This is a genomic window from Nocardia sp. NPDC047654 (genome assembly GCF_043205035.1).
Classification (GTDB): domain Bacteria; phylum Actinomycetota; class Actinomycetes; order Mycobacteriales; family Mycobacteriaceae; genus Nocardia.
Window position 1 is genome coordinate 171,563 of the sequence record NZ_JBIDDF010000012.1, and the last position, 48,733, is coordinate 220,295.

Genomic DNA, 48,733 nt, shown 5'->3' on the forward strand with positions numbered 1-48,733 from the left:
AATCCTGTCTGGCATTCGGATACCCGCTGCAATGGCGCCTCGACACCCGTCGGCACGCGATCCCCGACCGCCACTCCGCGATCACCGCCTCGACTCGGCTACTTGCCGAGTGGCGGCCGGTCGACCCCTACAGCGGGATGCAGCATCACATGGTGTTCGACAGGCAGATACTCGCGGACCTGATGCGGCGAGTCGAGGATCAGCACGAGAAACCGTTCTGGGAGGCATTCCTGGCGACGATAGAGCACGAGAAGTGGACCGGCGCTTCGGAGTATGTGCTCTACCGCCACTTCGCAGCGAGATTCTTCGGGGGGCAGATCCGGTCGCGGCACCTCGACGCCATCGATATCATCCAGCCGGCCGAACAAGCCTTGTGGACCCTGAGGGACGCTGTGGCCGGCATCCGCCGGTCGGGAGTCAAGGCGATCGGATGCCACAGTTTCCTCAACTACCGCAATCGAATCGCCACCATGGACTACATCCCCGATCAGTTACGCAGAAAACTGCAAGCAACCTCCGGGGCGCTGATGCTCGACCTCGACCAAGGTGTCCTTCACATCGCCCCCGCAACTCGATCCCTGAGCGGCGCCGAGCGTCCGGGTCGAACCGCAGGTCTCAGGTGAAGTATTTATGGTCGGCTCATTGCGGGGGTATGTTTCCGGCTACCGACGCTCTCCGGTCCGGCTCATGAAGACCTCGCCCGGGGACAAGCGGCGAACAGGCTGGTGGTCACCGGCGGGGAGGAACTGCTGGGCAGCGGAGATCTGCGACCGGCGTAGGTGAGTCCGGCCGGGACACGAAAATCCGTCCCAGTAGTGCGTACAGACAGTCCCGGTCCTGGTCGCTGAGCCTGTTCAGGCCGTCTTGGGTGGCGCGCATTTTCGCCCGGATCGTGTCGGTTACCTGCTCGCCCTCGGGTGTGATGACGAGATTGGTGACGCGCCGGTCGGATTCGCTGGTCTCCCGTCGCACGAGGCCACGTTTCTCCAGCCGGTTGATGATCCCGGTCACGTTGGAGGCGTCGCAGGCCAAGGTCTCGGCCAAAGCGCGCATCGCGACGGGTCCCCGGCGCAGCACGGTCAGCGCCTTGCCCTGGCTCGCCGTCAGGTTCTCACTCGCCGCCGCGACGGTGAAGTCGCCGTAGTAGACGCCGAGCGACACCGAGAGCAGCTCCATCAGCTGGGCCGTGTCGACGCGGGGAGCTTCTGCCATGACAGCCAGCCTATCCCCAGAAACTTGACTATCTCAAATATCTACCCCTAGCGTGTGGCCATTGCTTGAAGTTCTCAACCATCGCAGTCGTACCCCCAAGGAGTGTCCAGTGATCGTCACCGCGTCCGACGCCTCTCGCACAGCCGAGATCCTGTCCCGACCCGTCGCGCTGAACGGCCTGACCGTCCCCAACCGCATCGTGATGGCGCCGATGACGCGCATGTTCTCCCCCGACGGCGTTCCCGGTGACGACGTGCGGTCGTACTACGCTCGCCGCGCCGCCGCCGGCGTGGGCCTGATCATCACCGAGGGCACCTACGTCGGCCACGAGTCCGCCGGGCAGAGTGATCGGGTGCCACGGTTCCACGGCGAAGAGCAGTTGGCGGGGTGGGCGAAGGTCGCCGAGGACGTACACGCGGCAGGCGGCACGATCATGCCGCAGCTGTGGCACATCGGCATGGTCCGCAACCAGGGCGACGCACCCTACCCCGATGCGCCCGCCGTGGGCCCCTCCGGCATTCGCCTCGACGGCAGCGAGGGTCTCGGTAAGGCGATGACCCACGGTGACCTGGACGACGTCATCGGCGCCTTTGCCGAAGCCGCCGCGGACGCCGAGCGCATCGGCTTCGACGGCGTCGAACTGCACGGTGCTCACGGCTATCTCCTCGACCAGTTCCTGTGGGCGCGAACCAACCGCCGCGACGATGTCTACGGCGGCGACACCGCGGCCCGCACACGGTTCGCCGCCGAGGTCGTGGCCGCGGTGCGTGCCGCCGTCTCACCCGGCTTCCCGGTGATCTTCCGTTACTCGCAGTGGAAGCAGGAGGCCTACCACGCGCGGCTCGCCGAGACCCCGCAGGAGCTGGAGGCGATCCTTGCTCCGCTCGCCGCAGCCGGCGTAGACGCCTTCCACGCCTCCACCCGTCGCTACTGGCTCCCGGAGTTCGACGGCTCGGACCTGAACCTGGCGGGCTGGACCAAAAAGCTCACCGGCAAGCCCACCATCACCGTCGGCTCGGTCGGCCTCGACGGCGACTTCCTCCGCGCGTTCACCGGCGAGGGCGCCGAACTCGGCAGCATCGACAACCTCCTCGATCGCCTGGAGCGCGAAGAATTCGACTTGGTCGCCGTCGGTCGCGCCCTGCTCCAGGACCCGGAGTGGGCCTCCAAGGTCCTGGCGGGGCGGATCGACGAGCTGAAGCCGTACGACGCGGCGGCATTGAAGACGCTGAGGTAAACGAGTGGGTACCGCGGGGATGCGGCCGTCCAGGGCGCCTCCTTCGCGACCGCCGGTCCCCTCGTACCGGGCGACTCGGGCACGGACCCGGCCGAGCGGACCGGATGAAAGCCCTGACACTCAGGCTTTAGGCTGGGAGCCGGCAGGTCTCGCCAGGTCTCCCGGTCGGCAACCGATACAGCATCCCCTCGACCACGCGGCGGCCGTCGGCGAAGTTGCGGCCGACCCGGATCTCAGTCGCAGTTGTTCCAATCATTCCCACTGCTGCTCGGTCAGAACCCGGCACCGACCAGCAGCCGCGTCGACCACCGCGACCGCCGTCCGTGTTTCCTCGCTGCCCTGAGGATGTCCGCCGGCTGTGGATGGTGTGGGTTCATGGAACCGCGGTGAACAACTCGTAGCTGTGACCGTCGGGGTCGCGAACATAGACCCCGCGGCCACCTGCCAGGTGATTGACCTGCCGGTCCCACCCGTGTTCAGGGCCGGAGCCGTACTCGACCGCGGGCCAGGTCGCCAGCCGCCCCAGCACGGCGTCCAAGGTGTCGTCATCGACGAGGAAGGCGTAATGGCCGGGCTCGGCTCGCCCACGGTCGTCGAAGTCGAATGTCAGATCGTCGTTGACTCGCACCGGCACGAACGGGCCGCTCGGGGCCGATACCGACAGCCCCAGAAGCTCGGCGAAAAACGTTGCTGCGGAATGCTTGTCTGTCGCCGGGACGATCGTGTGGTTGAGAACGATGGACATCGCCACCTCCTGCGTAGTGGACCAGAAGAATCCGTTGTATGCGATACGCACACAAATATATGTGCGTATCGCATACAATGTCGAGGGTGGGCCCACGTCACACTCGAAACACCCCAGCCGGTCGCGCAGTAGACGGCTCCAGCCCTGCCGTCGATGGCGGTCCGGCGCTGTTTCGACTGGTCCGCTTCTGGTCACGCCGCTGGAGCAACCAGGCATTCACCCGCCCCAGCCCGGCACCGGACGATGACCGGTGGCGGGTGCAGCACATCCAGGTCGTGGAAGCTGTCGCCGCCGCGCGACGGACCGGCGCGGAAACTACCGTCACGGATGTCGCCGAACACCTCGGCCTCGACCACTCCGGCGCCAGCCGCATGGTGCGCGACGCCGTCGCGGCCGGATACCTCGCCCGCGAGGGCTCAGCATACGACCGCCGTCGAGTCGTCTTGCGGCTCACCAACAGCGGGCACGAGTTGCTGGCCGCATCCCACGACTGGCAACGCCGATGCTTCGACCAGCTCACCGCGACATGGAACGAACACGACCGCCGCCAATTCGCCGGCTACCTGCAACGCCTCGCCGACGAAACGATCCGGTGAGCGCCGCCACACCTCTGCTACGAAATCCATTGGGAGACAGTGCCTGGTGAGACACCGTGCATTCGCACCCCCGGAGGCCCAACCCACTGCAATGCGGCGGTGCACACCGCATCGACTTGGTCCTTACCATCCGGTGGCCGGCCATGAAGCCGGCCGCGTTCACCGATCGAAGCCGCGGAAAACACCGTCGTCGTCGACGCCGCCCGCGTAGTTCTCGAAGTCCATATTGGCGAGCAAGAAGTTGACCTCGACCTCGGCCATCGCGATCGGCGCGATCCGGAACACCGGGTTGCCGTCACCTCGGACCTCCGCGTCGCCGGTATCGACCGCCAGCAGTGGATGCTCGGGGGCGGTCATCGTGGTGGCGTCGGCGAGGAACACATAGGTCCGGCCATCGACCAGATCAGCCAGGTCGGCGGGTGTCAGCCCGTCGAAGGACACGTCGTCGACGGGTGTCAGCTCCGTCATCGTGTCTTCGTCGTAGGACGCGATGACCGCCGCGAGGGTTTGGGCCCACGCCACGTCGTCGGTGAAGTCCGTACGGACCAGAAGCGATTCGCCCTCGGGCAGAGATCGTGCCATACGCCCGATTGTGCACTACGGGAGCCGAACACCAACGCTGTCAGCCGCCGCGGGTGAATATCCGCCAGGTCTGCACCGTTCCAGAGCTGTCGGTGACGATGAGGTTCCGCGCATCCCCGGAGAAGGTGAGCGAACGGATTTCGCCGGGTGCTGCCAGCCTGGCCGTCGGAGCGTCACCCAGACCTCTCGGGGGCGACCAGAGCGCGGCCGATCCCTTGCCGGCGACTGCCAAGGTTTTGCCGTCAGGGCTGAACGCTGCGGCTGTTACCGGGCTCGTCAGATCCGTCGAAGCGAGGAGCCGAAGCTGCTCACGGCTGCTGGCGTCCAGGAGCAGTGCCTGTCCATTCGCGGTGCCGACCAAGAGCTGCGATCCGGTCGGTGAGAACGACAAGGTGGTAACACCACTTGCTTGTGGGAATCGGGCTGCGGGGAGGTCCTGCGTGACGAAATGCCACACGGTCACGACTCCCAGCGAGTTCCCGATGGCGAGACTCGCGCCGTCGGGGCTGAAGATCAGGGCACCCACAGTGCCACTGGTCGCGGGAAGTCGCTGCAGTTCGATTCCACCAGTGGTGATCAGGACGTTGCCGTTGGACAGTGCGATCGCCAGCGCGCGGCCGTCTGGCGAGATCGCGGCCGTTACCGGTGTTGCGTCGGCGGGAGCGCGATATTGGCTTATGGGCGGTTTCGGTTGCGTGGAATCCACGACCGAGACCGTCCCGGACTTATCGGTCACCGCGAGCAACCCCGAGGGGCTGGACACGATTTCGGTGACCGGCGCCGTCGCGGCGTATACCGGTACACCGGCCAGGCGCACGGTCGATCCGTCCGTGACCGAGAGTGGCAGTACACGGCCGCCGGGTCCGATACTGGTAGACACGACACCAGAAACGTTCTGTGTTGCCACCAATTCGGCTGTGGGTTCAGGACCACCGCGGATCAGCTTCAGGATGATCTGGCCGAGAATCACCGACGTGATAATCAGGACCACCGCTACCGCGACCGGGTGGCGGTGCATCCACGACGAACGCGCACCGTGCATGCTCATGGTGACGCCGCCGCCTGTCACGCTGCGGGGGGACGGCCTTGCGGCACGGACCCTGCGGTGGCGAATTCCGGTGTCTTGTCCTGATGGTTCGTGCACAGGTGGTGTTCGTACGCGCGGTGACGCGGACGGTGGCCGGTTCGACACTGAGCGGGCGTTCAACTTGGGGTGGCCGACCCGGGGTGGCGCCCCAAGATCAACGACGTGTTCACCGGTGACCCTCTCAGCCTTCGCCGGTCGAGACAGCAGCAGGGCCGCGGGCGATTGGGTAGGCGGTTCAGCCTGTTCAGGGAGCCGGAAGCGGGTCAGCGACGCCCAGTAGCGTTGCCACGCTGTGTAGCCCGCTCGGCTGCGCGGGATAGTCGCGGCGGGCCGGCCTGCCCTGTGGAGGGCATCCCAGTAGCGGCGACGCCCAGTGGTGGCGCTCATGCGGGTTGCTCTTCCGCGGTCTCGACCGGAGCACGCGGCGATGTCAGATCATCGACCTCCCGCAGCGTTCGGGCGGTCCCGAGCTGTCCGAGCAGAGCCGGGGCCGACGATCCGACCGCGACGGCGGCGAACACGGTGGTGAGCTGGCTTTGGAAGACCACGGCAGCGCCTGCTCCCAGCAACAGCCGCGTCACTCCCGCAGCAGCATCGAATACCGGATCGAAGTACCCGCCCCAGTGCGGTGGCTTCTTGTTCTTTCCCCGCGCCGTCTTTCGTGCTTGCCGGTAGGCGTTGAGGTCGGCCAGGAACGCGACTACCTCGACGATCAGACCGCCCCCAGCACCGGCAAGCAGAGTCACGCGCCAGTCCACTCGCTAACCACCTCAGACCTCATGTCACAAATCCGGGAGCCCGCCCCCCTTGCCGATCAGCACATTATGGAACCCGAGGCCCACCTTCGCGGTAGTTCCTCGAGACTGATTTCACCGCCGATCACGATCGGGGCGCAATCAACCGGCGCGACGGTCGGCGACGCAACCGGCGTGTGCCTTCTGTCCGAGGCAACGACCCCGCGTCATCGCGCCGGACGTCGATATCACCATCTACGAAAGACTCTGTCAGCGACGGCTCGTCCGCGACCCCGGATACTTCGCGCATGAATGCGCCCGGCCACAATGACCTCACCTACAGTCGTCAGGTCGCGGTCACACGACAGACCTTACGGTCCATCCACCCGGAGGACACGCACCCATGCCTGCAACGACCTTGCCCGAGGAGCTGCGCGCCGACGTGGAAACGTTGTGGCGCTACAACCAGATGGACCACCCGGTACGCCCCGTCGACGTCGGAATCGGTCTCGGCGGGCACGACCCGGGCGTAGCCACCTACGCCGCGCACCTCTACCACCGAGGCATGTTTCCTCTCATCGTGTTCACCGGCGCGAACGCACCGACCACTGTCGAACGTTTTCCCCGCGGTGAAGCTGTGCACTTCCGCGAGCATGCCCTTCGCCTCGGTGTCCCCGACTCGGCGATTCTGATCGAACCCGCGGCGAGGCACACACCCGACAACATCGGATTCACCCGCGCGCTCCTGGCCGACCGCGGGATAGCGATAGCCTCCGCGATGCTGATTTCCCGCCCCTACCAACAGCGGCGAAGCTACGCCATCTGCCGCAAGCAGTGGCCCGAGCTCGACGTGATCTGTGGATCACAGCCCATGCCCCTGCGGGAGTACATCGACAGCATCGGCGACGTCGACCGGGTGATCACCATGCTGGTGGGAGACACCCAGCGCATCTGGGTCTACCCGCAGCAGGGACGTGCCATCGAGCAGGTCGTACCTACCGGTGTGATGGCGGCTTACACCAGGCTCGTCGACGCCGGCTTCACCGGCCGGCTGCTGCCGGCTTGGTAGCCGGACACCCCGCCTCGCCGGATCCTTGTGGCCGATACCCACTGCGTTCAGGAGACCCGTGCGATCCGCTGCGCACAATCCGCAAGCCGAGCGTGGGCTTGACCGGCGTCGATGAGTTGTGTGGTTCCGATCAGATGACTCAGCTGCGCGAGGGTTTCGTCGCGCACCTTCTGCGGTGAGCTGCTGCGCGAGCCACTCGAGTGTCTTGATGCATTCGACCTGCCTTCCGAATTACGTACCGGAGCTCGACGCGGCACCAGCAATCGGATTGTCGTGGGCAGTCGCGCGAAATCCATTGTCGCCATTCGTTATCTGTTATCGGCGAGGGAAGTTGTGCGCAGGGGACGTAAGGGGGCTCTGACCGCGTATCGTGACTCGACGCTATTCAAGACGGTGTACGGAATGGGGCCTGTTCCCCGGGGCTCCGCCCGCGTGCGTTCCCGCATTTCTCCGAGTTTGTGCAGTTCAGACGCTGATGCCGGAGATGCTAGCCGTCGCGACAGATGTGGTGCTGGTCGCCATGGCGGGCATCCTCAGCGGCTCGCGCGCAGTATGCGGATCGCGCGTAGTGCGCGGGGCGGTTCGCCTCCGAGTCCTTCGGATCCGTCGAGGTAGCGGGTGACGAAGTCGGGGGCGGAGTGGTCTTCGAGGTCGGTGAAGCCGAGGGCGCGCAGCTGTGCGGCGATGTCGTCGGGCGCGAAGTAGCTCAACACGGGTTCGCCGACGCCGGCCAGCCGATCGGCACGGGCCTGCTGGTGCGCACGGTCCTCGTCGCTGTCCGCGGGCTGCAGGTAGTCGAAGACCACCTCGACCGGCCGGGCCTGACCAGCGATGTATTCGAGTGTGGCGTGGGCGGCGTTCGGAGTCAGATAGAAGACCACGCCGAGCCACACGAATGCGGCCGGGTCCGTCCGTTCGAACCCGGTGGATTCCAATCCTTCTGCCAGCGTTTGCGTTTCGAAATCGACCGGCACGAAGGTCAATGTCTCAGGGCGGTCGATTCCGGCGGTAGTAAGGCGTTCGCGTTTCCACGCTTGGGTGGCGGGGTGGTCGACCTCGAAGACGCGCACGTCCCGGCGCGGATTGCGATAGGCGAAGGTGTCCAGGCCTGCGCCGAGGATCACGACCTGCCGCACACCAGCGGCGATGGCCGTGGCCACGGCGTCCTCGGCGAAGCGCGCGCGTGCGGCGAAAAACAGTCGGCGGTGCCGATCGCTGACCCCGTCGCCGAGGTGATTGGTTGTGGGCGTGCCCGATTCGGCCAGTTCCTCTGCGGTGACGCCGAGCAGACGGGCCGCCAGGGGATCGGTGAAGATCTGTGGTCGGTCAGCGATCTGGTGATAGGCGCGGGCGTACGCGGTGATGAGCGCTGTCCGGCTGGGTCCGTCGTTATCCATATTCCAGAACCTACTTGCGAATGTGGCGCGTGCTCTATGAACTCACTCACGCTCACTCCACAAAGGAGCACGCAAGCACGGTCCGTATAGTCCCTGCGTATGCCGCGGCAGAAGTTTCCATGCGGTACGGCGAATCAATGGAGTTGCTCTGCCCAGGTTTCCGCCCACGCGGTGACGGGTTCGAGATGGCGCACGAGCCCGCGGCCGAGCGGTGTCAGCGCGTAACCGGTGACGTGTTCGACGATGCGCGCTTCGACGAGCTCGTGCAGCCGCCGGGTGAGCACACTCGACGAGATGTCGCCGCACGCCGTGCGCAGCTCCCGGAAGGTCGGAGGATGATCGGCTCGGTCGAGTTCCCAAATGATCCGCAACATCCACCGCCGCCCGATCAGGTCGAACAGGGCCATGATCGGGCGCCCGGACGTCGACCCTCGAACCGGACGCCCCGGGCGTGGAGCCGTGCCTTCCACCACTATGCCGATTGCCCGGTCAACGGCGAAACCTTCAGCTGCTGCGCCATTTTCGCGATCGCCGTGCGCAGCACGCGATAGGGCCGCAATAACAGCGTCACGTGTTCGAGCCCACCCGCGGTGGCGAACTCTTCTCGCAATATGCCCTGCAGCTCGTGGCCGTCCACCCGAGCGGTGAACGCGAACAGGCGATCCCGCTCGCCACCCCACCTACCGGTCTGCTCCACTCCTTCCAGAACTGTCGCGATCAACCCCAGCATGTGCGCCACATCCGCGCGTCCGTGGTAGTCGGCGACTGGACTGGAGAACGTCGACTCCGTGCACAACAGACTCGTGACCCGCTTCATGTCGCCACTTCGCCAGCTGGGAAGAACCAAACTTTCATACATGCCTCTATTTTAGAGGCGCACTCGCTCAGGGGCCACCTCATTCGCTCGGGACTCGGCGTTCGCAGGGCTAGCGCTGCAACGGTGTCCAGTGCCACCAGCACCTGGAGGGTGAGGCTCTCGATCCACGCCGCCGTCACCGCCGCCGGATCACGCTGCGAGGTTCGCAGAATTGCCAGAGCGACTCCACCGACGAGATCGAGAGCGGCACCGAGGTACTTTCTTCCGCCCACACGGGTCACTTCACAGCGGCGGGTCGACTACCGGCTGATCCGGCGCGGAACCGCGACGGTGGCGAGTTTGTCGGGGTTGCGGATGGCGTAGACGTTGGCGATCTTGCCGTCGAGGATCTCGATCAGGAAGACCCCTTCCAGATGGCCGCCGCTTTAGGCGACCATCGCGGGCGTGTTGTTGTAGTTGACCATCTCGATCCGCATGTCCGACGTCCGTCGCCTCCTGTGGAAGATGTTGACGAGGGCCGCGGCCACTTTCTCGGCGCCGACTACCGGTCGGCGCGCCGCGGTGACCTTGCCGCCGCTGTCGGCGATCCAGGTGGCGTCGGGAGCGAGCAGCGTGAGCAGGCCTTGTGTGTCGCCGGTGTTCGCCGCTGTCATGAACTGCTGGGTGATCTGCGCGATCTCGGCCGCGTCGACCGGCTCGAAACGTTTGCGCCGCGCGTGCACGTGGGAGCGGGCACGGTGGGCCACCTGACGCACCGTCATCACGTCGCCGCGGTGCTGCCGACAGCGTAGATGACGTGGTCGTAGTCCAGCGTACGACCCGACGCCAGCCGCACCGCACGGGCGGCGATGTCAATGCGCGTGGCGCTGTCGACAACCAACCGGATGCCCTCGCCGAACAGCGTGCCGTAGTCGATCGTCGCGTCGCCGGTCCCGGCGACGAACTGATGCAGCCGGACTCGATCGACGAACTCCGGACGGGGATTGACCAGCGTGACGGTGGTATCGGTGCGCATCCGCAGACGGTTGGCCGCGAGTGTTCCAGCGTAGCCGCCACCGATGACAACGACGTTGTGGAGGGTTCCTTCTTGGGTCATGCCCTAGAGACACCACGGACCGCCGAGACATGACACGAACCTGCGTGACGTGCACCACTTCGTCCGAGACCCACCTTATCCGGTACGAACCCCACCACGGCAGCCTGCACAGCGCCACCGCAAGGCCTAGCTGATCCTCCGGACCGCGCCTCCGCCCCGGCGCGACGAACGCGATATCCGCCAGCGTTCATCCTGCCAGCAGTAGGCGTGGCTCAGGCCGCCGAGGAACGTTCTCGAATGTCCTTTGTTCGGCGGTTGTGGATCGACTTCGACTGGGGCCCGCGGGAACAGCGCCGGGCAGTTACGGCATCACCATTCTGGGCGCGGCAATAGGCGTATTCGACCGGTTTCGATCGAACAGCTATGATCAGGGCCGACTCGACGACGTGGCGGGGGTCCGTCCAGGACCGGAGGGGCTGCGGGAATGACTGATGCTCCGCACGATTCGGGTGATCATGCGCGGGCGGGCAACGCCGATTTCATTCCACGGCCACCGGACTCGGCGACAGATGGCCTGCCGGTTCCGCCGCAACAACCTTTGCCACAGGCGTATCCGGCGCAGCGGGCCGATCGCCGCAAGCCGGGGCTGGTTGTTGCCGGCGTTGCCGGGCTAGGAGCGATGGCGCTGGCGATCGGGGTGGTGATCGGTGTCGCCGTGCGTGATCGAGACAGCGATACCGTTCCCGCCGGTGCCTCGGCCACTGCGCCGCCGGGACCGGCGACCTATTCGATGAAGGCCATCACCAATGCGTGCGACCTTGTCGATCGCACTCCATTGACCAGGTGGGCCTCCGCGCCGATCGGCGATCCCGAACATGAGGAAACTGCGTCGTCCGGCAACTTCGGCATCCTGAATTGCAATATCAACTATGGCAATTCGACCGGCGACACATTTCCGATGAACACCGCGGCGGTCAGGGTCCGGGCCGACATCATGGACGGTTCGGCTTCGCGAACGTACGACCATTGGAAACGCAGCACCGCCGACCTCGTCGATGACGGATCGGTGGTGACATCCGGGGAGTTCACCGGCATCGGCACCCAAGGTTACTGGCAGTTCGAAGCCGACAACTTCGGTGGCATCGTGGACGCCGAATACGTGATGTGCGTATGGGACGGCGGGGTCGCGGTGCGGGTGGAGATCGACCTCTCACGCGAGAAGGAGTCCCCGGTGGTGGATAGAGACGAACTCGATTCGGTCGCCAGATCCCAAGCCCGCAAGGTGCTGGCCGGACTGCGACAGAACTAGCAACCATCGAATCGAACAGGCCGATGAGGACCGTCAAGTGACTACACGGCCACCGGCAAAGTACGATCGGCGCTCAGTTGAGGAGTCTCGACGGGGAGCGCGTCGAGGAATCGAAGGGCTGCGAGAGATGACAGACCCGCGGCACACACCCGACCACCCCATTCCGGACGACTCCGATATCAGTGCGCGGCAACCACATTTGTCGAGCGGCGACTGGACACGGCCCGACACCGAACACGGCCGACCTGGTCGTGGATATCAGCCGGCCGTTCCGCAGGGCGCGTCCTCGCCTGCCGGTCACCGTAAGCCAGGCCTGATCGCCGCCGGTGTCGTGGCGTTGGTGGCTGCGCTGGGCGCCGGTGTGGTGATCGGCATCATCATCGCCGACGGCGACAGTGGCAGTCGGTCCGCCGCTGTCGAGGGGCCCGCTGGAGCGCCGGTGACTTCATCTACCGCCACCACTACTCCGCGTGCGGAACCGGAGCCGGGAATCTATTCGATGAACGGGATCGCCGATGCGTGCGATTTGGTCGACCCTGCCCCTTTGCACAAATGGTCGTCCACACCGGACCAGCCGCCCTACCATCATGAAACCCCGCCGAGCGCCTATGACACCGGCGACCTGTCATGTCAATTCAGCTACAAGAGCCTCGCGAGCGACGGTGTCCACTGGAATCAAGCGGCCATCGACCTCCGCGTCGAGTTCACAACGGCCGGAACCGCACCCGCTTATGACGACTGGAAACGCCAGGACACCACTACCGGGTCCGGGGCGGGTTCCGGCGAGATCGCCGGAATCGGCGCCCAGGGTTACTGGCACACCGCGGTATCGGATTCCAGCTACACCACTGGAATGGACTACGTCGTCGGCGTGCAGGACAGCAACGTCTCGGTGCGAGTACGAATCCCCATCCTGCGCCAGCACGGCGAGCCCTCGGTAGACCTGGACGAGCTCGGCACGATCGCCAGAGACCAAGCCCAGCACGCCCTGGACGGACTGAGGAAGAAGTAGCCACCGCATACTCCGAAGGTCTGATTGGCCGCGGCACAGCTCTGAGGGCGTCGCCGTCGTCGACGGTCAGCGGCTGGACGCTGGTCGGGGCTCGACTTCCGGGTCGAGCCGAACCCCATCCCCGCGCAGGAAGAGGCATCAGCAGTCGAGCGCCGCTCCCCTCGTCGAAAATCGAGCGGGGCCGATGTCACAGCCGGGTGCCATTTACCACCAGTGTCACGTCGATATTGCCGCGCGTGGTGTTGGAATAGGGGCAGACCTGGTGGGCCGTCTCTACCAGTCCGACTGCCTGCTCGCCGGTGACCGACGGCAGCGAGATTCGCAGCTCGACGCCGAGTTCGAATCGGCCGCCGTCGGTCGGGATCAAGTGCCATGGGCGAACGACGCGAGACCGAGGCGTTCCATCCCTGGGCGGTGCTCGGTCTCCGGGCCTGCTTCGACGCCGAAGCCGCAGCAGGGCTGCGCGTGGTGTACGAGTTCCGGATCGATGACGAGGTCTTCCACGCCCGGATCGACGACGGGACGATCGAGGCGCTACACGGGCCTGCCCAGCACCCCGACGCGACCATCACCATCAGCGAGTCAGCGTTCCTCGATGTCACCAGCCAGGGTCTGACCTTCGCCGACGCGATCGAGACCGGTGCCGCCTCGGTGTCCGGAGACACCGAGGCTTTGCACAGGCTTAAGGGCCTGTTCCGGCTGCCGCCCCCACGCGACCGGAAAACGGATCAGCCCTCGTCCTGACCACCGGAAGGTCGAACCGGCTCCCGCCACCGGATCTCGACCGGACTGGTCCGAGGACGTCCACCGCTCGCTGTCCACCGCGTTCCCCCGTCGGGTCGGCGATGGACCTGAGATATATGGAGCTGGAATGACTTTCGGTCCCGCAACGATCGGATCCCGATCAGTATCGACGCCAGACGTTACAGTGATTCTGCTAACGCGACGACTGTTGTAACACCGGCTGCCGGCGACCCGACAAACCGGGCATGTCTCTCAATCACAAGCAGCCGCAACGCTTTTTGGCTCACGCGGGTGTCGTCGCAGCGGTGACCGCCGCCGGGATGATCGGGTTCGCGGCGCCGTCGACCGCCATACCGCATGACCCGGGCTTTCCGTTCACGCCGACCCTGACGCGCCTGGTGCCGACCAGCTGCTCCGCGATCGTCGACGCGGTCACCGTGCGGCAGGAGAAAGCCGGCACATTCGGCGTGCGGGTGAACGTCACCCAGACCGGGGAGGGCTGCTCGGACTGGAAAGTTGCTGTGCGCTTCAAGAACCTCGATAGCGGGTACGCGGACGGGCAGCAGCACCGCGTCGTGAACGGTGTCGTCCAAGACACGGTGGACGGCGTGATCGTCGGCTTCGGCACGGCGCCGGGCGTCGGCCGGGTGGAGGCTCGAATAGTCGCGCTGGACTCGAACAACAGGGAGATGGAGCAGATCTCGGGTACGGCGACGTTCACACTGAGCTGAGCGCGGGTGCCGTGTCCAATGATCGCTGGGCACGGCACGCTCCGCGGTCGGTCGAGGTGCCGGTATGTGCCGACTTGGAGCCGTCCCCGGCCGCCGCGTTGGCGTGTGAGGCCATGGTCGTGGTGATGGGGAGCCGGGGGTGTGGCATGCTTGATGATGAGCACGGGCTGTCGAAGTGACCGCTCGGCTTACTACAGGAAGTAATACAAAGTACATGACGCAAGGCAGTGTGAAGTGGTTTAACGGCGAAAAGGGCTTCGGGTTCATCGCGCAAGACGGTGGCGGTCCCGACGTTTTCGTTCACTACTCCGAGATTTCCGGCTCCGGATTCAAGTCCCTCGATGAGGGACAGCGTGTCGAGTTCGAGATCGGGCAGGGCCAGAAGGGCCCGCAGGCTCAGAGCGTCCGCGCAATCTGAGAGCTGACAAACCGGAAACCCGCGCCACGGCGCGGGTTTCTCGCTTTTCCCAAGAAGCGGGTGAGCAGGCCCGCGATGCAGGCCTCCTGGTCAGCTCGGCGGCCCAACCCGCCAGGCCGGCAACCCCGACCCATAGGTACTATAGATCTCATACCTTCGGCGCCGCTCGCGGGCTGGTGCGGTGGAAAGGAGTGGGTCGTGACCGATGCGGATGGGCATCCCGATATCGAGGAGTTCGATCTCTCCACGGTGCTGGCCGCGCTCGCCGATGACAATCGGCGCAGTGTGATCGCGCAACTATATGCCGAGCCGGAGGGAACCGAGCAGTTCTGCAGTGTGTTCGGGATGCCGTGGGCGCCATCGACGCGCACGCATCACTTCCGGGTGCTGCGCAAGGCGGGGTTGATCCGGCAACGTGATGTCGGCAACGGCCGGATGACGAGCCTGCGACGCGAGGACATGGAAAAGGTTTTTCCCGGCCTGCTGGCGGCGATTCTCGACGCCGACAGGGGTCGTCATCCGGCCGCGCCGGCTACCACGTGACCGGCAGCGACGTCGGCCGGTGGACGAGAATGCCGGTCTCCCAGGGGATTCGGTCCTCGGGTACGGCGAGCCGGAGCGTCGGCAGCTCGGTGACGAGCCTGCGCAGCACCTCGGTGATCTCCATACGCGCCATGGCCGCACCCATGCAGTGGTGCATGCCGTAGCCGAATTGCAGGTGCCGCTTGCCGTTACGGGCCGGGTCGATCACCGCCGGGTCCGGGTACACCTCGGGATCACGGTTGGCCGAATGCGCGTCGGCGTAGACGATGTCGCCGGGATGCAGCGTCCCCTGTGACAGCGTGAGTTCACGGGTGGTGACGCGCGGGAAGGTCGAGATCCGCCCCAGCGGTAGCAACCGCAGGAACTCCTCCACCGCGGCGGGGATGGCGTCCGGATTGTCCACCAGGTACTGCCACAGCTCGGGCCTGGCGAGTGCCACGTAGGCGATCTTGGTGATCACCGACAGGATGTTCTGGTCGCCGCCGACCAGTGAGCCGAGCAGGATGGCCGCGTATTCCCCGTCGGTGACCGGCGGCGACACGGAATCGCGCGCCGCGAGCAGGTCGAGGATCAGTCCGGGCCGCAGCCCACGCCGCCGGGCGACGAGATCCTCGATGTAGTGGTACAGGGTCCAGAACTCGCCCAGCAGCTTGTCCACATCGCTGCCGTCGCCGAGCTGCATCGCCCGCGACAGATGCCGGAAGTAGTCGATGTCGGCAGTCGGTATGCCGAGATATTCGACGTTGACGCCGATGGTCACCGGATCCAGCAGCGCCCGAACGAGATCGGCCGATCCGCGCTCGTGCTGTTCGCGCAGTTCGGCGAGCGCGGCGTCGAGTACCCGGTGCACCGCGGGCGCTCGCCGGGCCATGGTGGCGGCACTGTAGGCGGAGGCCACGAAGCCTTTGAGCCGCCCGTGACCGGGGTGGTCGAGGTTGAGCAGCATTTCCGTCGGCATGATGGTCGGCAGGAAGCTCGGCCCGTCCTCGACGTTGGTCTCGGCGCGCGCGAAGCTGAGGTCGGTCAGGACCGCGTGCACGTCGCGGTAGGCGGTCACGTGCACGGCGGTGTGGCCACTGGGCAGTTTCACCTGCGGCAAGCCGCCGGTGGATTGTTGCGGTAATGGTTCGATCATGAGTGGCGGCGCGATATTGGCGATGCCGTCGAGATCGACCCGGACGGCGTCGAGTGCGTGCGTCATGAGGTGACTCCTTCTGGACTGGAACCGATGTCCCGGTTCTCGGTGGCTCGTGTGTTGCCGCGCACCGCGACGATGAGGATGGTGAGCACCACGAGCAGGGCGATGAGGACGCCGACAGTGATCGTGAAGGCGGAGCGGTAGACGTCGGGATGACCGAACTGGCCCGCGGCGGTGTCGTCGGCGGCCTTCCCGCTGAGCCGGGTGCCGACGACCGTAGCGAGCACGATGGCATAACCGGCGACGAACAGCGCTTCGCTGCCGATGCGGAAGAAGTTCAGCAGACCCGCTGCGGTGCCGCCGCGTTCGGCCGGCACCACGGAGAGCGCGTGACCGTCGACGAGGCCGATGGGCAGGCCGAAACCGAGGCCGAGCAACACCATCGGCACGATGATCCAGGCCACCGAACGGTCCTGGGAGAGCGCGAGCACACCGGCGTTGCCGAGGATCGCGGCGCCCAGCGCGAGGTAGACCACCCTGCCGACGGTCAGCGCCGGGAAGCGGGTGACGAGGTGGCCGATGGCCACCGGCGCGACGAAGACCGGAATGGTCATCGCGAGCATGAGCAATCCGGACGCGCCCGCCGAGAGGTCGGTGATGCCGCTCAACGCCGAAGGCAGGTAGGTCAGCAGAGTGACGAAGCCGATCGATCCGGCGACCGGAACCAGGCACATGGCCAGGAATTCCCGATTGCGCAGCAGACCGAGATCGAGGATCGGGCCGTGTTCGACGACAGCGGGTTTCGCGGCGGGCAGCACCCGCGTGCCGACACCGGCGGCCGCGAGGATCACCGCGTGCACCAGGAAGACGCCCCGCCAGTCCAGCAGTGAGATGAGGATGCCGGAGATGGTGGGGCCGAGCGCGAGACCGAGCCCGTTCACGGTGCCGAAGACGGCGAACGCCCTGGTCCGGCGGGCCCCCTCGTAGGCCGCCGACAGCAGCGCGGTGGCGCCGGTCAGGATGGCCGCGGCGCCGATGCCTGCGACGACGCGGGCCAGGTCGAGGACGAACAGGTTCGGTGCGGCGACGCTGCCGATACTGCCCGCGACGACGAGCGCGGTACCGATCCCGAAGGTGCGCCGATGTCCGATGCGGTCGCTCACCGCGCCCCACAGCAGCGTGGTGAGGGCGAAGGCGACATTGAATCCGTTGACGACCCATTGCAGCGCGGCGGGATTCGATCCGAGATCCTGCGAGATGAGCGGAAGGGCGATGGCGGTGCCCGCGATGGCCATCGGCGTGACGAACTGGGCGGTGAGCACTACGGGCAGTGTGGCACCGCTGGGTGGTGCGCCGCGGGTTTCGGTTTCGGTGGTGACGGTCGACATGAATACCCCCTGGGGCGGTCGGAATGGACTCGGCACGGTGGATGGGAGGACTTCGAGAGGTACGAGAGCTACTACACTCTTAGTAGGTACTAAGATCCTAGTATCTAGCTCGAGCATCGTACAACCGCGGCCGCGGACCAGACCTCGCCCAGGAGCATGTGATGAGCACGGCGCACCGGCCCCGACCGAATCCGGTCGACACCGACATCGACACCGATGTCCTGGTGGTCGGTGGCGGGCCGGTCGGGATGCTGGTCGCCGCCGAGCTGGCATTGCAACGCATCCGGGTCGTCGTGGTCGAGACCCGCCACGAACTCGACCTGCGCCCGCGGGCGGGCACGGTGCACGCCCGGTCGCTGTCGCTGCTGGCCCGCCGCGGATACCTGCCCTCCGCGACTTGCGAAGCGATACAACGTGATCCGCACGGCGTGCGCCGGTCCCCGTTCCAGTTCGCGGCGCAACCGGTGCTGATGATCAGCGCGCCCAGCGTCGAGCCCGGCCCGATCGCGGGCATTCCGCAGGCACGACTGGAGGCGGCCTTCGAGGAGCGCGCGGGCCATCTCGGCGCACGAATCCTGCGCGGTCACACCGTCACCAGACTCGAGGCCGGCGACGACGCGGTGGTGGCCGAGGTGGCCGCCGAGGCCGGACATCGCTCGCTGCGTATCCGCGCCCACTACGCCGTCGGCGCCGACGGTGCCCGCAGCCTCGTCGCCCGCATCGGCGATTTCCCGGCGCAGGTGTACCCGGCGACCATGAACGCCATTGCCGGACTGGCGGTCACGGCCCCGGACGGCGGGATTCCGCCGGGCTGGCATCCGACGCCGTCCGGATGGACCCTGCACAATCCGAATCCCCACGGACCCGCGCGCATCATCGCCATGGATTTCAGCGGCGCCCTCGACCACCGGCCCGAGCCCAACGCGCGAGAGTACCGGCAACGCCTGGAATATGTGCTCGGGGCACCGCCCACGCTGAGCGGGATCAGCCACCTCACCCGGTTCAGCGACCACGGCCGCTACCGCACCCGCCTGCGGGACGGACGGCTGCTGCTGGCAGGCGACGCTGCGCACAGCCACTATCCCCTCGGCGGGCAGGGCCTCAACACCGGCATGCAGGACGCGTTCGCGCTGGGCTGGCGACTGGCCCGAGTGATCACCGGACACGAGCGGCCCGCCGTCCTCGACGAGTACTCGCGTGAACGGGTCGCCGTCGCGGCGGCGGTGGTCGCCAACACCGTGCTGCAATCGCGAATGATGAACCCCCGCGAGCCCGAGCTTCGTGCGGCGATGCTGGCAATGCTCGCGATCCCGGCGATCCACGACGCCGTCGCCCAGCTCATCAGCGGCCAGTTCCAGTCCGGATTCCAGCACGATCTGGTGGTCACCGAGACAGACGGCGGTGTGCGGACCCTCACCGAGCTGCTGCGGGCGGGCCGGTACGTGGCGATCCGGCCCGACGAGCACATGCCGGTACCGCATGCCCCCGCCGGCGCGATCACGGTGACCGGCAAGGTGACCCCGGACCAGGCGTGGACCTGCGCGTTGGTCCGTCCGGACGGCTACCTTGCCGGCACCTGGTGAGACGGCGCTCAGCCCGGCCATCGTTCCAGCGCCTCGCGCACCTCGGCGATCGCCTGCCCGGCATCACGGAACTGCACCGCCTGCCAGCCGGATTGCCTTGCCGCGACGCAATTCTCGTCGAGGTCATCGATCAGCAGGCACTGGCCGGAGGCGACGTCCGCATGCTCGGCGGCGAGGGCGAAGATCGCCGGATCCGGTTTGCGGACTCCGACCTTGCACGAATCGATCAGGGCGCTCAAGACCCCGTCCAGATCGATCATGGCGTGCCAGTAGGGCTCCCACTCGACGACATTGTTGCTGAGCACCCCGACCCGGGTACCGCCCTCGGCCAGCTCGATCGCGAAGTCGCGAACCGCGCTGTTGGCCTGGTGGCCGGCGAACCACTGCCTGCCGAAATCGGGTTCGCTGCGCGAGAGGTCGATCTCGGGTTGCTTGGCCCTGAGCACGGCGTGCAGCTTGCCGACCCACTCGCGTTCGTCGAGCAGCGCCAGTTCGATCGGCGCCAGCGGCGCGAGCCCGTATTCGGCGCCCACCTCGGCGATGGCGAACTTCAACAGGTCGGGCGCAATGCCCGCGACCTCCTCGTAGCGCTCGAACAGGTCGTCGAGCGGCGGTGAGAGCACCCCGCCGAAATCGAACCAGACGAACGGCCCCGCCGTCTTCGCGGCGGTCACTGGACCATCGTCCCGACGTCGGCCGGACGGAAGCGCAGCTCCACCTCGCCGACGGCGATCACATCCGCGCCCTGGGTCAGGTCCACCTGCGCCCGCACGCCGCCGCCCGCGCCAGGAAGCGGAGCGACGGTGGCCCTGGCGATGGTCTCACGCTCGAATTCACCGAACTTGGTGAACTCGATCCCGAGCCGCTGCATCACCATGCGGCTGGTGTCCAGGCCGAGGACGGCGTTCGCGGCTGCCATCGCGACCTGCCGGGCCGCTTCGAACTGCAACATGCCGGGGACATGATCGAGGGCATGATCGAACAGGGAGGGATGGTCGGTGTCGATGATGGTCAATGCCGTCAGCTCGTGCCTGCCCGACAGCACCGGATTCGCCAGGATCGCATTGCGTGGGTTGTGCCTGCCAACCGAACCCGGCCGCATTCGCGCGACCGGCACTTGACCCGGAATCACGTGCTGGGCGGGCAAACCCAGCGCTTCGCGCCCGCGCACCCTGATCCGGTTCCACACCGCGGCGGGCATCCACTGGTAGACCATCACCTCCCGGGCGGCTTCCCTGCCCTCGATCTCGGCGACCATCTCGAGCGACAGGCCGATGATCTGATCGTCGCGGCGCTTCTCGTCGATCACTCGCGCCTCGATGACGCAGTGCCCTGGGCAGTTGCCGATCCGCAGAGTGTCGCAGTCGGCGATGGTGAAATCCGCCGAACCGAAGATGAACTTCTCCGCGCGAGCCACCCCGAGGAAGGTGTGCGCGTAATAGATCGCGACCTGCCGGAACACCTCGATGAGCAAGAGCGGATCGTAGGTGGTCGCGGTACCCCGATGGTCACTGAAATACGAGTGGTTGCGGGGCAATTGAGCGGCGAACACCGCACCGTCGGGAATCGGCTGCGCGTCGGTGAGGAAGACCTCGGCGATCGATTCCCGGTGCACGATGCCTCGCGGAATATTGCGATCGAAGGTCAGGGTTTGCGTTGCGGCGGTCATGATCGAGCCTTCCTGGAACGAGGGGTTGGCGGCAGACTGGTCAGCGGACGGCGATGTCGTATGCCCAGGCATTGACGGTGTTGCGGGGCGGGTCGAACAGTGCGGTCACGTTGTGGATCGCGGAACTCGCCGCGACACTGTTGCGGTCGGTGTAGAGCGGGATCGCCACGGCGTTGTCGAGCAGGTGCGCGGTGATGGTGTCGAACAGCTGCTTGCGCTGTTGCGGGTCGGTCGCCTTGGTCGATTCGATGAGCCACCGGTCCACCTGCGGGTCGGCGAGTTTGGCGCCCGCGACGATGGAACCGAGGGTGATGCCGTCGATCTGGCCGTACTTCAGATCGGGTGTGGTGGAGCCGTAGGCGCGGTTGAACTGCAGCGACAGGTCGAGTCCGCCGACCTGACGCGGGAACGCCTCGTACTGGTTGCGGGCCAGCAGATCGTAGACCTGGGCGTTCTCGACGAACTGCAGCTCGACCCGGATCCCGAGATTCTGGCGCAGCTCGGCCTGCCAGGCCTTCAGGAAATCGTCTTCCGGATAGGTCGGCGTGGTGGCGAGCAGACGGACGGTCAGGCGCTGTCCCGCCGCGTCGGTGCGGTAGCCGTCGGCGTCCTTGCCGGTCCAGCCCGCCTGATCGAGCAGGGCGCGGGCGGCGGCGACGTCGGGTTTGCCCTTGGTCTCGTACTTGGCGTCGTAATAAGTGCTGTCCGGAGAGATGAGGCTCCAGGCGCGCTGCTGGGAACCCTTGGTCAGACTGTCCACCACCGCGGCGATATCGACGCCCGCGGCGATGGCCCGCCGCACCCGCACGTCCGTGGTCGGGCCGTTGGTGAGGTTGAGCATGATCACCGTTGGCGCGGCCGACGAGCCGATCTGTTCGTACTGGAATCCGTCGATCCCGTCGAACAGGGAGATGTCGGTGGCCTTGACCGTGCCGATCGCGTCGACCTCGCCGCTGCGCAGCAGACCCGCGCGGGTGGAGGCTTCGGGAATGTACTCGACGACGAGATCGTCCACGTACGCGGCGCCCTGATGCGCGGCGGTGGCCGGACCCCACCGGTAGTCGGGATTCCGGTGGAAGCGCAGTTCCTGCCCTTGGACCGCCTTGTCCAGGATGAACGGACCCGAACCCACCAGCCCGATTCCGCTGGTGAGGGTCTCCTTTCCGACGTTCAGCGTGCTGGGAGCCACGATGGCGCCACTGAGTCCGGCGAGGGTGGACAGGAAGTCCGCGCGGGGTGTGCTCAGTGTGATCCGCACCTTGTAGGGGTCGACCACGTCGACCGCGCTGACGCTCGAGTACTGCAGGAGGCCGAGCACCGTCCAGGACGGGGTGTCCGGATTTCTCAGCACATCGATGTTCGCCTTGACCGCGGCGGCGTCGAACTTCTCTCCGTTGTGGAATGTCACGTCCCGGCGCAGCGTGAATTCGTACACCGTGCCGTCGGGGGAAACGGTCCACTCGGAGGCGAGCCACGGGTGGAACTTTTCGTCGCGGTCTTCGGCGATGAGACTGTCATAGCTGTTGCGCAGCACCTGGGAGGCGTCGAAGGCCGCGCCGACATGGGGATTGAGGCCGCGTGTCGGATAGGACGGCAAGGCGATGGTGAAGGTACCGCCCGGCTGCGCCGGTGATGTCGGTCCGCCCTGGCCGCTGCCGGGTTCGGGGTCCGAGGCGCAGGCGCCCGCGGCCAGGACGATGCCGACGGCCAGTGCGGTGAACAGTCGAGTGAGGCGATTACGCACGCGAGGGTCTTTCCGTGGGGTCCGGTACCGCCAGGCGCGGCACGGAGTCGAGCAGGGAACGGGTGTATGGGGAGGTCGGCGCCGTGAAAATGTCGTCGGACGAACCTGATTCGACGATCACGCCGCCGTGCAGGACGAGCAGGCGGTGACAGATCTGCCGGACGACGGCGAGATCGTGGGAGATGAAGATGATGCCGACCCCGCGCTCGCGCGCGAGTTCGGCGATCAGTTCGAGGATCTGGGCCTGCACCGAGATATCGAGTGCCGACACCGGCTCGTCGCAGACCATCAATTCCGGCTTGCTGCCAAGCGCCCTGGCGATATTGACGCGCTGGCGCTGCCCGCCCGACAGTTCGCGGGGGTGACGATCGATGCTGTCGGCCGGCAGGCGCACCGCGTCGAGCAGACCCATCACCTCGGCGCGCCGTTCGCGTCGGCCGACCCGCAGGGCGACGCTTTCGCCGATGATCTCGCCCACCCGGTAGCGGGGATCGAAGGATCCGGTCGAATCCTGCGCGACCAGCCCGATCCGGCCGGGACGGCGAGTGCGCGGCGTCAACGGCGCTCCGGTGAAGCACATCTCGCCGCCGTCCGGCTCGATCAGCCCGGTGATCATCTTCGCCACCGTCGACTTACCCGAACCGGATTCACCGACCACGCCGAGCACCTCACCGGCCCTGACCTCGAAGCCGATACCGGCGACCGCGGGCACCGCACGGCCCCGCACCCGATAGGCCTTGGTCAGCGCGCTCGCGGTGAAGATCGGTGCGCGCGAACGTGACGGCGGTGCGCCCGCCCTGCCCCGCGGCACCGCGGCGATCAATGCCCTGGTGTACTCGTGCCGCGGATCACCGATGACCTGCTCCGCGGGCCCCTGCTCGACGACGCGCCCCGCTTTCATCACCAGAATGCGATCGGCCACCGAGGCCACCACCGCCAGATCGTGGCTCACCAGGATCATCGATCGCCCGCCCGCGACCTGCCGGACCAGTAGGTCGAGCACCTGCGCCTGAACCGTCACGTCGAGCGCCGTGGTCGGTTCGTCGGCGATGAGGATGTCCGGGTCACCCGCGAGGGCGGAGGCGATCAGCGCGCGCTGGCGCTGACCGCCCGACAGCTGGAACGGCCGCTGCCGCTTGCGCACCTCGGGATCGGCGATCCCCACCGAGATCAGCAGCTCGTCGATGCGGGCCGCGCGGCCGGAGCGCGGTGTCGCGCGCAACGCTTCCGTCATCTCGTCGGCGATGGTGCGCAGCGGATCGAGCGCGACGAGCGCGTCCTGGAACACCAGTCCTATCCGGGCGCCACGGATCCCACGCCACTGCCGTTCGCTCAGTCCGAGGGCCGGGGTACCGAACAACTCGAACCGGTCGGCCCGCACCCGGGCGCCTGCCCCCGCGAGACCGACGAGGCTGCGTGTGGTCACCGATTTGCCCGAACCCGATTCACCGACGATGGCGAGAATCTCGCCGCGCCGCAGGTCGAAGCCGACGCCTTCGACGACATCGCCCGCGTTCCCGGGGAAACCGACGCGCAGGTTCCGCACGCTCAGCACGGTGTCGGTCACGGTGTCCGTGCTCGGCACGGCGGCGGCGGTGAGCGTCATGGCTGTGCCCTTCGTTCGAAGCGGTGGCCGACGTGGCGGCCCAGCACCGTGGTGGCCAGGACCACGACCGTGACGGCGGCACCGGGGAAGGCGACCGACCACCACGCGATACGCAGATCGCCGTGCGCCTCGGCGAGCATGGAACCCCACTCCGGGTCCGGAGGTTGCGGGCCGAAGCCGAGGAAACTCAAGGCGGCGGCGCCGAGAATGCTGGTCCCGAGGCCGAGGGTGACCACAACCGGCAGCGACCGCAACGCGTTCGGCAGGATGTGGCGAACCACGATCCGCGCGCGTGACCGGGTCAGCAGTCGCGCCTGCGCGACATGGTCGGCGGCGCGCACCGCCCGGGTTTCCGCCCGCATCACCCTGGCGAATCGCGGTGCCGCGGCGATGCCGAGGGCGAGAACGAGATTGCCGGTTCCGGTGCCTGTGAAGGTGATGAGCACCAGGGCCAGCAGCACCTCGGGGAACGCGCCGAGCAGATCGAAGGCGCGCGAGGCGATGGCATCCACGACCCGGCCACCGATCCCGGCCACCAGCCCGGCATTCACGCCGATCAGCACCGCGAGTGCCGTCGCCGACACCCCGATGAACAGCGACAACCGGGCGCCGTGCACGACACGGGTGAACACGTCGCGGCCGAGTTGGTCGGTGCCGAACGGATGCGACAGCGACGGCGGCCGATGCGCCGCGACCAGATCGGTCTGCAGCGGGTCCGCGGAGGCCAGCAGAGTGGGCCCGAGGGCGGCGACCACCGCGAGAACGAGCACCGCGCCGGCGATCAGGACAGCGACGGGACGGTGCGGTACCGAGAGGGTGAAGCGTTGCCGCAGTATGGCTGTCGTCATGCGGAGGCCTCCTGCAGGCGCGGATCGATCCAGAGATAGGCGATGTCGACGACGACCGTGACGATCAGATAGACGGCGGCCGACAGCAGCGCGACACCGAGCACCACCGGAACGTCGGAATAGCCGACGGCCTCGACCGTCGCCCGTCCCACGCCGGACCGGCCGAAGACCTCTTCGACGACGACGGTCCCGGTGAGCAATCCGCTCACGGCCCATCCGGCCAGGGTCGCGGCCGGGATCAGCGAGTGCCGCAGTCCGTGTCGCAGGCGCAGGCGGGTGGCGCCGATGCCACGCGATCGAGCGGTCAGCGCGAACGGCTGCTCGAGCGCGCGCTCGATCCCCTCCCGCATGACCTGGGCCAGCACCGCGGCAATGGGCAGCGCCAGGGTGACGGCCGGGAGTATCAGACGCTGGAACTCGTTGCCCGCGGTCACCGGCAGCACCTTCAGCGTGAAGGCGAAGATCCAGATCAACAGCAGCCCGGTCCAGAAGGGCGGCGCGGAGGCCACCACGATCTCGGCCGTGGTGATCGACCGGCTGAGTACATCGCGCCTTCCCGCGGTGAGCACGGCCAGCAGCGGCGCGAGGACGACCGCGAGGAGCAGTGCGAATCCGGCGAGCTGGGCGCTGCTGCCCAATTGTTCGCCGAACACGATGTCGGTCACGGGTTCACCGCGAACGTATGAGTAGCCGAGGTCGCCGTGCAGCAGCCTTCCGAGGTGGTGCCCGTACTGCACGAGCAGCGGGCGGTCCAGACCCCAGTCCTGTTCGATCCGCGCACGCAGTCCTGGATCGCTGGACTCCCCCATGATCGCGGTGACCGGATCGCCGGGGGCGATGTGCACGGCCAGGAACGCCAGGGTGACCGCGGCCCACATCATCGCCACCGCGGACAGGACCACGCCCGCGATACGGCCGAACACTCTGCGCCGATGTGGATTCATCGCGGCTCAGTCCTCGATGGGCGCGCCGACCAAGCTGCCCCATTCGGTCCAGGATCCGTCGTAGACGCGGACCCGGTGATCATCGAGCAGGTCGGTGAACACCAGCCAGCCCAGCGCGGCGCGATGCGAGAGCCGGCAGTAGGCGATGATCTGCTCGGCACCGTCGATGCCGAGCTCCGCGATCCGCTCCCGGAGTTCGGACACCGGCCGCAGCAGTCCGTGCTCGTCGAGCAGATCCTGCGCGGGCAGGCTCCGCGCGCCCGGAATCCGGCCCGCCCGTTCGGCACCGTGATCGATCGGCTCGGTGAGCGGGGACACCCGCACACCCGAATACTCCTGCGGTGAGCGCAGATCCAGGATCGCGACGGACGATCCGAGGGCGGCGCGTACCTCGTCCCGGCCGACGACGATTTCGTCGTAGCGCGGCGCCACCCGGGGCAGCGGCTCCGTCGACTCGGAGGCCTGCGCGTCGCCGGTGGGCTCGGCCGCATCGGCGGCGCGTTCGATCGGTGCGGCATCGTCGGCGCTCGACGCGGTGCCGTTCGCGGCTTCGGCGCCGCGCCACGCGGGCAATCCGCCGTCCAGATAGCGCAGGTCACCGCCGACCCCGACGGCCGCGGCCACCCAGATGGCGTACGCGGCGAACTGCGTCGGCTCGCCCGCGAAGATCACCGTCGACTCGGCATCGGCACCCAGTGCGTGCAGACGATCGACCAGGACCGGCGCCGCGGGGAATTCCCGGCGCGAGTGGTGCCAGAGCAGATCTTTCCAGTAAACGGTGCGCGCGCCCGCGATGGTGCTCTGGTCCGACTCGGCACCCGGCGTGTTGGTCACCTCGATGACGATGATGCCGGGTACCGAGAGACGGGTCCGCAACCATTCCGCGTCGACGACTCGGCTCGTCAGGACGTCTCCCACAGCAGTCCTCCCGCTGATATGTGCCGGGTCGGGCGACCTCGGTGGTGAAAACATATGAGCCGAACCGCGATACCGTGAACACAAAAAGTCACGCAGACCCGAATTATGTTTCCATCGGCTCGGAATACATATCCTCGGCACCGCGCATAGTCCGAGCGTCGAAAGGATCGCGATGTCCGGGGCCCGTGCCGCCCACCTCATCTCCGCGAGCAACTTGCGTGACGACCCACCCGAACAGCTGGTGCTGCTCGACGTCCGGGTCGGCGCAGGCGGGCCCGACCCCAACGCATTCCGGCGCGGACACCTGCCAGGAGCGCGCTTCGTCGACGTCGACGCCGACCTGGCGGGTGCCGCCACCGCGCGCTCCGGCGCCCGCCCGCTGCCGGGGGCCGGACCACTCACCACCGCGCTGCGGAGCTGGGGCATCCGCGCCGACAGCACCGTGGTGGTCTACGACGACTCCCGCTCGGTACCCGCCGCCCGCGCCTGGTGGGTCCTGCGCTGGGCCGGACTGACCGACGTCCGGCTCCTCGACGGTGGGCTGCGGGCGTGGCGCGCGGCCGGCGGCCCCATCGTCTCGGGCACCGAAACCGTCGCGGCGGGAACCGTGTCCGCGCGGCCCGGCGGACTTCCCGTGGTCGGTACCGCCGCCGTGGCGACGCTGCCCGCACGCGGCATCCTCCTCGATGCCCGCCCCCACAGCCACTATCGCGGCGAGGGCGCATTCGCCGGTCACATTCCCGATGCCGTCAACGCGCCGGTCTTCGACGACTTCGACGAGCACGGACTGCTCCGCGACGAACACACCCTGCGTACGCGCTATCGCGGCCTCGGCCTCGGCCCCGCGACACCCGCGGCCACCCACTGCGGCAGCGGGATGGCCGCGGCCCTGCAGGTCTTCGTCCTCACCACGCTCGGCATCGAGATCGCCCTGTATCCCGGCTCGCTCTCGCAGTGGACCGCCGACCCGGCACGACCCCTCGTCCGCGGCGACTCCCCCGCGCCCGGCCCCGTCCCCTCACCCTGATCCTCGGAGATCCGCCATGACCGCCCAGCCACGACATGTCATCCTCAACGCCAACCTGATACCCGGCGGCACCCTCGGCAGCCCGTGGCGGCGCGCCGAACAACCCGCGGCGCACTTCGTCGGGATCGAGCACTACCTCGACGTGGCGCGCACCGCCGAACGTGGACTGCTCGATGCCGTGTTCCTGGCCGACTCACCGGACATCCAGGCCAAGGACTGGACCGCGCCCAGCCGGCTGCTCGACCCGTTCATCGCCCAGTCCGTGCTGGCCGCGCATACCAGCCACATCGGCCTGATCATCACCGCCACGACGTCCTACAACGACCCCTACAATCTGGCGCGCTCGTTCGCCGCGCTGTCGGCGGTGTCCGGTGGCCGGGTGGGCTGGAACTACGTCGTCACCGGCGGTGACGCCGCGGCCCGCAACTACTCCCTGAGCCAGGCCCCGCCGAAGTCCGAACGGTACGCCCGTGCCGCCGAATTCCTGGACGTGGTGACCGCGCTGTGGGATTCGACGCCCGCCGACGCGGTCGTCGGTGACAAGGCGACCGGCCGCTACCTCGACCCGGCGGTGGTCCGGCCGATCGACCACGACGGCAAATTCTTCCGGGTGGCCGGGCCGTTGAAGGCGCCGCCGCTGACCCACGGTAGGCCGGTGCTGATCCAGGCGGGCGCCTCCACCCACGGCGTGGAACTGGGTGCGAGGACAGCGGACGCCGTCTACTCCGCACACGTCGACCCCGGGTCGGCGGCACAGCGCCGCACCGAGCTCCGGCGTCGGGCCGCTGACGCCGGGCGCGCTCCCGACAGTGTGAAGCTGTTGCCGGGGCTGATCGTCGTGCTCGCCGATTCCGAAGCCGCGGCCCGCCGACGCGAGCGCGAGTTCATCGACCTCATTCCCGACGAGGTCCAACTGGTCAACCTCGCCGAACGGCTCGGCCTCGACCCCGCCGATCTCGACCTGAACGCGCCGTTCCCGTGGGAGAGGATCCCCGACGAGAACACCGACGGGGGGTCACGAGGACAACGCGCGGCACTGCTCGAGTACGTGCGCTCCAGTGGCGCGGACACGCGTGGCGCGGCGCGCCTGCTGGCCTCGGGCAGTGTGCACGCCAAGGTGGTCGGCGGCCCGGAACAGGTGGCCGGATTCATCGCGGACTGGTTCTCGGCGGGCGCCGTCGACGGATTCAATGTGATGATCGACGAATTGCCCGGCGGGCTGGCCGATTTCGTTGATCATGTCGTCCCGCTGCTGCGTCGGCGCGGCATCTTCCGCACCGAATACGACACCACCACCCTGAGAGGGCATTACCGGCTGTGATCACTTCGTCGTCATCAGCGGCGGTTGACGCGCCGTCGTTGTTCGTGCAGTTGCGCAGCGGTCCGCCGGTCGCGGAGGTCTACCGGCAGACTATCGACATCGGCACGCGTGCCGAACGACTCGGCTTCGGCGCCCTCTGGTTCGCGACCCGGCATTTCGAGGCTCATCACGCCGCACTGCCCTCCGTGTTCCCCTTCGTCGCCGCGGTCGCCCAGCACACCACCACGATCCGGCTCGGCACCGGTGTGGTGGCACTGCCGTTCGAACATCCGGTGCGTCTGGCGGAGGACGCGGTGGTCACCGACGCGCTCAGCGGCGGACGGCTCGAACTCGGTGTCGGCAAGGGCCTCGGATTCGGCCACTCCGCCTCCAGCTACATCGGATTCGGTGTTCCCGACACCGACCGGGAGGCGCTGTACGCCGACCGGTTGGCCGCGCTGCGGCGTCTACTGGCCTACGGTCGCGTCACCGACGACATCGCCCTGTATCCGCCACCGGGCACCCTGCGTTCCCGGATCTGGCAGTCCACCGGCAACATCGACACCGCGCGGCGCGCGGGCGCGGCGGGCGACGGACTCCTTCCGCACGGCAACTCGCAGGCGCGCGCCGGTGGCGATGTCGCCGAGCTCGTCGACGCCTATCTGTCCTCTTGCCGCGGCACACCGCGCATCGGGTCGACCGTCACGGTGCTGCCCGGTGACAACGAACGCGACGCGCTCGACCTGCTCGACACCGACATCCGACTGAGCCCGGCCTACTACCCGGAGCTGCCGAGCGCCGCCGACCGGCGACGGTTCCTCACGGACAACCGCATCCGGATCGGAACCGCCGACCAGATCGTCGAACAGCTGCGCGCGGACCGGGGTCTCGCCGCCACCACCGAAGTGCTGTTCCACATTCCTCTCGCGGTCGGCCATCCCCGATACGCGGAATGCCTGGACCGCGTCAGCGCCGAGATAGCCCCGCGGCTGCATACGCGGCCCGTCCGCTAGTCCAGGAACTCCCGATGCGTGGCACCGGCGGCCTCGGCGAGCAAGCCGGCGAGTTCGGCGAGCCCGGCGGCCGCATCGGGTAGCTGCGGCACCGCGACGCGCACCACGCCCGGGCGCGGCGGTGCCACATACGATTTCGCCCCCGATCCGACGACGATCCCGTGCCGGGCCAGCCCGAGCAGCGCCGCCTGTTCATCGGCGACCTCCACCCACACCACCAGGCTGTTCACACCGGAACACGCGGTGACGCCGCGCTCGCGCAACGCCGCGAGCAGCCCTTCGCGACGGGCGGAATAGCGATCGCGGGCGGTATCGATCAGTGCGGCGGTCGCCGGGTCGATGATGAGGTGCGCCAAGGCGTTCTGCAGGATCCGGCTGTTGGCGGCGATGCCGTGGACCCGGGCACGAATGGCCCGGTCGACCAATTCGGCGCTGCCGCCGATGACACAGGTCCGAATGTCCATGCCGTAGGCCTTGCAATAGCTGCGCACCCGCACGCTGCGGCGCGGGAACCAACGGCCGAGCGAGGGCGCCTGCGCCAGGGCCAGCGGCCCCACCGCGTCGTCCTCGACAATCCAGGGCACCTGCTCCGCCGCGGCGAGCACGGCGGCCAACTCCGTGGCGCGGTCCTCCGACAACGCGCCACGCATCGCGTACCCGCCCTCCGGCTGGAGCACCACCACCGACGGCTGCCGCCGCAGCACCGCCGCCAGCGCACCGGGCAGCGCCCCGTGTTCGTCGGATTCGATACCGAGCACCTCGTACCCGACCTCCGCCAGGGTGTCGAGGAAGCCCGGCATCACCGGCTCCTCCACGGCGACCAGGGAACCCGCGGGTGCGGCGGCGTCCACCGCGAGGAACAAACCCTCCGAACCGCCGCCCGCCGCGGTGAAGGCCTCGGCCACGAACGGCCAGCCGTCGACGACGGCTTCGCGCAGCCGATCGGTGATGTAGTCACGCCCGGGTCGGTTGAGCTGATCGGTGTGCAATCCGGCCAGCACGGCGGGCGCCAGATCGGGTTGCAATGCGTAGTCCGGACTTCCGGTCAGCAGGTCGCGGGCCGCGAGCGCACGGCCCGCCGGGACCTCCTCGAGCGCGACTACCACCGTGCCACCGCGTCGATTGGTGGTGATCAGACCTTCCTCGCGCAGCGCGCTCCAGGCGGCGACAACCGTGCGCGTACTCAGCCCGCAGCGCCGGGCAACCTCGCGAATAGTCGGCAAGCGCGCACCCGCGGTGAGCGCACCGTCCCGGATCAACCGGGCGGTCACCGCGCGCACCGACTCGGGGGTGTGCGAAGCATCGGCCTGCAGCGCGCGCACCAGCAGTGCAGAATCCGGCTCAGTCACTGACACTCCACTCGTCGTCGCCACCCGTACGGAGAATATATGTATCCAGCAAACCGGTTTGTTCCCGGTTGCTCGATATATGTATCCAGCCGTCCAGCGACTCCGGAGCGACCGGCGGATCAGCCGATGGATCGGCGGCCCCTGCCCCGGCGGCCGTGTGGGTGGCACCGCCGCCTGACCCAGCAACCCCGCCTCACCGCAGCCACACATATCGGCCGTCCGCCGACCGAACAGCGGGGAAGCGATTTCTCCGCCACCGCGTCGACCAGTCCGCGGACACCACCGGTCACCGGCACTGTCGCTTCGGCAGCGCCACCTGTGCCGCGGCAGTCAACCAACGGCGGTGAGGCGAGGATGTGCTCACAGGACCGGGACGGTCACCGAGATCATCGCCTCCGACTCGGGCACCTGGTTGGGGTCGTTGCGATAGACGTTGAAGTGGTGGGTCGAGACGTCGTCGTCGGTACGAGCGATTCGCAGACCGTTGTCATTGATGAAGGCCGCGATTCGATCGTGTGCTTGCGGGATCATCTCGGCGAACGGGCCGGTCACGGTCGCGCACACCGCGCGGCGAACCGGGAAGTGCAGCGCCACGAGCGGGCCTCGGGCTTCGACACCTGCGGCGGTCTCCACGAAAACCGATTCGTCGACATCGGTCTCCCGGAATTCCCCGTCGTGTTCGATACAGCCGCCCGCACCGGTGATCGCGATGTTCTGCCGTTGGAGCTCGGGCATGAATCGCTCCCACAGTTCCCCCTCGGCGGCATAGTTTTCCACTGTCCCGCGCAGCGTCACCAGCGTCTGCGCGGGGATGTCGATCAATTGAACCTCGATGTCGGACAAGGTGTTCTCCAGTTCGTTCCGGTCGAGCATGCGCTCGATGAGGGCCAGCCGATGCCTGGCCGAGGCGGCCTCGTCCACGAGTGTCCGGCGCTGCAATCGCAGCGCATCGGCATACGCGGGAGTGCCGAACACGGCGAGCAGGGCTCCGATGGCGGATACGCCGAACCCGACGTCACGCAGCTGCCGAATCCGGGCGGCATCACCCAGCTGCTCCGGCGAATACCGGCGATATCCGCTGGCATCGACCACGGCGGGAGTCAGCACACCGCTGGAGTCGTAGTGCCGCAGCATCCGCACGCTGATCCTGCTCAACGAGGAAAAGCGGCCGATGGACATCAGCTTCGAGGTGTCGGTCACGCCAGTGAGTCTGCAGCCTCACACGATGTCAGAGTCAACCGCCGCGGCGGCGGGCGAACCGGCGAAATCATCGACGAGCGCGTCGGATGTCACACCCGGGCGCGCTGCGTCGTCATCGAGGCGAACCCATCCGGACCAGGACTTACCAAAGAGAAACCGAGAAGATTCCCATGAACACTGCATACATCGTCGTCAATATCGTCGCTGCCGCCTGGGTCGGCTTCTCGGCGGTCTCGCTGCTGCGCCGGGCCGCGTTCGTCGTGGACCCGCTGGTGGAATACGGCGTGCCGCAATCGTGGTGGACGCCACTGGGATCGGCCAAGGCCGCTGGAGCGCTCGGGCTGATCGCCGGCCTCTTCGTTCCCGCGATCGGAGTCGCCGCGGCCATCGGCCTGATCTTGTACTTCGCGGGCGCGGTGATCGTCGTGCTGCGGGCCCGCTCGTACAAGACCGTGGCGTTTCCGATGCTCTACCTGATTCCGGTCGCGGTCGCGGTCGGTCTGGGCTTCGCAGCGTAGGAAGGGGCCGACGCGCGGAGAGCAGCGACACGGTGCTGCACTGAACACTCGAGCACAAGATCGCCACCGGCACGTCGACGACTTCACCTGTGGCCGAGCGGTGGCGCGTCAGCGGCATCTATTGCCACTGCGGGGATTTCATGTTTGCCAGTCGCCGAGCAACGGGTTAAGGATGGCTACATGTCGCATGCCCCGATATCTCTGCGTGAACTCCCTCGGCTACGCACCCGCCACATCGCGCAAATCGGTGGACTGATGCGCCCCGGTACGCACCGATCCCCCTTGCTGGAATTCGGCGAACGGTTCGTAGTCTCGCCGCCGGGATTTCCGACCATGCTGGTCACGTACGACATGGACGATGTGCGAGGACTGTTCGCCAACCACGACGACTTCTCGGTCGGGCAGGTGCTGAGCCGCTTCTCCAGCCACGACATGATGTTCGGCAAGCAGACGTTGATCTTCCTCGACGGTGACGACCATCGTCGCGAACGCCAACTGTTCGCGCCGCCGTTCCAGAGCAAGGCACTCCGGTCCTACGAGGATCTCATGGTGGAGGTGGTTCAGCGCGAACTGCCGACCTGGCCGGTTGGTGAACCGTTCGAGTTTCTGAAGGTCGGTTACGACTTGGCCATCGGGGTGCTGCTCGGCGTCGTCTTCGGCGACGTGGCTCCGCCCCGCAGGGACCGGCTGAAACAGGCGATCATCCGGTGGTTCGGGGAGATCGAAAGTCGCGGTTTTCTCGCCGTCACCTTGCTCACTCCGCTGGTCGGTGGCTACACGTTGCCCTACCCGCCGCTCAGCCGCCGCCAGTCCGAGGTCGACGCCCTCATCATCGAGGAAATCGCCGCGCGCCGGTCCACGCCCGGTGACAGGGACGGCCGGAAAGATGTGCTGTCGCGTTATGTCGGCACCGAACTGGATCAGCACGACGACGCCGCGTTGGCCCGCAATATGCGTGGCATCCTGCTGGGCGCCTACGAGACCACCGCGATCACGCTCGGCTGGATCGCCGCCATGCTGGCCGCCCACCCGGCGGCCATGGCCGAGCTCGACGCGGCGGTCGACGCAGGCGACTGCGCCCGGCTCGACACATACCTCGACGCCGTGGTCGCCGAAACGATGCGAATCCGCCCGGTGTCTCCGTTCACCGGGCGGCGCGCGCTGCGCGACACCGTGATCAACGGCGTACACGTACCCAAGGGAGCCATCGTCATAGTCCCGATTCTCCTCATTCACGAATCACCACGGCACTATTCGGACCCGATGGTCTTCCGCCCTGAACGCTTCCTCGACGAGCCACCGAACGGCCGCACCTGGCTGACCTTCGGCGCCGGCGCGCATCGCTGTCTGGGCGCCCAATTCGCCTTGACGGAAGCGCGCATCCTCTTCCGCACCATCCTCGAGCATCGTCGCATCGGCGCGGCCACCGGTCCCGTCGAACCCCCACGTCGCTATCACACCGGCCTCAGCCCCGCCGACAACGCCAGGATTACCCTGCATCCCCGCTGATCAGAGCCGCACCGCGGCGAACCTTTCGCCGTCGACGGAGTCTTCGATCAAGTGGATTCGGGCAGGTGCCGGTGAGCTCCGGCCATAAAGCGGCGCGGTCCGCCGCGGCGTTGGCGGCATCGAGGCGATCGTGCGCACCGAGGCAGTCGATGGTGCGTCAGGACACCGACATTCGTGAACTCGCGCAAGCCTCTCCGACGCGAAGGGCTGACACACGTTCGCCGCCACGTTCGATGCGTGGCGCACACTGCCGATGTCCGGCCGAGCCGCACCGCAACTACGGAGCACGCGTCAATTTTGGCCGATCCCAACATCTTCCGTTGCGACTGGTGTCGAATTGCCATTGATCGGCGGTGTTCTGGATGACCGATGCGACCAGTCAGGAGTGCACGCGTGCCACGTGAAATAGATTCGGCTGTCTTCCCCCATCTGGACGCGGACTTGGACCGTGTCCGTGAGGTTCTCGGACCCGTTCGGCTGGAGGGTAGGCCTGAACTGGCCGCACTCACAGACGACGGGCCGGACACCTCTCGCCGCCTGGTCCGCCCCACATTGACCCTATTGTCGTACTACCTGCTCACCGATCCCGCGATCCCGGCCGACGACCGGGTGGTGCGCGCCGCCGCTGCCGTCGAGTTGCTGCATCTGGGCTCGCTCTACCACGACGACGTCATCGATCACGCATACGAGCGACGAGGCCGTCCCAGTGCCAATGTGGTGTGGGGTTCGCATATGGCTGTGCTGGGTGGGGACTCCGTGATGCTCACAAGTGTGCGCATGCTGGCCGAACTCGGTCGGCGCGAGGTCCTGTCGGGGGCAATCGCAGGTGAGCAGATGTGCGCGGGCATGGTGATCGAGGCCGCCGACCTTCACGTGGCCTCCCGCAGCGAGCAGTCCTACCTGGACGCGATCGACGGCAAGACGGCGGCGGTGCTCTCGCTGGCATGCCGGGTGGGCGCGATGCAGACCGGCCGCCCTGACGATCAGCAGGAGGCGTCGGCTCAGTTCGGCCGGTACTTCGGGCTGGCCTACCAGCTGTATGACGACATCCTCGATCTGACCTCCACCGCCGAAGAAATGGGCAAGCCCGTCAACGCGGACCTGGCCGCGGGCATTTACACACTGCCCGTGATCCGCGCGGCCGCCCGCGACCGAAGCCTTGCTCCCCTGTTGCAGAGCAGAATGACGCTCGAGCAAGCTGCGCGTGCCCGCGAGCTCGTCATCGCCTGCGGCGCCGTGGACGAAGCACAGGCGGTGGCCGACGAGTTCATGGACCGGGCCGCCGGTCAGCTCGCCACTCTGCCCGTTGACCCGCGCGCTCGCCGCGCGCTCACCGACTACGCCCGGTCCATCCTCGACCGGCGAGCTTCTGGTCCCTCGGTCCCCCGGCGGTCGACGCAGCCACCTCGAACTCACGGCGATGGACTTCCGCCGCATCTCGCGCGATGGTTGCGGAACTGGCTGCTGGACACCGGCCTTGCCGTCTCCTCCGCCGAGGCGGACTACCACCGGTGGACAGGGGCGATCCATATCCCTACGCACACATTGGCCCCAGCGGCGAATGCGGTCCGTGAACAGACCGCCTACGCGATGGCCGTGCTGGTCCTCGCCTGGGATGACCTTTTCGAGGATCCGCAGCTGAAGGACCCGGAAGCCGTGACCGCGTTGCGACGTGGCATGGTGGCAACGCTGCGCCAGGACCCGGAGAAACCGTGGCGGCCCGGCGCGATTCCGACGGCTTGGGCGAGCATATGGCCGCGCCTGCGCGAGGGCCGGACCATCCGGTGGCAGAAGCGTTTCCTCGACGGTATCGAGCAGTGGTTCGAAGCCGCCGAACGCGAAGCGCACCATCGCATCAGTGGCTACATCCCTTCCACGGCCGACTACCTGCCGATGCGGATGTCGACCAGTGGGATCGAAACCGCCATCGCCTGCATGGAGGTGTACCACGACCGGGAACTGCCATCGACGCTGCGGGAACACCCCGTGATCCGCCGTCTCGAGGAACTCGCCTTCTGGGTCACCTTCGTGGAGAACGACCTGGTGGGACTGGATCAGGACGAGGCAGACCGAGTTCCCTACAACCTGGTGCGGGCAGTCCATCACGAAACCGGGTGCACTCGCAGCGAAGCCGTGGACCAGGTGCGGCGCCAAGTGGCGGATCAACGCGCCCAGCTCGAGGCGGTGATCCACTACGTCCCCGCGCTCCTGCGCGTCCTTCCCGGCCTGGCGGGTGAGGGGAAGGACTACGCGGAGATGTATGTGAACATCACGAGCGTCGGGCTCTGGGGGCGTGAGAGCGATCGGTACACGCAAACCTCCGTTACCGCAGCGCCGGATCTCGAACGCTTGCGCCGTGAGGTCTACCTCCCGGCCGCCGAACCGGCTCCTACGGCGTCGTGAGCCCGCAGCCGGCATGAGCGGGGTCATGTCCCGCGCCTCCACCGTCTGGTCGTGCGGGATGCCTCGTCAGTGCTTCGCCGGCTCGCCGGACCACATCGGGCGGGGGATGCGCGTCCACATCGTAGGTCGAAGAGAGGAGCGGGTGCGCCGATGGAAAGCGATCAGACCGACGAGGGCGCTCGCAATGAACCAGGCCAGTTGTACGGCGAATCCCGTCAGTGGCGTGGCGTCGGAGAAACCAGCCGTCGTCGAGGCCTGCATTGCCCCATAGGAGGGCAGCCAGCGCACGAATTCGCTGTCCGCCCCGGCACTGGCGATCGGGTTCTGTACGGCCATGTCGAAGCAGCTGATCATCGCGATGGCGAACATCCCCTCCACCTCGCGGCGCAGCAGAGCGCCGAGGGCCACACCCAACGCCCCGTAGGTCATCGCCGCGCCGAAAAGCGCCGCGGCGAGCAGGGCAGGCTGCCGCGGCGACCAGTAGCAGCAGATGACCGCCGTGGCGTACACGCAGACCACCAGCGAGGCCACCACCAGACAGGCGATCTTCGCCGAACCCAAAGCGACCCTGGGATACCCGGCCATCGTCAGACGCCGGTCGAATGCGCCGCTGCTGAAAGTGGCCGCGAACATCATGAACCCGATGATCAGCGAGACCGCCATCAGGGCGCCGCTGACCTGAGCGAGCTCATTACCGTTGGCGCGCAGAACCAAACCGGTGTCTCGAAGCCGGAACGGCACCTCGAGGTCGGTGACGGCGACGCAAACCAGAGTGATCAATATGGGAAGGAAGACGGCCACCAACAGCATGGCGAACCGGTTGCGAGCATGCTGGATGAGGTCGTAGCGCGTCGCGATCACGAACAGTCGCAAACTATCACTCATCGGCCTGCTCCTGTCCGCCTCGCAAGACGCCGTCGCGCAACCGCCACACCTGATCCAACTTGTCGATGTCGTGAGCCAGATGCGAGATGACCAGGACCGACCGGCGGGCGTCACGGAATTCCGCGACCAGATCCCAGAAACGCAGATACGTCTCCCAATCGAAACCCTGATACGGCTCATCCAACAGCAAAACCTGCGGATCGTGCATCACCGCCAGCGTCAGGTTGAGCTTTTGCCGCGTGCCGCCGCTGAGCGTCCCGACCCGCTCACCGGCATACTCGGAGAAACGCAAGATCTCCATGGTCTCCTCGGCGCGGCGCAGGTCCGGGATCGCATAGGCCGCGGCGAAGAAGTTCAGGTGCTGACGCACCGTCAAGGCGTCGTTCAGGATCACCTGCTGAGGGCAGTAACCGAACCTTCCACGGTGCCGGACCGTCCCCCGGTCCGGTCGCAACTCTCCGGACAAGACCTTCAACAGTGTCGACTTACCCGCCCCGTTCTCACCGACGATGCCCACCAGCATCCCCGTAGGCAAAACGAGGTCGATGCCACGCAGCACCGACCGTCTGCCGTATGAGTGGTGGACGTCCTCCACCTCCATCAACGCCCCCTTCCCGCCGCCGATCCAGTGACCCGACAGCGGCTCGAATATTATCAATCGACCACGAAATCCCGTGCCGGAAAGCCGATTGCGTGACATCGGCACCTCCGGCACGGAAGATACTCCGATTCGGTGTGCGGTAGTGTCGACGAGCGCGAGATGGCCTCTCCATCGAGGGTGCGTGATGACGCGGCTGTTCCTGAGTCTCGAACTCTGCCCCGGCCTGCCGATCAGCCCGACCTGAGCACGCACGCGGGCCGGCAGCCGATGTCCGCCGCGGCGAGCGCGCACTGGAGGCGCGCCGAGTTCGCCCCAGGAGTGGTCAGGGTCGGAACGCCGCAGCGCCGACGCAGGTCGAGCAGCCCCCTTGCGGTACCGTCGGGGAGCTTCCCGATGAGCGCTCCGGCCGTGAGGTGTAGCCGCCGATCGTTGTGATGTGCCTCATCCCGGCGTCGAAGCCGACATCGAACACGAACCAGGAGAACGATATTGGCGAAGCTACACCGGCCCGGGCGTCCTGAGGATCTGCCGGATGCGCGGCTGCTGTGGGCGCGGTGGGCCGCCGTAGCGGTCGCTACCTACGATCGCGACGAAGAGCGCGAGCCGCAGCAGCATCGTTCGGGATACTGGATCGACGATGACGGCCTGCACTGGGACGACTGCGGTTGTACCTGGTGGGTGCTGAAGTGGTTCGGCGACGGCCGTGCCGTGCTCGTCGGAGAGGACGAATCGAGCCGAGTCAAGGGGTACGAGCCCGCCATCGACCTGCTGGCCGGAGCACCGGAATGGTTACCTCGGCTCTACCTGCAGGACCTGATCGATGACTACATGGTCGGCTGTATCTACTGGTTCGACGAGGGGGCCTGGAACCGGGCCCCCTACCCCGACGATCTGGCCGACGACGGGCTCGACTGTGGGATCTCGGCTCTGACGACACGGGCCGGCGCCGTCGGCGAGATCGCCGAACGGCTGGAGTTCGACCACACCGACACCGGTATGCCGGAGTTGTGTGATCAACTGCTCGACGACGCCGAGCGTGGCGCTGTCACCGAGACCGTGCTTCGATCCTTCGCCGAGACGATGGTGCGGTTGAAGGCACAGCACTACCCCGAGGACGCTCCCCGACCACGCACCGACAACGACCTCACCGCCATGTTCGCCCTGGCCGCGCGGGCCGGTCTCGACACGGCCACCTGGACCGGCACGCTCGGCACCCGAAGCTGAGCCGGACGGCCCCTGCGGGAGCCCGCACTCCTCCCTCCGCGAGCCAGGGCCACCCGGCGTGCCCGAGAACCCTCAGTGGTTTCCTATTGAGGGAGAATATGGACGTGAGCGACGCGATCAGCAATAAGTGGAAACATCAGCACGGCCTACCAGCGGTCATGGCGCCGACGGGTGCAGTGGCACTCGTCGGCTGCTAGTTCGATGTCGGAGCGAGAAGTGCCGGGACGGGAATCCTCGACAGGGCCCGGCGGGAAGAGGTTCGACGAGCTGGAACAGTTGCGCAGGAAGTCGGAAGGAAGCAGGGCTGTGGAGACCTCCGGAGACGGCACGTCGAACGTCACCCGGCTACCGCGTCGCCCGCGGCGCGTGGCGCAAGAGGCCGGCGAGCGTCTCCAGAAGACTTGGCGCTCGGAAGGTGGCTCCGTCTATGATCCCGCACCGACCAAGCCCGTACTGCGATCGGAACTGCAGCGGGAGACAGGGTGGTGGCCGGTCGACCCAGGCGCGACGCGGCACCCCGCCCCCGTGCATGATCCGGGCAGCGCCGAGCCTGAGGGGAATGTCGTCGATCTAGACGCGCTGCGGCGGAAACGAGCTGGTGACGATGCTCCGGCCGCAGGCATCCGGCGCATGGTCAAACCTCGGCGAATCGAGAAAAGTGGCGGCGAGGGATCCGGCACCGAAGGTGAGCCCGGCGGGGATCCCGATTCTCCATGGGTGGACGGACCGGCTGGGCCACGCTGACTCACCGCGAGGCAGTCGACGTACCCAGCACCCACACTTACCCGTCGGGAATCCACGCGCATCGCGCCAACTTGCGCGGGAACAGCTCGTCGATCCGCCACCGGTCCGCTGACACCGACCACGACTATGAGCAGCCGATGAGAATCGTGCTGCGCGGCGGGACACACACCGACCTGTCTCCTTCGAAGATTCACCGCGCCCCTGGTGGTGCCGAACTCAGGCGGCGAGGTCACCGAGTGGCGATGACGACCTCAGAGTTGACATATGTCCTGTCCGGTGGGCTACGGTGTGAGGCGATGACTACCGGGACGGCGATGCGCCACACACGGATTGGTTGCCCGGCGCTGTTCTGAACGCCGCGCGGGCCGGTGTCAGCCGGCTTGTCGATCGAGGCTTCCGCGGTATCGCGCGGGCTCCGCCTTCGTCGTGTTGATCACAAGACATCAACCACGACAGAAGGATTCAACGATGACTGCAACGCATGGAACGCCGGTCGAGGTGCAGACACCCGATGGTGTCGCCGACGCATATGTCGCTTGCCCCGCCGATGGTGCCGCCCATCCGGGAGTACTGGTGATTCAGGACGGTTTCGGACTGCGGCCCAGCCTGCGGACGCTGGCTGATCGTATTGCCGCCCACGGCTACACCGTCCTGCTTCCGAACGCCTATTACCGGCACGGGCCGGCACCGGTAATCGAATTGCCGGATTTGATCGACCCGGCGGAGCGGCCGGAGATCTTCCAGCAGGTCTTCCCGATGATCCGCGAGTTGACACCGGAGCTTCTGCGTTCCGATGCCGGCGCTTACCTCGAGTGGCTGGCAGCCTCGCCGCATGTCTCCGAGGGGAAGGTCGGCGTCACCGGCTACTGCATGGGGGCGCGGCTGGCGGTGTTGGTCGCTGCCATGTTCCCCGATCGGGTTGCGGCGGTGGCCGGATTCCATGGCGGCCCGCTCGTCACCGATACCTCGGACAGTCCGCACCTTGTCGTCGGAAATATCACCGCGGAGCTGTATTTCGCTCACGCCGGCGAGGATGACCACATGACTCCCGAGCACATCGGCCGGTTCGACAAGGCACTCGCCGCCGCTGGCGTCCGCTACCGCACCGAGGTCTACGAAGGGGCCCAACACGGCTACACCCAGGCCGACACCTCCGCCCACGACCTCGAAGCTGCCGAAAGGCACTACCGCGAACTACTGGCCCTGTTCGACCGCAATCTGCGCCAGTAGCACCCCGGATACGGAGCCGACCATGCACGCCTTGCGGCAATCGCTGTCCACTGGGACATGTGGTTGGTCGAAAGCGCTGACAGCGGAGACCGCGTGATGCCTCGGGACCAACTTCCCGAGGCATCACCGTGTCAGCGCCGGCTGCCGGCCGGTCACACACCTCTACGCCCGACTACGCCGCCATGCGAGCCCGGCCAGAACCCGCACATCCGTGGCTTCCGGAGGCAACGAGCACATCAAGGGACGTAGACGATGCGGTCCTCCGTCTCCGCGCTCCACGTCTCGGCGATCTGAGCGAGGGGCAAGGGACGTGCCTGCACGTCGATCTCGCCGGTGTGCACCGCGACGGCGAGTTCCGGAAGCTCCGCGAGGATGTCGCGGGAGGAGACCGAGCCGATCCCGCTGCCGCAGATCTGTAGCCGGGATGCGCGCAGCAGCGCGGAGTGGAGGGGACTCGTCTGGCCGGCGACGGATCCGATCTGAATCCAGTCCAGCGGGGCGGAGCGGTCGCGGCGTGCGGTGATCATCGCGGTCATCGCACGGGCGGAAGGTTCTCCCCACACGTAGTCGAGGACGACGTCGACGTCGGCGGCGCGGTCGGTCTGCTCGAACGTCACCGTCTCGTCCGCGCCGAGGTCGTGCAGCGCGGCGAGCCGGGAAGCATTGCGTCCGGCGGCGATCACGTGGGCGGCACCGAATTGCTTCGCTATCTGCACCGCCATGCGTCCAGCGCTGCCGGTCGCACCCAGGACGAGGACGCGCTGCCCCTTGTGGAACGCGATGCGGCGGCGCAAGGCGACCCACGACGACATCGCCGGGTTCATCGCGGCGGCGATGCGCACCGGGTCGACGTCGCCCGGTAGTACCACGCTGCGACGGGGATCGATCACCGTCTGTTCGGCGAACATCCCCAGGTCGCTGTCGTCCAGCACCGTGTACCTGAGGTTTCCGTGCCGGTCGCGCACGACGCCGTCGACGCCGGGAACGAACGGGAGCCTGCCGGTGCTGCTGTAGTGCGTGCCGTTCGCCCGAGCCCTGACCAGGTGGTGCAAACCGGCCGCTAGAACGTCCACGACCATCTCGTTCTCCCCCTCGACGACCGGGGCGGGGTACTCGCTGTACCGGGGTGGGGCGTCGAAGCTGGTGACAACGGCGGCGTGCATGGCAACTCCTCGGTTTGTTTGTATTACCAACTAATCCGAGTTTGGTTGGTAATACAAACTATGTCAAGTACGATTACGGTATGAGACCTGACGATGCGCTCGAGGATGCCCTCGTTCGGACGTCCTTCCGGGTGATGGCCGTACTCACCCGCATCGGTTCGGAGCACGACCTGTCCCTCACGCAGTTGCGGCTACTCGGCTTTCTGCGTGACCGCCGACCCCGGATGACCGATCTGGCGGCATTCCTCGGGCTGGACAAGTCCACGATGTCCGGGCTCGTCGAGCGGGCCGAGCGCCGAGGTCTCGTGGCACGAGGCAAATCGCCGGAGGATCGCAGGGTGGTCGATGTGTTCATCACGCCGACGGGCAGCGAACTCGCCGGACGGCTGCAAGAAGAGATCCGCGCGGCCCTGGCTCCCTACACCGACCGGCTCTGTGCCGACGATCGCCACGCACTCACGCAGCTGCTCGCCTCCCTTTCCGGTACACCGCCAGAGGACCGCGGGAAAGAAGGGCCGACGAACGCCCTGTGAGTCCACCCGTAGATCAGCGCACCGCCACCGCTGTCTTCAACCTGCGGATACCCCGGATCAGCAACGGGTTGTCGCGCAGGCTCGGTGGCGTGCGTTCGGGATCCATCAGTTCGTTCTCCGCGAGCGGGCTGTCCTCGTCCTCGACGGTCCCCGGCTCGAACCGCACCAGGGTCCGGCCGTTGCCGCGCAACCTCTCGACGGTGCGCAGAAGCGACGACGTCTCGGCGAGTGTGGCGTCGAACTTCGCGGGTTCGGCATCGAGATGTTCGCAGATCAGCTGGCGGCGGATATCGAGGATGGTTTCCCGCAGCAGGTCACCGTCCGCGGTGGCGGGGGTGACCTCGACGGCCAGATCGCATTCGGTGTCGAAGCCCATCGAACGGTTGTTGAGGTTCGACGATCCCACCCGCAGCAGCCGATCGTCCATCACCAATACCTTCGCGTGGACGTAGATCGGCGCGCCGGCCTCGGTGACGGGGTAGTAGACGCCGAACCGGTTCTCGGTATCGGCCTCCCACAACAGCTGCAGTAGGCGGCGACGCGCCCCATCCATCGCCTGTTGTTCGAGCCAGCCGTCGGCGTGCCGCGGCAGCACCAGAACGATCTCCGGACCGTTCGGCTCACGCAGCCGAGCGGCGATCGCCTCGGCGAGAGTGCGCGAGGCCAGGTACTGACTCTCGATGTACAGCGACCTCTTGGCGCTCGCGATCGCCGCCAGATACAACGCCTCGACCTCCCGGACTTCGGCGCGGTCGGCGAGCTCGGGGAAGGTCCGCGCGATACCCACATCCACCGACCGCATCGTCGGCTCCAGCCCCTCCGGCCACGGCGTGTCACCGGCGAACTCGTCGACCGGGGCCAATTGCTGTCCCGTCGCCGCCTTCCACCGGGCTCGGGCCAATTCGCCGATCGCCTTCGCCGCATCGCCGTCGACGGCGGTGGTCGCGTCGTGCCATGGTCCGTACCGGCGGCCGTTGGGCTCGGTCCGGTAGTGGTTGTCGTCCCGATGGTCGCTGGTGTCCCAGCGATCGACGGTCATGTCGATACCGCCGCAGAACGCGAGCGTGTCGTCGATCACCACGATCTTCTGATGGTGTGCCGAACCGATCGGGTGCGCGCCATCCATTTCGAGGTGCAACCGCCGGTCGGTTATCCAATTGACGACGAAGATCGGTGTCATCCCGCGGCTGATCGCCGCGAACGCGCCGACATTCCATTTCAGCAGGTAGATGTCGAGATCTGGTCGCTGTTTCGGCAGCCAGGACAGGAATTTACCCAGCCGATCGGGCCCTTCGAGGGTCTTCTCCCCCGGTTCGAACTTGATTCGGGTATCGAAGTCCCAGCCGATCAGGACGATGCGCTTGCGAGCCTGCAACATCGCGGACTTGGCATGGCGGAAATAGTCCGCCGCATCGACAATGCATGCCAGCCGATCGGCCCGCGCGATCTGCCAGCAGGTGTCGCCGGGGGTGAGGATTTGTTGCTCGTCGCTCATGTGTAATCAGTTCTCTCGTCCAGCCGGACACCCGTCCCCGCAGGTGAACGATTCACAGTACTGCGTGGTCGCGCACCGTTTCGGTCGCGGTCTTCGCTCGGAACCGCGGACGCGCGCTGGGCGTGCCGTCACGGTTTCGAAGCTGCTGTCGCAACGGACCTCCACCTCGCTCTGAGCAGGCAGCTGCGATGACGGTGCGGGTCCGCCCCCCACAAGTAGGGGCACCCGAGGAAGTAACCGGGTGTGAGGTGGGCGCGATGAGCCAGGTGGAGTTCGTCGAGAGCGGAGGCCTGCGTGGGTCGAGGTATGAGAAGCATTGCGGTGGCTGCCATTACGGTGGCCGCGTCGATGCTCGGGATTGGTGCACCTGTGATGGCGCATGCGGAGCCGGACGGGCTGAAGCATTGCGCGGTCAGCAGTGGACGGGTACCCGAAACGGCGACGCCGGAGGAAGTCGGACTCGATTCGGCGGCGCTGCGTGGGGCGGTGGCGCTCGCGGCGGATTCGACACGCATGACGCTGCAGATCTTCCGGAACAATTGCCTGATCGCGACCGGCCCGAACCACGCGCGGGCCGCCGGTGTGCCGTGGAATCTCTGGAGCAGCACCAAGAGCGTGGTTTCGATGGTGGCCGGGATCGCGGTGGACGAGCAGCGGCTGCGGCTCGATGACCCGATCGGCGCCTATCTGCCGCCCGAGCTCGGTGATGCCGCACATCGCGCGATCACCGTGCGGAATCTGCTCATCGAAGCCAGCGGCATGCGGGTGGCGGTGGCCTCCGAGGGCATCACCGGATTGGCGCAGATCGACCCGAATGTGGTCGCGCAGGCGCTGGCGATGCCGATCGATCAACAGCAAGGCATCGAGTGGCGCTACAGCCAGCGCGCCGTCGATCTGCTCGTGTACGTCATCCAGCGTGCGGTCGACGAGGACTTCCAGGCATACACGCAACGAAAGCTGTTCGATCCGTTGGGCATTCCGCCGACCGACTACTTCTGGGGGCGGGACCGCAGTGGAAACACCTACGGTTACGCGCATCTGCTGCTGCCGCCAGATGATTTCGCCAAGCTGGGTCTGCTGCTCACCAATCGCGGCCAGTGGGGCGGTCACCGGATCATTTCGGCGGATTATCTCGCGCAGGCCGGCCGTCCCACGCCGACGAACCCGTGCTACGGCTTCCTGTTCGTGGTGAACGGGCCGGACTGCGCGAACTACTTTCCTGGTCTGCCGCCGGATGCGATGCAGATGTCGGGAATGATGCGCCAGGACAATTTCATCGTGCCGAGCCTCGGATTGATGGTCGGTTGGACCGGTGTGACGGTTCCGGGGAGCGCGTTGAGCTTCCCGCACGATGTCCTGCGTGCGGTCGGCGCCGCCTTCCTGGAACCCCGCATACCCGCCGCGGCACCGTACGAACAGCAATCGGATGTCCAGCTGTCCGATCCGATGATCTCGAATCCGGACGCGACTCTCGCCGCACTCGGTATCGGCCCGATGGCCTACCCGGGATGCAACCCGCTGTCCTGCTTGGGCAAGCCCATGTCCGCACCGTTCGCGAATTGGCCGGCAGGTTGTTTCATCCTCGGCTGTGTCGGCCCCCACCCGGCGACACCTGGAATTCGCTAGCGGCACTCGGTATAGGCGCTCGAGGTCATGCCGCTGCCCGGCGGCCCCGCCGGACAGCCGCGGCCCGAGGTGCATGGGTGGGCGTTCCGGCGTTCGAAGGAGACGACGCGTAGCGCGGCCCGGCCGCGCGCGGCGTTCCCGGTGGTGCAGCTCGACGGAATCCGGCGCTGAGCCGGTACGGCAGCGGTTCGGGAAATCTTCGCCGACAGCGATGAATTCTCGGACGGCGCTCCGTCCTATCCGTTGAACGCGCTACCAACCCGGCGCGACCGACCAGAAGGACCAGAGATGACCACCGCCAACCCCACCGCCGAGTTCTCCGACGACGTCACCGGTCGTCCCGGCAAGATCCGCAACCGCGTCCTGTGGACCCTGCAGATCCTGCTCGGCCTGTTCTTCATCATCGCCTCCGGCGGGCCGAAGCTCGTTATGCCCAACGCTCTGATGGACAACGCTCCCGAGAATCTCACCATCCCCCTCGGGCTGCTCATCTTCATCGGAGTTGCGGAGGTAGCGGGTGGTATCGGCCTGATGGTGCCACGGCTCAGTGCCCTGGCCGCCGCGGGTCTGTCCGTTCTGACCGTGCTCGCCGCCGGGACGCAGGCCTTCATCGCCGACAAGCCCTTGATGGGCATCTTCCCACTGGTGCTCGCCGCGATCTTCGCCTGGATCGCCTACGAGCGCCGCGCCACCATCACCGATCTGCGCAACTCGCTCTCGCGATGACAGATCCATGAGTACGACCGGCGATCGGTGGCACACCCACCGATCGCCGGTCGTACGTTCTCGGACCGATCCCCGTCGGGTTGGCGGCGATCGGTCCGGTGGCCTTTCAGGATTCGCGGGCTGCGATTGCGGCTTGGATTCGTCGTAGCGTGCGGAGGCCTTTCTTCGCGGCGACGCTCACCATGCCGTCGAAGACTGTGGAGCCCCGATCGTGGGCCATCAGTCGTTCCAGCGTCGGCACGGCACGATCATCGCCGGTCGAACCGAGCGCGACAGCCGCCCAGTATCGCTGGTCCGGGTCGTCACTGTCGGCCGCCGCGCACAGCCTCGGGATGACGTCCGGGGAAAACTTGGCCAACGCGCTGGCGATATAGCCGATGCGGAAGTACCGGCGGTTCTCGAATTCGTCCCACAGTGCGGCCAAGGCAGCATCACCGCCGATCATGCCGAGGGCCTCGGCGGCCCGTTCGCGCATTCCTCCGATCGGGTCCCGCAGCACGGGCGTGAGCGCCGGGACGACCGATTCGTCGCCGAGGGCGCCCAGAGCGATCACCGCTTGCTCTCGAGCCATCTCCTGTGAGTGGTCCAGCATCGCGATCAAGCCGGGAACCGCATCGCGGAAGCCGAGCGCCGCGCAGCCCATCGCCGCCCATGCCTGGCAGTTGTACCGAGTGTCGGCCAGTGACGCGAGCAGCGGCGCCTTCAGGGTGTCGTCGCCGAAGACCGCCGCCTGGTTCAACGCCCGGCTGTACAGCGACCGGTGGTAGTCGGGATAGTCTCGGACGAGCGCGCGCAGTGCTTCCTTGGCGGATGTGTCCCCGTCCGCAGCCCGCACGAGCAGCCGCCGCAGACTCGCTCCGCGAGTCTCGAGATCGCCGTCTTTGAGGCTTCGCGCATCAACTGGGTTCACCGCCCAACGGTACCTGGCGATGATCCGTTCCCCCGCCACGTCTCGGGCGTCAGCGGATGAACGATGAGCTTCTCACCCGTTACCTTTTTCGTGGGTACCGCGATCGGGCCCACGGTCGCCAGGCTCGGTATGACTTCTTGCCCCTGTCTTTCTCATGATCCGGGGGGTGG

General features: G+C 67.0%; 47 protein-coding genes and 2 pseudogenes (1 of these 49 only partly in view). 22 read left to right on the forward strand and 27 right to left on the reverse strand.

Annotated features, from left to right (window positions below):
• Positions 1-623 carry the 3' portion of a DUF6492 family protein gene (locus ACGF7Y_RS26305; RefSeq protein WP_393237931.1) on the forward strand. Its footprint begins 361 nt before the window's first position, so 623 of the gene's 984 nt are visible here — the last part of the coding sequence; the start codon falls outside the window, past its left edge; its stop codon occupies positions 621-623.
• Between the two features lie 106 nt (positions 624-729).
• On the opposite strand, the gene ACGF7Y_RS26310 is transcribed toward ACGF7Y_RS26305, so the two are convergent.
• Positions 730-1,212 (reverse strand): MarR family winged helix-turn-helix transcriptional regulator, encoded by a 483-nt coding sequence (locus ACGF7Y_RS26310; RefSeq protein ID WP_393237769.1) that lies wholly within the window; start codon positions 1,210-1,212, stop codon positions 730-732.
• 109 nt (positions 1,213-1,321) lie between these two features.
• On the opposite strand from ACGF7Y_RS26310, the gene ACGF7Y_RS26315 reads away from it, so the two are divergent.
• The gene (locus ACGF7Y_RS26315; RefSeq protein ID WP_393237772.1) at positions 1,322-2,449 is read left to right on the forward strand and encodes an NADH:flavin oxidoreductase; all 1,128 of its coding nucleotides are present in this window, start codon (positions 1,322-1,324) and stop codon (positions 2,447-2,449) included.
• A 373-nt stretch (positions 2,450-2,822) separates the two neighbouring features.
• Here ACGF7Y_RS26315 and ACGF7Y_RS26320 read toward each other — a convergent pair whose 3' ends face one another.
• Entirely contained in the window at positions 2,823-3,194 is a 372-nt protein-coding gene (locus ACGF7Y_RS26320; protein ID WP_393237775.1) for a VOC family protein, read from the reverse strand.
• Positions 3,195-3,280: 86 nt separating this feature from the next.
• On the opposite strand from ACGF7Y_RS26320, the gene ACGF7Y_RS26325 reads away from it, so the two are divergent.
• Positions 3,281-3,790: a MarR family winged helix-turn-helix transcriptional regulator gene (locus tag ACGF7Y_RS26325; protein ID WP_393237778.1), complete on the forward strand. Its 510-nt coding sequence runs from the start codon at positions 3,281-3,283 to the stop codon at positions 3,788-3,790.
• Between the two features lie 159 nt (positions 3,791-3,949).
• Here ACGF7Y_RS26325 and ACGF7Y_RS26330 read toward each other — a convergent pair whose 3' ends face one another.
• From ACGF7Y_RS26330 to ACGF7Y_RS26340, 3 genes are all read right to left on the reverse strand, one after another.
• Positions 3,950-4,372, reverse strand: coding sequence for a DUF6924 domain-containing protein (locus ACGF7Y_RS26330; RefSeq protein ID WP_393237781.1), 423 nt, complete (start codon positions 4,370-4,372; stop codon positions 3,950-3,952).
• Between the two features lie 40 nt (positions 4,373-4,412).
• Positions 4,413-5,420 carry a WD40 repeat domain-containing protein gene (locus tag ACGF7Y_RS26335; protein WP_393237784.1) on the reverse strand — a complete coding sequence of 336 codons (1,008 nt, stop codon included), beginning with the start codon at positions 5,418-5,420 and terminating at the stop codon, positions 4,413-4,415.
• A 422-nt stretch (positions 5,421-5,842) separates the two neighbouring features.
• The gene (locus ACGF7Y_RS26340) at positions 5,843-6,205 is read right to left on the reverse strand and encodes a hypothetical protein (RefSeq protein ID WP_357961169.1); all 363 of its coding nucleotides are present in this window, start codon (positions 6,203-6,205) and stop codon (positions 5,843-5,845) included.
• Positions 6,206-6,596: 391 nt separating this feature from the next.
• Between ACGF7Y_RS26340 and ACGF7Y_RS26345 the strand changes: the two genes are divergently transcribed.
• Positions 6,597-7,262, forward strand: a complete 666-nt coding sequence (locus ACGF7Y_RS26345; RefSeq protein WP_393237787.1) for a YdcF family protein — start codon at positions 6,597-6,599, stop codon at positions 7,260-7,262.
• 533 nt (positions 7,263-7,795) lie between these two features.
• Here ACGF7Y_RS26345 and ACGF7Y_RS26350 read toward each other — a convergent pair.
• The 5 genes and pseudogenes from ACGF7Y_RS26350 to ACGF7Y_RS26370 form a co-directional block, all read right to left on the reverse strand.
• Positions 7,796-8,659, reverse strand: coding sequence for a class I SAM-dependent methyltransferase (locus ACGF7Y_RS26350; RefSeq protein ID WP_393237790.1), 864 nt, complete (start codon positions 8,657-8,659; stop codon positions 7,796-7,798).
• Positions 8,660-8,793: 134 nt separating this feature from the next.
• Positions 8,794-9,066, reverse strand: a complete 273-nt coding sequence (locus tag ACGF7Y_RS26355) for a winged helix-turn-helix transcriptional regulator (protein ID WP_393237793.1) — start codon at positions 9,064-9,066, stop codon at positions 8,794-8,796.
• A 65-nt stretch (positions 9,067-9,131) separates the two neighbouring features.
• Positions 9,132-9,518 carry a hypothetical protein gene (locus ACGF7Y_RS26360; RefSeq protein ID WP_393237796.1) on the reverse strand — a complete coding sequence of 129 codons (387 nt, stop codon included), beginning with the start codon at positions 9,516-9,518 and terminating at the stop codon, positions 9,132-9,134.
• Between the two features lie 383 nt (positions 9,519-9,901).
• Positions 9,902-10,237, reverse strand: coding sequence for a hypothetical protein (locus ACGF7Y_RS26365; RefSeq protein WP_393237799.1), 336 nt, complete (start codon positions 10,235-10,237; stop codon positions 9,902-9,904).
• Between the two features lie 5 nt (positions 10,238-10,242).
• Positions 10,243-10,572 (reverse strand): annotated as a pseudogene (locus tag ACGF7Y_RS26370) (FAD-dependent oxidoreductase); the annotation flags it as partial.
• A gap of 619 nt (positions 10,573-11,191) precedes the next feature.
• Here ACGF7Y_RS26370 and ACGF7Y_RS26375 point away from each other — a divergent pair.
• Complete coding sequence (locus ACGF7Y_RS26375; protein ID WP_393237802.1) at positions 11,192-11,821, forward strand: hypothetical protein; 630 nt, start codon at positions 11,192-11,194, stop codon at positions 11,819-11,821.
• Positions 11,822-11,948: 127 nt separating this feature from the next.
• Positions 11,949-12,833: a hypothetical protein gene (locus ACGF7Y_RS26380; RefSeq protein WP_393237805.1), complete on the forward strand. Its 885-nt coding sequence runs from the start codon at positions 11,949-11,951 to the stop codon at positions 12,831-12,833.
• A gap of 187 nt (positions 12,834-13,020) precedes the next feature.
• On the opposite strand, the pseudogene ACGF7Y_RS26385 reads toward ACGF7Y_RS26380, so the two are convergent.
• A pseudogene (locus ACGF7Y_RS26385) lies at positions 13,021-13,191 on the reverse strand (organic hydroperoxide resistance protein); the annotation flags it as partial.
• 14 nt (positions 13,192-13,205) lie between these two features.
• Between ACGF7Y_RS26385 and ACGF7Y_RS26390 the strand changes: the two are divergent.
• From ACGF7Y_RS26390 to ACGF7Y_RS26405, 4 genes are all read left to right on the forward strand, one after another.
• Positions 13,206-13,577 carry an alkyl sulfatase C-terminal domain-containing protein gene (locus ACGF7Y_RS26390; RefSeq protein WP_393237808.1) on the forward strand — a complete coding sequence of 124 codons (372 nt, stop codon included), beginning with the start codon at positions 13,206-13,208 and terminating at the stop codon, positions 13,575-13,577.
• A 245-nt stretch (positions 13,578-13,822) separates the two neighbouring features.
• A complete protein-coding gene (locus ACGF7Y_RS26395) occupies positions 13,823-14,308 on the forward strand; it encodes a hypothetical protein (protein ID WP_393237811.1) in 486 nt (161 codons plus the stop codon).
• Between the two features lie 214 nt (positions 14,309-14,522).
• Positions 14,523-14,726 carry a cold-shock protein gene (locus tag ACGF7Y_RS26400; RefSeq protein WP_040871014.1) on the forward strand — a complete coding sequence of 68 codons (204 nt, stop codon included), beginning with the start codon at positions 14,523-14,525 and terminating at the stop codon, positions 14,724-14,726.
• A 198-nt stretch (positions 14,727-14,924) separates the two neighbouring features.
• A complete protein-coding gene (locus tag ACGF7Y_RS26405; protein ID WP_393237814.1) occupies positions 14,925-15,269 on the forward strand; it encodes an ArsR/SmtB family transcription factor in 345 nt (114 codons plus the stop codon).
• Here the strand turns inward: ACGF7Y_RS26405 and ACGF7Y_RS26410 are convergent.
• Entirely contained in the window at positions 15,259-16,470 is a 1,212-nt protein-coding gene (locus tag ACGF7Y_RS26410) for a cytochrome P450 (RefSeq protein WP_393237817.1), read from the reverse strand. The genes ACGF7Y_RS26405 and ACGF7Y_RS26410 overlap by 11 nt on opposite strands.
• Positions 16,467-17,795 (reverse strand): MFS transporter, encoded by a 1,329-nt coding sequence (locus ACGF7Y_RS26415; protein WP_393237820.1) that lies wholly within the window; start codon positions 17,793-17,795, stop codon positions 16,467-16,469. The genes ACGF7Y_RS26410 and ACGF7Y_RS26415 overlap by 4 nt, the downstream gene beginning before the upstream one ends.
• Positions 17,796-17,956: 161 nt before the next feature.
• On the opposite strand from ACGF7Y_RS26415, the gene ACGF7Y_RS26420 reads away from it, so the two are divergent.
• Positions 17,957-19,378 carry an FAD-dependent monooxygenase gene (locus ACGF7Y_RS26420; RefSeq protein WP_393237823.1) on the forward strand — a complete coding sequence of 474 codons (1,422 nt, stop codon included), beginning with the start codon at positions 17,957-17,959 and terminating at the stop codon, positions 19,376-19,378.
• Positions 19,379-19,386: 8 nt separating this feature from the next.
• Here ACGF7Y_RS26420 and ACGF7Y_RS26425 read toward each other — a convergent pair whose 3' ends face one another.
• The 7 genes from ACGF7Y_RS26425 to ACGF7Y_RS26455 are packed head-to-tail and all read right to left on the reverse strand — an operon-like array spanning position 19,387 to position 27,107.
• Entirely contained in the window at positions 19,387-20,052 is a 666-nt protein-coding gene (locus ACGF7Y_RS26425) for an HAD family hydrolase (RefSeq protein WP_393237826.1), read from the reverse strand.
• Positions 20,049-21,047, reverse strand: a complete 999-nt coding sequence (locus ACGF7Y_RS26430) for an AfsA-related hotdog domain-containing protein (protein WP_393237829.1) — start codon at positions 21,045-21,047, stop codon at positions 20,049-20,051. The genes ACGF7Y_RS26425 and ACGF7Y_RS26430 overlap by 4 nt, the downstream gene beginning before the upstream one ends.
• A 40-nt stretch (positions 21,048-21,087) precedes the next feature.
• The gene (locus ACGF7Y_RS26435) at positions 21,088-22,791 is read right to left on the reverse strand and encodes an ABC transporter substrate-binding protein (RefSeq protein WP_393237832.1); all 1,704 of its coding nucleotides are present in this window, start codon (positions 22,789-22,791) and stop codon (positions 21,088-21,090) included.
• Entirely contained in the window at positions 22,784-24,397 is a 1,614-nt protein-coding gene (locus ACGF7Y_RS26440; protein ID WP_393237835.1) for an ATP-binding cassette domain-containing protein, read from the reverse strand. The genes ACGF7Y_RS26435 and ACGF7Y_RS26440 overlap by 8 nt, the downstream gene beginning before the upstream one ends.
• Entirely contained in the window at positions 24,394-25,245 is an 852-nt protein-coding gene (locus tag ACGF7Y_RS26445; RefSeq protein ID WP_393237838.1) for an ABC transporter permease, read from the reverse strand. The genes ACGF7Y_RS26440 and ACGF7Y_RS26445 overlap by 4 nt, the downstream gene beginning before the upstream one ends.
• Positions 25,242-26,189, reverse strand: coding sequence for an ABC transporter permease (locus ACGF7Y_RS26450; protein WP_393237841.1), 948 nt, complete (start codon positions 26,187-26,189; stop codon positions 25,242-25,244). Before ACGF7Y_RS26450 ends, ACGF7Y_RS26445 begins: the two co-directional genes overlap by 4 nt.
• Positions 26,190-26,195: 6 nt before the next feature.
• The gene (locus ACGF7Y_RS26455) at positions 26,196-27,107 is read right to left on the reverse strand and encodes a sulfurtransferase (RefSeq protein ID WP_393237844.1); all 912 of its coding nucleotides are present in this window, start codon (positions 27,105-27,107) and stop codon (positions 26,196-26,198) included.
• Positions 27,108-27,279: 172 nt separating this feature from the next.
• Here ACGF7Y_RS26455 and ACGF7Y_RS26460 point away from each other — a divergent pair, with 172 nt between their 5' ends.
• Genes ACGF7Y_RS26460 through ACGF7Y_RS26470 form a run of 3 tightly spaced genes read left to right on the forward strand, consistent with a single transcriptional unit; the run spans position 27,280 to position 30,447 of the window.
• A complete protein-coding gene (locus ACGF7Y_RS26460; protein WP_393237846.1) occupies positions 27,280-28,134 on the forward strand; it encodes a sulfurtransferase in 855 nt (284 codons plus the stop codon).
• 16 nt (positions 28,135-28,150) lie between these two features.
• Positions 28,151-29,455, forward strand: coding sequence for an NtaA/DmoA family FMN-dependent monooxygenase (locus ACGF7Y_RS26465; RefSeq protein ID WP_393237849.1), 1,305 nt, complete (start codon positions 28,151-28,153; stop codon positions 29,453-29,455).
• On the forward strand, positions 29,452-30,447 hold the full coding sequence (locus ACGF7Y_RS26470; protein WP_393237851.1) for an LLM class flavin-dependent oxidoreductase: 996 nt from the start codon (positions 29,452-29,454) through the stop codon (positions 30,445-30,447). The genes ACGF7Y_RS26465 and ACGF7Y_RS26470 overlap by 4 nt, the downstream gene beginning before the upstream one ends.
• On the opposite strand, the gene ACGF7Y_RS26475 is transcribed toward ACGF7Y_RS26470, so the two are convergent.
• Both ACGF7Y_RS26475 and ACGF7Y_RS26480 read right to left on the reverse strand, forming a co-directional pair.
• Positions 30,444-31,796 carry an aminotransferase class I/II-fold pyridoxal phosphate-dependent enzyme gene (locus ACGF7Y_RS26475; protein WP_393237854.1) on the reverse strand — a complete coding sequence of 451 codons (1,353 nt, stop codon included), beginning with the start codon at positions 31,794-31,796 and terminating at the stop codon, positions 30,444-30,446. The two genes, ACGF7Y_RS26470 and ACGF7Y_RS26475, sit on opposite strands and share 4 nt — an antisense overlap.
• A 360-nt stretch (positions 31,797-32,156) precedes the next feature.
• Entirely contained in the window at positions 32,157-32,996 is an 840-nt protein-coding gene (locus tag ACGF7Y_RS26480) for a MerR family transcriptional regulator (protein WP_393237857.1), read from the reverse strand.
• 170 nt (positions 32,997-33,166) lie between these two features.
• Here ACGF7Y_RS26480 and ACGF7Y_RS26485 point away from each other — a divergent pair, with 170 nt between their 5' ends.
• From ACGF7Y_RS26485 to ACGF7Y_RS26495, 3 genes are all read left to right on the forward strand, one after another.
• On the forward strand, positions 33,167-33,514 hold the full coding sequence (locus ACGF7Y_RS26485; RefSeq protein WP_393237860.1) for a DoxX family protein: 348 nt from the start codon (positions 33,167-33,169) through the stop codon (positions 33,512-33,514).
• A gap of 180 nt (positions 33,515-33,694) precedes the next feature.
• Positions 33,695-35,023: a cytochrome P450 gene (locus ACGF7Y_RS26490; protein WP_393237863.1), complete on the forward strand. Its 1,329-nt coding sequence runs from the start codon at positions 33,695-33,697 to the stop codon at positions 35,021-35,023.
• 393 nt (positions 35,024-35,416) lie between these two features.
• The gene (locus ACGF7Y_RS26495; RefSeq protein WP_393237866.1) at positions 35,417-37,426 is read left to right on the forward strand and encodes a polyprenyl synthetase family protein; all 2,010 of its coding nucleotides are present in this window, start codon (positions 35,417-35,419) and stop codon (positions 37,424-37,426) included.
• 66 nt (positions 37,427-37,492) lie between these two features.
• Here ACGF7Y_RS26495 and ACGF7Y_RS26500 read toward each other — a convergent pair whose 3' ends face one another.
• Complete coding sequence (locus ACGF7Y_RS26500) at positions 37,493-38,299, reverse strand: hypothetical protein (RefSeq protein ID WP_393237869.1); 807 nt, start codon at positions 38,297-38,299, stop codon at positions 37,493-37,495.
• Between the two features lie 4 nt (positions 38,300-38,303).
• Positions 38,304-39,026, reverse strand: a complete 723-nt coding sequence (locus ACGF7Y_RS26505; RefSeq protein WP_393237872.1) for an ABC transporter ATP-binding protein — start codon at positions 39,024-39,026, stop codon at positions 38,304-38,306.
• Positions 39,027-39,401: 375 nt separating this feature from the next.
• Here ACGF7Y_RS26505 and ACGF7Y_RS26510 point away from each other — a divergent pair, with 375 nt between their 5' ends.
• Entirely contained in the window at positions 39,402-40,136 is a 735-nt protein-coding gene (locus tag ACGF7Y_RS26510) for a hypothetical protein (protein WP_393237875.1), read from the forward strand.
• A gap of 1,212 nt (positions 40,137-41,348) precedes the next feature.
• Positions 41,349-42,110, forward strand: coding sequence for a dienelactone hydrolase family protein (locus ACGF7Y_RS26515; RefSeq protein WP_393237878.1), 762 nt, complete (start codon positions 41,349-41,351; stop codon positions 42,108-42,110).
• A gap of 236 nt (positions 42,111-42,346) precedes the next feature.
• Here ACGF7Y_RS26515 and ACGF7Y_RS26520 read toward each other — a convergent pair whose 3' ends face one another.
• Positions 42,347-43,273: a zinc-binding alcohol dehydrogenase family protein gene (locus ACGF7Y_RS26520; RefSeq protein WP_393237881.1), complete on the reverse strand. Its 927-nt coding sequence runs from the start codon at positions 43,271-43,273 to the stop codon at positions 42,347-42,349.
• 80 nt (positions 43,274-43,353) lie between these two features.
• On the opposite strand from ACGF7Y_RS26520, the gene ACGF7Y_RS26525 reads away from it, so the two are divergent.
• Positions 43,354-43,806: a MarR family winged helix-turn-helix transcriptional regulator gene (locus tag ACGF7Y_RS26525; RefSeq protein ID WP_393237884.1), complete on the forward strand. Its 453-nt coding sequence runs from the start codon at positions 43,354-43,356 to the stop codon at positions 43,804-43,806.
• 13 nt (positions 43,807-43,819) lie between these two features.
• Here ACGF7Y_RS26525 and ACGF7Y_RS26530 read toward each other — a convergent pair whose 3' ends face one another.
• On the reverse strand, positions 43,820-45,301 hold the full coding sequence (locus ACGF7Y_RS26530; protein WP_393237887.1) for a phospholipase D-like domain-containing protein: 1,482 nt from the start codon (positions 45,299-45,301) through the stop codon (positions 43,820-43,822).
• Between the two features lie 372 nt (positions 45,302-45,673).
• Here ACGF7Y_RS26530 and ACGF7Y_RS26535 point away from each other — a divergent pair, with 372 nt between their 5' ends.
• Both ACGF7Y_RS26535 and ACGF7Y_RS26540 read left to right on the forward strand, forming a co-directional pair.
• Complete coding sequence (locus tag ACGF7Y_RS26535; RefSeq protein ID WP_393237890.1) at positions 45,674-46,927, forward strand: serine hydrolase domain-containing protein; 1,254 nt, start codon at positions 45,674-45,676, stop codon at positions 46,925-46,927.
• 288 nt (positions 46,928-47,215) lie between these two features.
• Positions 47,216-47,653 carry a DoxX family protein gene (locus tag ACGF7Y_RS26540; protein WP_393237893.1) on the forward strand — a complete coding sequence of 146 codons (438 nt, stop codon included), beginning with the start codon at positions 47,216-47,218 and terminating at the stop codon, positions 47,651-47,653.
• A gap of 106 nt (positions 47,654-47,759) precedes the next feature.
• Here the strand turns inward: ACGF7Y_RS26540 and ACGF7Y_RS26545 are convergent, their stop codons facing one another.
• Complete coding sequence (locus tag ACGF7Y_RS26545) at positions 47,760-48,563, reverse strand: HEAT repeat domain-containing protein (RefSeq protein ID WP_393237896.1); 804 nt, start codon at positions 48,561-48,563, stop codon at positions 47,760-47,762.
• Positions 48,564-48,733: the final 170 nt, after the last annotated feature.

Excerpts from the sequence above, each read along its gene's own strand:
- ACGF7Y_RS26310 (WP_393237769.1), bottom strand. The coding sequence starts at position 1,212 with ATGGCAGAAGCTCCCCGCGTCGACACGGCCCAGCTGATGGAGCTGCTC.
- ACGF7Y_RS26320 (WP_393237775.1), bottom strand. The coding sequence starts at position 3,194 with ATGTCCATCGTTCTCAACCACACGATCGTCCCGGCGACAGACAAGCAT.
- ACGF7Y_RS26330 (WP_393237781.1), bottom strand. The coding sequence starts at position 4,372 with ATGGCACGATCTCTGCCCGAGGGCGAATCGCTTCTGGTCCGTACGGAC.
- ACGF7Y_RS26335 (WP_393237784.1), bottom strand. The coding sequence starts at position 5,420 with ATGAGCATGCACGGTGCGCGTTCGTCGTGGATGCACCGCCACCCGGTC.
- ACGF7Y_RS26345 (WP_393237787.1), top strand. The coding sequence starts at position 6,597 with ATGCCTGCAACGACCTTGCCCGAGGAGCTGCGCGCCGACGTGGAAACG.
- ACGF7Y_RS26350 (WP_393237790.1), bottom strand. The coding sequence starts at position 8,659 with ATGGATAACGACGGACCCAGCCGGACAGCGCTCATCACCGCGTACGCC.
- ACGF7Y_RS26355 (WP_393237793.1), bottom strand. The coding sequence starts at position 9,066 with ATGGCCCTGTTCGACCTGATCGGGCGGCGGTGGATGTTGCGGATCATT.
- ACGF7Y_RS26360 (WP_393237796.1), bottom strand. The coding sequence starts at position 9,518 with ATGTATGAAAGTTTGGTTCTTCCCAGCTGGCGAAGTGGCGACATGAAG.
- ACGF7Y_RS26365 (WP_393237799.1), bottom strand. The coding sequence starts at position 10,237 with ATGACGGTGCGTCAGGTGGCCCACCGTGCCCGCTCCCACGTGCACGCG.
- ACGF7Y_RS26375 (WP_393237802.1), top strand. The coding sequence starts at position 11,192 with ATGGCGCTGGCGATCGGGGTGGTGATCGGTGTCGCCGTGCGTGATCGA.
- ACGF7Y_RS26380 (WP_393237805.1), top strand. The coding sequence starts at position 11,949 with ATGACAGACCCGCGGCACACACCCGACCACCCCATTCCGGACGACTCC.
- ACGF7Y_RS26390 (WP_393237808.1), top strand. The coding sequence starts at position 13,206 with ATGGGCGAACGACGCGAGACCGAGGCGTTCCATCCCTGGGCGGTGCTC.
- ACGF7Y_RS26395 (WP_393237811.1), top strand. The coding sequence starts at position 13,823 with ATGTCTCTCAATCACAAGCAGCCGCAACGCTTTTTGGCTCACGCGGGT.
- ACGF7Y_RS26400 (WP_040871014.1), top strand. The coding sequence starts at position 14,523 with ATGACGCAAGGCAGTGTGAAGTGGTTTAACGGCGAAAAGGGCTTCGGG.
- ACGF7Y_RS26410 (WP_393237817.1), bottom strand. The coding sequence starts at position 16,470 with ATGACGCACGCACTCGACGCCGTCCGGGTCGATCTCGACGGCATCGCC.
- ACGF7Y_RS26415 (WP_393237820.1), bottom strand. The coding sequence starts at position 17,795 with ATGTCGACCGTCACCACCGAAACCGAAACCCGCGGCGCACCACCCAGC.
- ACGF7Y_RS26420 (WP_393237823.1), top strand. The coding sequence starts at position 17,957 with ATGAGCACGGCGCACCGGCCCCGACCGAATCCGGTCGACACCGACATC.
- ACGF7Y_RS26430 (WP_393237829.1), bottom strand. The coding sequence starts at position 21,047 with ATGACCGCCGCAACGCAAACCCTGACCTTCGATCGCAATATTCCGCGA.
- ACGF7Y_RS26440 (WP_393237835.1), bottom strand. The coding sequence starts at position 24,397 with ATGACGCTCACCGCCGCCGCCGTGCCGAGCACGGACACCGTGACCGAC.
- ACGF7Y_RS26445 (WP_393237838.1), bottom strand. The coding sequence starts at position 25,245 with ATGACGACAGCCATACTGCGGCAACGCTTCACCCTCTCGGTACCGCAC.
- ACGF7Y_RS26450 (WP_393237841.1), bottom strand. The coding sequence starts at position 26,189 with ATGAATCCACATCGGCGCAGAGTGTTCGGCCGTATCGCGGGCGTGGTC.
- ACGF7Y_RS26460 (WP_393237846.1), top strand. The coding sequence starts at position 27,280 with ATGTCCGGGGCCCGTGCCGCCCACCTCATCTCCGCGAGCAACTTGCGT.
- ACGF7Y_RS26465 (WP_393237849.1), top strand. The coding sequence starts at position 28,151 with ATGACCGCCCAGCCACGACATGTCATCCTCAACGCCAACCTGATACCC.
- ACGF7Y_RS26485 (WP_393237860.1), top strand. The coding sequence starts at position 33,167 with ATGAACACTGCATACATCGTCGTCAATATCGTCGCTGCCGCCTGGGTC.
- ACGF7Y_RS26490 (WP_393237863.1), top strand. The coding sequence starts at position 33,695 with ATGTCGCATGCCCCGATATCTCTGCGTGAACTCCCTCGGCTACGCACC.
- ACGF7Y_RS26515 (WP_393237878.1), top strand. The coding sequence starts at position 41,349 with ATGACTGCAACGCATGGAACGCCGGTCGAGGTGCAGACACCCGATGGT.
- ACGF7Y_RS26520 (WP_393237881.1), bottom strand. The coding sequence starts at position 43,273 with ATGCACGCCGCCGTTGTCACCAGCTTCGACGCCCCACCCCGGTACAGC.
- ACGF7Y_RS26525 (WP_393237884.1), top strand. The coding sequence starts at position 43,354 with ATGAGACCTGACGATGCGCTCGAGGATGCCCTCGTTCGGACGTCCTTC.
- ACGF7Y_RS26530 (WP_393237887.1), bottom strand. The coding sequence starts at position 45,301 with ATGAGCGACGAGCAACAAATCCTCACCCCCGGCGACACCTGCTGGCAG.
- ACGF7Y_RS26535 (WP_393237890.1), top strand. The coding sequence starts at position 45,674 with ATGGCGCATGCGGAGCCGGACGGGCTGAAGCATTGCGCGGTCAGCAGT.
- ACGF7Y_RS26540 (WP_393237893.1), top strand. The coding sequence starts at position 47,216 with ATGACCACCGCCAACCCCACCGCCGAGTTCTCCGACGACGTCACCGGT.